Here is a 56,877-nt window from a genome sequence, read left to right as displayed (position 1 = left end):
CCGGTCGGCGATCAGGGAGCGCACGTGCCGGGCGCCGGAGCCGAACCGGTGCTGGAAGACGATCGACGCGTACGGTCCACCGCCGCCCGCGCCCTCCTCGGCCGCCCGCTTCTCGGCCGCCTGTCTCTCCGCCGCCTCGATGGCGTCGAACTCGGCGAGCGAGGGGCACGGCGGCTTCTCGCACCACACCCAGGCGCCGGAGCGCAGCGCGGCCACGGTCTGCTCACGGTGGAAGACCGGGGGCGTACAGATCGTGACCAGGTCCGGGCGCTGTTCGTCGAGCATGCGGCCGAGATCGGTGTACGGACGCGGCACGTCGCCGTCGGCGCAGAACGTCCGTACGGCCTCCTCGTCTATGTCGAAGGCGGCGACGATCTCGATCTCGTCGCGCAGTGCGCGGAGGGCCGGGAGATGCGCTCCCCTGGCGATCCCTCCCGTGCCGATGACGGCGGCGCGGATCCGCCGGTCTGTCAGGTTGCGCTCTGTCAGGTTGCGCGGAGACGTCGCGAACACTCCCTTTCGCACTCCTGGAACTCTTGCGTCCTGGATCTTCTGCGCGAGCGGATAGCAAGCGCTTTCCGCGAGAAACGTAGGATGGGCGTACAGCGATGTCAACGGGGCGGATCGGGCGGGGCGGACAGTCCGCCGGCCCCTTGGGACGCCCTTCCGGGCGCCCGCGTCAGGTCGAGACCCGGCGGCGCTCAAGGTCGAACACGGCCTGGACGCGCTTGCCGACCGGGACCCGCTCGGCGCCCAGGCGGTCGGCCAGCGCGTGAACGATCTCCAGCCCGTGACCGCCCAGCCGGCTCGGGTCCCGGTCGTAACGGTGCGGGAGCGTCGAGCTGCTGTCGTACACCGTCACGAGCACCTGCCGGTCCGTGCCCTCCAGCTCCAGCAGATACGGTCCATGGCTGTGCCGCTCGGCGTTGGTGACCAGCTCGCTGACGACCAGCAGCAGATCACCGGCCGTGCGCTCGCCGAGCACTGCGAACCACTCCGCCTCCAGCTGCTGCAGAAACCGGACCGCGAGCTGCCTGGCCTGGGCGATACAGCCGGGGTCCCCGCTGAATTCGGCGGCCTTGCGCAGTGGCCGCACGGAATCCGTGAGGGCCGCGAGGGCGGTACCGATAATGGACCGTTCGTTCATAGCTCCTGCCCAGCGCACCGGTGAGGGCGATAGGGGACCCCCTTCTCGGATCCCCTTATGCCCTTCCACGCCGTCGGTATGCCCACCGGTTTCGTGAAGGGCGTCACGTACGTCCGGGACGCCGGGTGGGCGCGGCCATCGGCGGCGCGCTGTGCCCTGAACAATGGCCAGGTCAGACCCCGTTCACTCGCGGGTGGATCCTCCCTGGAGGGGATTGCGCGCGGCGCCCGGGAGGAGGACCGTTGACATACGACCACGGTGCTGGACCGCAGTGCCGGGAACCACCTCGCCAGGACCCCCGGTATGCCCCTATGACCTCTTCTCCCCCTGATCCGCTGACCATCGTCGTCACCACACCCCGGTCCGACACGGTCGAGATCAGACTCGACGGCCCGATGGACGACGAGACGTCCTACGAAGTGGTGGACACCGTACGGCAGTTGCTGCGCACCCACCGGGGTGTGAGCCGGCTGGAGCTGCACTGCGGCCCCACCATGACGGGCGACGACCCGGCGAGCCTGGCCGCGCTGCTGATGATCAGACGTCTCGCGGAGGCCGACGACGTACGCGTCATCCTGACCGGACATCAGCCGCCGGGCGACGGCGGGCCTGGCTAGAAGGTATCCGGGGCGGGCCGGGGGCGCCCGTGCCCCAGTGGCGACGGTACACAGGGCGGGGTTTCATGGAAGTCAGGGGAGGCGGGGGAAGGCGGGGTATGGCCCTGCGCACGTAAAGGGGTATGGCCCTGCGCACATAAAGCAGAGAAACCAAGAAAAAAGAAAGCGGGTTCTCTCATGCCATTCGTCACCGTCGGGCAGGAAAACTCCGGCTCCATCGACATCTACTACGAGGATCATGGCAGCGGACCGCCCGTGGTCCTCATCCACGGCTACCCGCTCGACGGACACTCGTGGGAGAAGCAGGAGCGGGTGCTGCTGGAGGCGGGGCATCGCGTCATCACGTACGACCGGCGCGGCTTCGGCCGTTCCAGCCAGCCCGTCGTCGGCTATGACTACGACACCTTCGCCGCGGATCTCAACTCCCTCCTCGACCACCTCGGCCTGCCGGATGTGGTGCTGGCCGGCTTCTCCATGGGCACCGGCGAGGTCACGCGCTATCTCGGTACGTACGGCTCGGGACGGGTCAGCAAGGCCGTGCTGATGGGCGCCATCCCGCCGTTCCTGCTCAAGACCGACGACAACCCCGAGGGCGTCGACCGCTCGGTCTTCGAGGGGATCAAGGACGCCGTGGTCACCGACCGGCCGGCCTATTTCAAGGACTTCCTCGACAACTTCTACAACGTCGACGTGTACCGCGGCACCCGCATCAGCGACCAGGCGTGGGCGAGCAGCTTCAACACGGCCGTCGCCGCCTCCGCCCATGCCGCCTACGCCTGTGTCGACACCTGGCTGACGGACTTCCGCGAGGATCTGCCGGGGATCGACGTACCGGTCCTGCTGATGCACGGGACGGCCGACCGCATCCTTCCCTACCCGAACACCGCCGAGCGGCTTCCCGGGATGATCAAGGATCTGACGTTCGTGCCCATCGAGGACGGCCCGCACAACATCGCCTGGACCCATCCGGAGATCGTCAACCCGACGCTGCTCGACTTCCTCAAGACCTGACCACCAACGGTCAGGAGGACTCGCCCAGAACGGCGCGTGCCTTGGCGGCGCGCACGGCGAGGGTGAGCGCGTCGATGTCGTACGCGCCGTGGTGGCGCCGCCCGTTGACGAAGAACGTCGGGGTGCCCGACACACCGCTCGTATCGGCGCTCTCGACATCCTCGGCGACCCGTGACGCCCCCGCACGCGCCCGCAGATCGCGGTGGAACCGGTCGCGGTCCAGCCCGAGCTCCTCCGCGTAGCCGATCAGATCGGCGGCCCGCAGCGCGTCCTGGCGGCCGAGCAGGAGATCGTGCATCTCCCAGAAGGCGCCCTGGTCCGCCGCGGCCTCGACGGCCTCGGCCGCGAGCTGGGCGTTCGGGTGGACGTCGGTGAGCGGGAGATGGCGCCAGACGTACCGGACGTTCCCGAAACCCGCGAGCAACGCGCGGATCGCCGGTTCGGCCTGTCCGCAGTACGGGCATTCGAAGTCGCCGTACTCGACCACGGTCACCGGTGCCTCCCTCGGTCCGCGCACATGGTCGCGGTCCGGGTCCACCGGTTCGGAGAGATCGACGATCTGCTCGGCGCTGCCGTACAGGGCCCGGATCCGGCGCGCCCGGGGCAGCGCTCCGATGACGCGCGTGACGAGCCAGGTGGCGGCGGACGAGCAGATCACCACCGCGAGAATGCCGATCTTGGCCTGCTCCAGCTGTGCGCTGTCGAAGGCGAGGGTGGCGATCAGCAGCGAGACCGTGAAGCCGACACCGGCGATGGTGCCGCCGGCCGCGGTGGCGCCCCAGCCGACCGACGGGCGCAGCCGGCCGTGGCTCAGCCGGGTCGTCAGCAGCGCGGCGCCGACGATACCGAGGGGCTTGCCCAGCACATAGCCGCAGAGGATGCCGAGGGTGATCGGCGACTCGAAGGCCCGTGCCAGCTGGCTTCCGCTGAGGGTGATACCGGCGTTGGCGAGCGCGAAGACCGGCACGATCACATAGCTCGTCCAGGGGTGGTACATCCGCTGGAGCCGTTCGTTCGGCGAGATCGCCGAGGCGATCCCGAGCCGCGCCGTTCGTTCCAGCTCCGGGGTCGGCTGCTCGCGGAAGAGCCGGAACAGTCCGGTCGCCCGTTCCAGATCGCTGCGCGAGGCGGGGTACGCGAAGGTCAGCAGCCCCATCGCCAGACCGGTCACGACCGGGTCCACCCCGGACTCCAGCATCGCCACCCAGATGGCCACCGCCAGCACGCCGTACACCGCGCCCCGGCGCACCCCCGCGGCCCGCACCAGCAGGACGAGCCCGAAGAGCAGGACGGCCACGACCAGCGCGAGCACATGGATACGTCCGCTGTAGGCGACCGCGATCACACCGAGCGCCACGAAGTCGTCCACGACGGCGACGGTCAGGAGGAAGACCCGCAGCCCGCGCGGCAGCCGGGTGCCGAAGACGGCGAGCAGGCCCAGCGCGAACGCCGTGTCCGTGGACATGGCGGCGCCCCAGCCGTGCCCCGAGCTGTGTCCGGCGTTGAAGGCCAGGAAGACGGCGACCGGTACGAGCATTCCGCTGACGCCGGCGATCACCGGGAGCGCGACCCGTTTCCGGTCGCGCAGCTCCCCCATGTCGAACTCGCGGCGCGCCTCCAGGCCGACGACGAAGAAGAACAGCGTCATGAGTCCGCTGTTCACCCACTCGCGCAGCTCCAGCGAGATCCCGGCCGAGCCGATACGGACCGAGAGCACCGTCCGCCAGAACTCCTCGTACGTCCCCGGGCCCGCGTTGGCCCAGACGAGCGCCGCGAGTGCGGCGGCGAGCAGAACGGCCGCGCTGCCCGTCTCCGTACGCAGGAAGTCGCGCAACGGGGTGCGCATCTCGTCGCCGCGCTCGGTCTGGCCCGAGAGCTTCGGGGTCGCCGGTTCCGCGGTCACCTCATCATTCTCCTGCGGCCCCGGCGCGATGGCCCAGTGGCCGCTGTGACCGAGGCATAACCTCCTGGTGACCCCAGTCGCCCGCCTACGGGCGGGGCCGGCCGGGCGGACCCGCCCGGCCCCGTTCGAAAGGACCTCCCGTGCTCCCACTGGACGGCATCACCGTGATCTCTGTCGAGCAGGCGGTCGCGGCCCCGTTCGCCACCCGCCAGCTCGCCGACCTGGGCGCCCGCGTCATCAAGGTGGAGCGGCCGGGGACCGGTGACTTCGCGCGTGGCTACGACGAGACGGTCCGGGGCATGTCCAGCCACTTCGTCTGGCTCAACCGCAGCAAGGAATCCATCGCCCTCGATCTGAAGCGGCCCGAGGACGCCGCGGTGCTCCGGCGGCTCGTCGAGCGCGCCGATGTGTTCGTACAGAATCTCGCCCCGGGCGCGGCCGGGCGTCTGGGCCTGGACGCGGCGACCCTCACCGGCGCCCATCCCCGGCTCGTCGTGTGCGCCATCTCCGGCTACGGCACCGGCGGCCCCTACACCGACCAGAAGGCGTACGACCTGCTGGTGCAGTGCGAGTCCGGGGCGATGTCGCTGACGGGTACGGCGGAGGCGCCGGCGAAGATCGGCATCCCGGTGGCCGACATCGCCGCCGCGATGTACGCGTACAGCGGCATCCTCACGGCGCTCTACGAACGCGAACGCACCGGCCGGGGCGGCGCCTTCGAGGTGTCGATGCTGGAGTCGCTCGGCGAGTGGATGGGCTACCCCGGCTACTTCACCCGCTACGGCGGCGTCCAGCCGCCGCGTTCGGGCGCCGAGCACGCCGCCATCGCCCCCTACGGTCCGTACGCGACCCGCGACGGGGTGCGTGTCTTCCTCGGCGTCCAGAACGAGCGCGAGTGGGAGGACTTCTGCACATGGGTCCTGGACGCGCCCCGCCTCGCCGCCGACCCGCGCTTCGCCCGGAACTCCCTGCGGGTGGAGAACCGCGACGCGCTGCGCACCCGGATCGAGGCGCGCTTCGCCACGCTGAGCGCCGACGAGGCCGAGCGGCGCCTCGAATCGGCCCGGATCGCCCATGCCCGGCTGCGGGACGTGACGGAGTTCGCGGACCACCCGCAGCTCGCCGCCCGGAACCGCTGGCGCACGGTGGACTCCCCGGTGGGGCCGCTGGACGCGCTCCTGCCGCCCGTCACCTTCGCGGGCCGGGAGCCCAGGATGGATCGCGTACCGGCCCTGGACGAGGACCGCGAGCGCATCCTGGCCGAACTGGACGCGACGGCGGCGCGCCAGGACGCCTCTCGGGGCGCGGTGCACGGCGGCCGGTAGTGGCAGCCGCCCGCCCCGGACCGGCGGATCCCTTTCAACTCCTTTGAAATGTTTGCGAAATACTTCTTCCCATGCGGTGGACGCGGAATACAAAAAGCGTCTTGAACGAGCCGGACGAGTATGGTTCCGTCATTTTCGGGGCTGGCCGACCAGCCATCCAAGAAACCGAAATGGGGAGAGTTCATGTCTGTGACGTCACTTTCCGAACGGCTTTCCGGAAACGGCTTGCAGCAGCACTTGCACACCGAGACGACCGCCGTCGAAGAGGCCTGTGTTCCGCGCTATGAGTCCTGTGCCTGGGACTCGCAGTGCTGCCACGGCCTGATCTGCGAATGGTTCCACTGCTACCTGCAGGGCTGATGCCCGGACGCGGGTGATGCGGCGCCTCCGCCGGGCCGGCGCGCGCCGAGAGGTGTCGCATACGGCCCGGCGGAGGCGGCGGGGCGGAGGCGGGGGCCGTATTCCGTCCATTCCTTCGAGCAGGCGGGAACCGGGGGCGACTGAAATCATGTGGAAACTCTGGAAATCCGCCCGGGCGGCACGGGAATTCGTGGAGTCGTCCCGGCGCGGGGACGGCACCTACGCGCTCGACTGGCCTCCCGTGCACGGCCGGGCCAGAAATTCTCCGAGAGGAGCGGCGCGCGCGGTGGCCCGACTGCGGGTGGCCGAGCGGCTTTCGGTCGGATTCCTCGATCCGGTGGAGGACGCGCTGTTCATCACGGCGGGCCTGCGCGGCCTCGGCTACCCGGCCTCGTTCCACCTGGGCAGGGAGACGGCGCCGGTGGTGGCACCCGGCGGGTTCTACGCGTGGGCGCAGTGCGGCGGCGCGGTCCTGACGACCTCGCTGCCGGTACGGGAGGAGTACACCGAGGTGCTCCGCACCGCCGGGAAGGAAGGGGAGGCAGCGGCATGGTGAACACGGCTGCGGTGAGCGACGGCGACGGGTTCCTGCTCAGCCGGGACGAGCCCGGTGGGCCCGCCGTCTACTATCGCGTCGGCGCGGGCGGACTGGAGTGGAGCCACGACCCGGCCGACTTCCTGACCGGCCGGGAGCGGCCCGTACCCGAGCCGGGCACCCTGCTCGCCCTGGTGCACGGTCTGGCCCCGCCCCCGGACGCCACTCCACTGCCCGGGGTACGCCGGCTGGCGCTGGGGACGCGGGTACGGGTCGACTCCGGGGGCGTCACCGTCAGCCGGCGGCGGCCCGTACTGCCCGTGGGGACCACTGATCTCACCCGGGCGGTCGCCGAGGTGCTGCGGGGGCTGCCCGAGGGGTACGCGATCGCCTACAGCGGCGGCCTGTCGTCGGCCTTTCTGGCGGTGGCCGCGCTCTCGGCGGGGCACCGTCCGGCGCTGCTGCACGCGGCGCTCAGTCTGCCGGGTCAACGGCAAGCTCCGGCGCTCATCGATGACTTGACGACCCGTCACGTTCCCGTCGATGTGTTCGAGCTGCTGGATCACCACAGCGTGCCCACCGGGGGGCTGATGCCACCACTGCCGGATGTGGAGTTCCCGCGCCGGCTCACCGCCCGGCTGGCCCGCGCGGCCGGCGGCGGACCGCTCGTCGCGGGCACACTCCTGGAGGACCTGGTCTCGGCCAAGCTGCCGGAGGCCGACAGGGGGCCCCGCGACTGGCGTCTGCTGACCTGCGAACCCTTCCATCTCGTCGGCACGCTCCGGTCGTTGAGCGAGGCGGCCGGCCTGCTGGAGCAGGGCGTCGTCCACGACGCGGCGAGCGGCGCGGCAAGCGGGCCGGCGGCAGGGGCGGGAGCGGGGGCCGGGCAGGACGCCCAGGACGCCCAGCCCGTCGGCGGACCGCCGCCCCCGCCCCCACTGGGCCGACGGGATCTGCCCGGCATGACACCCACGGGCCGGGTGGCGCTCCAGACCGTCCAGCAGGCGTCGTTGTCGGTCTGGAAGGACCATCTGGACTTCCTCGGGACGCTGCTGGGACGGGCCGACGCGGGGATGACCGAGCGCGTACCCGCCGACCACGACGGGCTCGTGCTTCCCGCGCTCCACCCCGGCGTCCTGGGAGCGGTGGCGACGCTGCCGGCGGACCGCCTCGGCCGGATCGCCGGCGGCGTCTTCCGTAACCACCAGCCGCTCGTCCGCGTCGTCGCCGGGCACCGGGTACGCGGGCTGCGCCGGGCCTCGTCCTCGTTCGGTCTGCGCCTCGCCGCGGCCGCCTATCTGCACCGCGAGAGCGACAAGATCATCGCCGAGCTGGAGCGCGAGTGCGCGCTGGCCGACCTCGGGCTGATCGATGTGGCCGTCGTGACCGGCCTGCTCCGCGAGGGACCCGGCCGCGCCGATCACGCGCTGCCGCTGCTGAGGCTGTTGTGGATCGACCGCTGGCTGCTGAAGGGCTGATGACCGTGGCCAAGAAACCCCCTCCCGCGCTCAGCGTCGCTCTCGCGCCCGGCGTCCGGCTGACCGGGCTGCCGTTCGGCGGCGCCGTGCTCATCGACGAGCGCACGCTCGCGCTCGCCGAGTGCGCCGAACACGACGCCGGTCTCCTCCAACGCCTGCTGACGAAGGGCGGGTTCGACGCGAGCGACACCGAGGTGCTGCCGCTGGCACGCCGTCTCCTGGAGACCCGGTGGCTCGTCGTCACCGACGAGGTGGCCGACGACATGGCCACATGACCGTGCCACCGGACGACCACACGACCGCACGACCCGACCGCACGACCGCACGACTGGAAGACCGGACGACGATACGAAGTGAGGTTCCATGCCCTCCCGACTTCCGCAGGCCGCTCTCGCCGCGCTGGCCGGACCGCTGCTGGCCGGCGGCGCCGCGAAGGTCCTCACGCCCGCCGACCGGCTGGCCTGGCCCTACCGCTCCGCCGCGCTGCGCGCCCCGCACGGCCCGCGCCTGGCCGGCGGCGCCGAACTCGGCGCGGCAGCCGCCCTGGTGCTGCTGCCCGGCCGGGCGGCGCCCGCCACCGCGCTGCTGACGTACGGCGCGCTGACCGCCGTGGCCCAGTCCCTGCGCGGGCAGCGCTGCGCCTGTTTCGGCGCGGCCCGGCTGGCCACGGTCGGCCGGTCGCATGTCGGCGCCAACGGGCTCGCGGCCACGGCCGCGGCGGTCCTGACGACCACCGACCTCCCGGCCCGGCCCCGGCTGCGCGCTGTCGTCGCCGTGGCCGCGGCGGCCGTGACCGCCACCGCCGTACTCGTCGCCGACCGGCGACGGGCCACGGCCGAGGCGGCGGCGGAGCGGGCGGTGGCGCACTCCACCGAACCGGTCGGCGGCGTACAGCTGTACGTCTCGGACAACTGTCCCGCCTGCCGGGCGCTGAAGCAGCTGCTGGGCACGATGGAGCCGGTGCGCCGGGCCCGCGTCGAGACGACCGTCGTGAGCAGCGGCAGCGAACTTCCCCCGGAGATGGCCGACATGTCCGTGCCGTGCGCCACGGCGGTCGACGCGGCGGGGCTGCCGGTACGGGCCCCGGTGTCCGGCATCGGCGCGGTGAAGGCGCTCATCGACACCATCACCATCACCGGGCCGGAACCGGCGCATGCCGCCTGAGCCGCGGTCCGCCGTGGACGTGAAGAGCGACGTGGGCGTGGGCGTCGACGTGGGCATACGGTCTCGGCCTCGTACCGCTACCGTCCCCGGTACCACGGACGACGGTGAACGGGACACCGTGGAGACACGGCCCGATCTGACCGCGTACGCGGTACTCACCGCCCCCGCCCGGCCTCCCGTGTCCGACTACAACCCCGCGACGGTCCACTGGCGGAATCTGTCGGTGGACCCGGATCTCACCGGTCTCGCGCCGAGCCGCTCCCGGCACGCCCGGATCGCGCTGGGGCGCGACGGCGATCCGCGTCCGTGGCCGCTGCCCCTGCGGACCCTGCCGGCGGCGGGACTCGCCTGGCATCCGACGCTGCCGCTGGTCGCGGGCCTCGTTCAGCGGGGTCGCACGGTGCACCCGTGGACCGCCGACTACGCGACCCGGCGCATCACCGTCCATGAGCGGGTACGCGCCGCGCTGTCACTGACCCCGCACGGGCGCGGTCGCCGCTGCCTCGCATGGTGCGGCGACCGGGAGCTGGCGCTGCTGACGCCCCCCTCGCAGCCGCCCCGGGCGCCGTCGGCCGGTCCGGCGGAGGTAGGGGGACCGGTGGTGTGCGAGGCGTCGGGGCCCGGCCATGTCGTCTTCCTGCCCGGCCTCTCCGAGCTGGCGGGCCTCGCCGCCGCCACCGTCTCCGTACTGGACCCGGCCACCGGCGCGCTCCGCGTCCTGTCCGCTCCCGCAGCTCTGCTCATCGGCGGGCTGGAGCCCTCACCGACGGGCCGCCGTCTGCTTGTCGACCATGCCGTCGGCACGGACGATTCCGTCCGGCAGACGGACGACGCGCTGCGCTGGTCGCGGGCCGTCGTACAGACGGACCTGCCGGACTCGGACGGGTGGTCGGAGGTACCGCGGACCGCACGTTGGTCCGGTGACGGCGAGGACACACTCGCGGTCGCCGCCGGCGTACCGGAACGAGGGACCGTCATCGACCTGCGCGCGCCCCTGCCGACGTCCGTACGACCAGCCCGCCCGTACGCACGGCTGACGGTCCCGCACGACCCCGGGGACGCGCCGCTGTGGTGGCGGACTCTCACCTCCGGCGGAGAGCCCCTGGCCATCAGCCGCCACCGTCACGGCCTTCGGCTGACCACCGGGCACACCAGCCGCCTCGTCCCCCTGCCGCCGGAACTCGACCACCCCGGCGCACGCCTGGGCCCATGGGCCGCCGTGTACGGCGGCGCCGACGCGATCGCCGTGGAGTACGCGGCCGACGGGCGCGCGGGCCTGCTCGTCATCGACCGCGAGCGACCCGCGGCGCGGCTGGTGTCCGTGCCCCCGGAGCCCGACGACGGCTCGCCCGTGCGCTGCTGGGCCGCCGTCCGGGACGGTCTGCCGCAGCTCACCGTCCAGTACGGGAGCCGCCCCTGCCTCCGCCGGTACGCGCTGCGCGGGGACCGTCTCGCACCTGTCGGCGGCCCCCGGCCGCTCCCCTCACGGCACGTGCGCCGCGTACGGCCGCCATCCTCCGCCGGTACCGACCTCTTCCCGGCGTCCGCCCCCGACGGTCCCCGTCTGCTGCCCATCACGCCCGGCACCGACGGCCCGCAGCTGCTGTGGATCCACGCCCGGCGGTACGGGAGTTCGCCGACGTCCGCGCACGCGCACCCGTCGCTGACCGGCACCGACGCGCCCACGGCCGTACTCGACCTCCCGCTGCGCTGGCCGGCCGACGCCCGCCCGGCCGACCTTCACCCGCAGATCACCGGGGCGGTCGACGCCGCCACGCGCGCGCTGCGCGAGGAGCTGGGGCGTACGGGGCCCGTCGCCGTGGGCGGCCACAGCTTCGCCGCCACCCTCGCCCTCTACGCGCTCGCGCACAGCCCCGGGCTGACCGGTGCGATCGCCCACAGCGGCTGTTACAACCGGACGCTCACCCCGGACGGTTTCCAGTACGAGCGGCGCACCTACTGGCAGGCGCCGGAGGTCTACCGGGCCTTCAGCGCCCTGGACTTCGCCGGGGCCCTGGACCGGCCGGTTCTGCTCGTGCACGGCTGCGAGGACACGAATCCGGCCACCCCGCCCGACCAGGCGGTGGCCCTGTACCGGGCCGTCGTCGCCACGGGCGGCCACGCCAGGCTCCTGCTGCTGCCGTACGAAGGGCACACCTTCCGCCACCGGGAGAGCCTCGACACCGTCGCCCGGGAACACGGTGCCTGGCTGCTCGCGCACTCCACGGACACCTCGGAAAGGACCTGACCGATGGCAGAGCAGCCGGACCGGATCCGCACGGCCGATCTGATGCGGTCCTGCGCGTATGTCGTGCGTATCGCCTGGCAGGCGGACCGGCTGCGGCTGACCGGTGTCTTCCTGGTCCAGCTCCTCACGGCCACCGGGCTCGCCGCCCTGATCCTGCTGCTGCGCGGCACGCTGGGGCAGGCGTTCTCGCTGAACGGCGCGGGCTCCCGGGCGAACGACCGGCTGATCCCCGCGCTGTCCGCGCTGGTCCTGCTCGCCTCGCTGGGCGGCATCCTGCGTACGGTCAGCGGGGGCTGGCAGCGGCTGCTCACGGTGAAGATCGACCGGCACATCATGGCGCGGGTACTGGCGGGCTCGGCGCGCGCGGAGCTGGCCCGGTTCGAGGATCCGGCCTTCCACGACCGGCTCCAGCGCGCGGTGTTCGCGTCCCGCTCCCAGCCGGTGATGGTGGTGACCGCGCTGATCGGCGCGGTGCAGGCGCTGTTGAGCATGGTGGCGGTCGGGGCGGCGTTCGCCGTCATGACCTGGTGGCTGCTGCCGTTCACCGCGCTGTCGGTCCTGCCCGTGCTCAAGGCGGCGCGCGACGAACGCGACGCCGACTACCGGCTGCACGGTCAACTGGCCGAGGGGCGGCGCGTCCGCGAGTATCTGGAGCGTCTTCTCGTCGGACGCGACGAGGCCAAGGAGATCCGCTCCCTGGATCTGGGCGGGACGCTCCAGGGCCGCTGGGACGGCCACTACACGGAGGAGATCTCCAGGACGGCCGCGATGCAGCGCCGGCACACCCGCCGCAAGGTCGTGGCCCGGGTGCTCGGTGATCTCGTCTTCATCGCGGTCATCTGCGCGATGTGGGGGATGGTGCGCGGCGGCGGAGTCGCGCTGCCGACCGCGCTGGCCGCGCTGGGGGCGCTGCTGTTGCTGGCCACGCGGATGCAGATGCTCGGCTATCTGTTCAACAACATCGGTGCGGCGGCGCTGTATGTGAAGGACATCCGTGTCTTCACCGATTCCGGCGCCGATGACGATGCCCGTGCCGAGGCCGATGCCGATACCGATGCCCGTGCCGAGGCCGATGTCAGCGCCGGCAAGGCAACGGAGACGGCCGCCCCCACCCCCTTCGCGTCGCTGCGCACCGAACACCTCACCTTCACCTACCCCGGCTCGCCCCGCCCGGCCCTGCACGACGTCTCGGTCGAGCTGCGGGCGGGCGAGATCGTCGCGCTGGTGGGTGCCAACGGATCCGGAAAGACCACCCTGGCCAAGATCCTGGCCGGTCTCTACCGGCCCGATGACGGCGCACTCCTCCGTGACGGACTGCCCGTTCCCGACCCGGCCCGGCTGCGCGCCACGACCGCGATGGTCTTCCAGGACTTCGTCCGCTACAAACTCCCGGCCGCCGACAACATCGCCTTCGGCCGCCCCCTCGACGCCCCCGACCCGTCGGCGGTGGCCCGCGCCGCGAAGAGTTCGGGCGCGGCGGACGTGATCGATGAACTGCCGCTCGGCTACGACACCGTACTGAGCAAGGAGTTCACCGCGGGCGCCGATCTCTCGCTGGGCCAGTGGCAGCGGCTGGCGCTGGCCCGGGCCTTCTACCGGGACTCACCGTTCGTGATCCTCGACGAGCCGACCGCCTCGCTCGATCCGCAGGCCGAGGCCGATCTGTTCGCCCGGATCCGTACGCTCTTCGCGGACCGCACGGTGCTGGTGATCTCGCACCGTTTCTCCAATGTCCGCGCCGCCGACCGGATCTACGTCATGGACGCGGGGCGGATCATCGAGGAGGGCGGCCACGACGAGCTGGAGGCGGCGGGCGGCAGCTACGCGCGGCTGTTCCGGCTCCAGGCGGAGGCGTACCAGGACGGGGACCAGGACAGGGACCGGGACCGGCGCATCACCCGGCCAGCGCGCCGAGCAGCCGCTGCCCCCGGCGTGTCAGCCTGACCCGTACCTGCTGGCCCTGGCGCCTGCGCCGGATGAGACCGGCCGCCTCCAGCTGCTTGCAGTGATGGGTCACCGCTCCGGGCGCGCACCCGAGCAGCGCGCTGACCTCGCCCATCGTGGGCCCGCGATGGGCCTGCCGCAGCAACCGCGCCCGCATGCACCCGAGGACGGCTTCCAGCGGATCCGTGCGTACCCGCTCCACGGACCCGCGCCCGGCCCACAACTCCCGCAGACCGGGGAGGGGGTAGCCGACCCAGGCACACGCGTCCTGGCCGAGCCCGACCACGGAGGCGGAGCTGCCGGACGCCAGCGGCACCAGCAGCAGCCGCCGTTGGCGCAGCTCGCACTCCCCGGGCGAACGGTCGGGCAGCCGCAGCAGGCCCGGCGCGTAGCCGACGCGCGAGCTGAGGTCGCCGAAGACGCCGGCCAGCGTGCCCGTGACGGACGCGATCCCGATCCGTTCCGCTTCCAGGTCATGCAGCTCCCGCGAACGCCGCCAGACGGGCGCGCACACGGCCCAGACGCTCAGCATCACCTGGACGTACGCGCGGATGAACGGCTGCGGCCGGTCCGCCACCCGCTGCCAACCGTCCGGAACCCCGTCGGGAAAACCCGCCGCCAGGTCACCGGCCAGCCGCTCCGGCGCGAGCGCCGCCATCCGGTCCAGCTGCGCCCGTACCCCTGTCCGGTCGAGGGGCCGCGGCGAGAGGCAGTCCGGCAGCCACAGGCTTCCTCCCTCGCACGCGGGCCGCAGCGCCTGTGCGGCGGCGGCCGGGCATGCCGTACGTACGGCCGACCGCACCGCGGCCGGCACCCCCTGGCCGGCCACCCCCAGCGCGTCGGTCACCAGCGACATCACGGTGGGCAGCGGCTGACAGCCCACCGAAACCCTCAGATCGTCCATGCGCCCCAACCGCAGTACCGAGTGACACCCCACGCGCGCTCACCGTCTTCATGGTCGCCCGGCCCCCGTCGCACCCGCCCGCACCCCCGTGGCGGACCGGACGCCGAGCCCACGTCACCACGCGGGCCGGCAAAGCGGCACAAAGGGTCCGGAGGGTCCATCCGTACCAGAGGGAGATTGTTCGGAATCCGCGCGCCGGAGCCGAACAAAAGGAAGCGAACAATAGGAAGCGAACTGGCGGACGAATCAGGAGGCGGGCCGGACGAGCGAGGGCGTCGTCCCGGCCGTCCCGGGCCCCGGCTACCCGGCCGCGTGGGCGCTGTCCGGCGAGCCGTCGCCGGACAGCGGGAACGGCGGTACCGGCGGGACCGGTGGGACCGGCAGTCCTGGTGGGATCAGTGGGACCGGCAGTCCTGGCGGGGTCAGTGGGACCGGTGGGAAGATCACCGCCCGCAGGGGCGCCAGCAGTTCGTTGACATGCTCGGTCCCCTCGGGCGTTCCCAGCGGGACGGCCGGTGTCGCCGAGGGCTTCAGCGCGTCGGGGGCGCGGCGGTCACCGAAGAACATCAGGGACTCCAGGGGCCGGTTGCGGCGCGCCTGCCAGCGCAGGCCCTGGCCCCAGGGGGCGCGGTCGCGCAAGTACCGGGCCCAGCGGCGGGTGAAGGCGTACTGCGGGCCGTCGGCCTCGACGAGCCAGCCGTCCTGGCACACCGCGGCCAGCTCCACCGCCGAACACAGCGACACCACCCGCAGGTCCTCGGTGACCTCCAGCGCGGACAGGGTCCGCTCGGCGACCTCATGGCCGAGGATCACCCGTACCCCGAGCCTCATGTCGAAGTCCCGGTCGCGCAGCAGCACTTCGGCGAGCGCGGTCGCCGGGTCGGGGGCGGCGTACAGGAACGGATACGGGCTCTCGCTGACGCCGTCGAAGCGCGAGCCGCCGAAGTAGGGATCGGCGGGACGGGGGTTGAACTCCGTCACCGCGCGGGTGGATTTATGGACCCGCCACAGCACGGTCCCGGCGGGGACGGTGTGCGCGTGGGGGAAGACCGGTACGTCCGGCAGGGCCTGAGCGGTCATGTCAGTCCTCCCCCAGGGTCACGCCCGCGCACGCCACCAGATCGTCGTCGCGGTCCGTGCCCAGCAGATCCGCGGGCGGGTCCCCCAGCCAGACGTTCGTGGCCAGCCACCAGGCGGTCACGCCCCACGGGTCGCGGTCGGCGCCGAGCAGCCGGTTGACCCGTACCACCACCTCCCGGGGCCGGCCCGAGGGCTCGAACTGGAAGCGGGGGACGGCCGTCGCCCCGCGGGGCCCGTCCAGCCGGATGAGGTCGCGCGCCACCCCGTCGCGCCCGAGGGCGCGTGCCTCGTCTTCGCTGAGTACGGGGGTGGTGGCGAGCACGCGCCGCCGGACGAGGTCCATGAGCGCGGCGGGCCCGGGTGCGGGGGTACCGGCGTTCGCCGTACTGGCGTTCGTCGTCATGGCGTTCGTCGTCATGGCGGGCTCGGGCTCGAAGGAGAGACCCGCGAGGGACAGGAGGGCCGCCGCCTCGGCGTCGATGGCCGCGCGGTCCAGTACGTCCGGAGCGCGCCAGTTGGCCTGCCGCAGGATCGCCAGCGCCACCGGGTGCTCGGGCGGCAGCGCCTCGGCGAGAGCGAGCAGCAGACGCCTCGCGTACGGCTTCGGGTCACTGGCGGCCCGCATCCGGGCCTGGAGCGAGGCGACTTCGGCCCGGCCGTCGGCGTCCAGCCGCGCGACCAGTTCGGCCAGATGGTCCGCCACGATCCTGTTCAGGTCTTCCATGCTCATCGGCGTCAACTCCGGCTGGACGGTCGGGGGTCAGCGTCCCTGGTGGGTGTACGCGGCCCAGGCGTGGATGTGGAGGTGTTCGGCGTCGGGCACCTGCGCGGCCATCAGCCGGCTCATTCCGGGGACGGGGGCGCGCTCCGGATCGAGCATCCACAACTGCGCGGCGCGCAGGGCGCGTGCGGGGGTGACGCCCTGGGACAGATGGTGATGGAACACGGTCATGAGCAGGCCACTGGGCCGGTCCGGTACGTTCCAGCGCGAGCCGACGACACCGGTCGCTCCCGCGGTGAGGAACGCGGTGGCGAGTGTGAGCGCCTCGTCGTGGTCGCGTTCGCTCAGATCGCTGAGGCAGGCGTTGAGTACGACCAGACCGCCGGGGCTGCCGGGGCGACGGCCCGCCGCCCGTTCGAGCACCCGGGAGATCGGGAGCGTCAGCGCGGTCCGCGCGGCACGCTCGCTCTCCCTGGTCTCGCCGAAGAGCAGGGCCGAATCGAGCGGGACCTCTCGTGTGTCGGCGTGGCAGCCGAGATGGAGGAGGGAGGCTCCCGGCTCACCCCTGCCGGGCAGGCAGGCGAGTACGCGCTCGGGCAGTCGGGCGTGTTCCTCGGCCGTCTCCGTCTCGGCCCCCAGGATGCGGGCCCGCGGGTAGTGGGCGTCGCGGATGCCCTCCGCCTCCAGGACCGGCCACAGGAGGTCGCCGCTGGGGTCGAGAACGATGACGGGGTCGTCGGCGGGCGGCAGTTGGCCGCGTCCGGCCGCCTCCGCGAACTGCCTGCCGCTGGCCGCGTAGGACACCACGGCGTCCTGGATCACATACCGGTGCCCCGTCGCGTCACCGGTATCGGTGCCGGTGCCGGGGGCCGGGGTGCGGGCCGCGTGCCAGGTGACCACACCGAGGGTGGAGCAGGGCACGAGCACCAGATGCGGCGTCCGGCCGCTGTCCCGGCCCCGGCCGCTGTCCCGCTCCCGGTCCCAGGTCGCGATCTCGTCCAGCACCGGTCCCATGGCCGCCGGATACGCCCAGTCGCAGAGGCGCTCCAGCGCGGCCCGCCACTCGGTTCCGGCGCCTTCGCGCTCGGCGCCGCGGGCCCGGGAGAACGCGACGCGGGCGGCGATGTACGAGCGGAGCGGACCGCAGGCCCGCTGGGCCAGGCCGGGCAGGGGTACGTGGACGACGCGGCCGTCCCTGTCCACCAGCAGCGCGCCGCCGGGGGCGTCACCGTCCTCACCGTCCTCGGGGCCGTCCAGCAGATAGACCAGGGCGTCGGCGTCCACCTCGGCGAGGGACTTCCCGAGCGCGGCGGGGGTGAGCGCCTCGTGCAGGCTGTGCCGGCCGTCGTGTTCGGCGAGCACGCCCAGTGCCTCCCGCCGCAGTTCGCTGGGGATCTCCCCGCCGGGCATGCCCTGTTCGAGGAGCAGCCGCACCGTACCGCGCAGGCTCTCGGTCACGACGGCGTCCGGCACGCCCTCGGACACACACCCCGACGCGGGCCCGGAAACCGGGGGCGCCGGAGGACGTACGGGTGCCGGAGGCAGCACCGGCGCCGGGCTGTCGAGTACGTGCTCGCGCCAGCGGTCGGCGAGGTCCGGCCGGCCGGCCGCCACCAGCCGGTCCGGCACGTCGGTCGCGGTGGTCGACGCCCGCAGTACGAGCGCCCGCCCGAGTTCGAGCGCCTCCACGGCCGTGCGCGGATGCCCGTCCTCCAGGCTCCAGCGCGCGACGCCTACGGCCCTGCGCGCCGCGCCCCTGGCAGGGAGCAGTCCGTGGTGGGCGCCGCGCTGGAGCATCACCTCCGCGGCCACGGTCCGGATCACGGCGAGACCGGCGTCGACCGCGGCGGAGGGATCGCCGGCCGCGGCATCACCGCGCCGCCGGTATCCGTCGGCGAGGCCGTCCAGTACGGCCACGGCCGCGATGGGCGGTGTATCGGGGCCCATCCGCTCCCGGGCGCGTTCCAGACCGAGCAGCGCCGTCGCCAGTACCTCCGGATCGTCGTTGAGCAGGTTCAGCAGCAGCCTGGCCGAGCCGAGGACGGAGTGGCCCATGAGGCGGACGTCCGCGGGCAGCCGCGACTCGTCCGCCATCAGCTCTTCCAGCAGGGACGTCCCGCGCCGCAACTCGGCGGTGTCCCCGTGCACCGCCCCTCGCACCACGGCGGCCAGCCCGGCGAACGAGGCCGCCATCGGCTGGAGCCAGGGAATGGAGCCGGCGTCACCGAGTGCCGTCTCCTCCAGCAGGTCCAGCGCGGCGGGCAGTTCGTCCCAGTTCTGGTTCATCACGGCCTGTCCGAGCACGCCGGCGGCCGTGGCGATGTTCACCGGCGAGGGCCACAGGGGTGAGCCGTCGTTCCCGAGGATGGTCCGGAGTTCGGCCAGCGCCTCCGCCGCGCCGTCACCCATCTCGTTGGCGCGCAGCCCCAGGGCGAGGGCCCGGAAGGTCTCACCGAACTTCTGGTAGCCGGCGGGGCGTTTCCAGGGCCGGTGCGCGATCGCCGCGCCGGTGGCGTGGTCCAGGAAGATCCGTCCCGTCTCCGAGTCCTGACGTGTGCCGTGCCGCAGATACTGGAAGTCGAGCGTGGCTCCCAGCATCGCCAGAGCCGCCGGAGCGACGGCGTGCTCCGCCGGGATCAGTTCGGTGGCCCGCCGCAGATGCGCCAGGGCGCGCCTGCTGTCCTCCGGCTCTCCGGAGATCACGGCCCGGAGCATCAGCGAACCGCCCACCTGGAGATGGGCCATGCCGGGGTGGGAGTCCTCCGTGGCGAGCCCGGCCGTACGCTCCAGCATCTCGTCCGCGGCGTCCAGCGCTTCGGACAGACCGTTCAGTGGGACGGCCCGGGGAGCGGGCGCGCCCTCGGGGCGCCAGTGCAGCAGCGCGCGCACCCCGGCCACGACCGCCTCGTCCACCAGATCCGGGGAGCGGTGCCGCAGCGCCTCCAGGAACGTCCGCGAGCCGAGCAGATCCAGTACGGAGTCGTACCACGGGCTGTCGGCGGTGATCTCCGCCCTCGCCCTGGCCAGGACGGCGGACGCGGCGGCCAGATCCTCGTCGGTACCCGAGTCCGATGCCCGCTCCAGATACTCCTGCGCCAGTTCACCGAGCAGCGCGTCCCGCAGGAGGTGTCCCGGGGGAAGGGTGTCGATCGCCGCCTCCAGCGCCGGGCCGGTCTCACCGGGCGCGCCGTCGGTGTGGCGGGACACCTCCAGGGCGGCCAGTCGCGCGAAGCCCTGGAGCTCGGTCCGGTTCGCCGCGCCCTTGGGCATCAGCCCGATTCCCTGTTGCAGCAGGGGCAGCGATCTCATCAGCGACAGTGGGTCGAAGGGCTGTCCGAGTACCACGCGCAGCATCGGCACCAGCCCGAGCAGGAGCTTCAGCGGGCCCCTGACGGATTCCGGCCACCGCGGGCACTCGCTGCTGTGCTGGAGGTAGGGGATCGACGCGTCGAGATTGGCGGCGAGCCGCGCCCGCACCGCGCGTTCGTTCGGCGGGTCGCGCATCCATCGCCGGACCGTCTCGAAGTCGACGGGGTCGCCGAGCCTCAACTGCCGGGGCATCGCGGGGAAGACGAGTAACCAGCCGAGCCACAGCTGGGCGTAGTCGTGGTCCCAGGTGCCCGGCCGGGCGGTGTTGAGGACGCGCCGGAACACCGTCAGCGCGATCTCCCGTTCCTCGTCCTCACCGCCGAACCGGACGTGCCGGATCATCAGTACGCTGCCGAGCCTGACGTCCAGGCGGAGGCGGCGGGGATCGTCGAGGGGCAGCTCCCGGTCGGCCTCCAGCAGCACGTCGCGTGCTTCCTGCACGGCCAGTTGACTGGCTTTCTCCCGTACCCGGTCGGGCGCGAGGGGATCGGACCCGGCCGTATGGTCGCCCAGTCTCAGGAAGCGGTCGGACAGCGCTATCCCCCAGTCGGCGAGTTGCCGCGCCCGCTCGACCGGGTCCATCCTGTGGATCTCCGTCATCGCGATCCTCCCTGCCGGGGCTCGCCAGTGACGTACCGTCAGTGGCTCTTCACCGTAACGCCGTTGCCCGCGTCCGGGGCCGGTGATGTCACCACTCTGCGCTGCGGGACGGCCGTACGGAGGGGAGCGCCCGGAAGACAGCCGGAACGCGACCCGAACGCGACCGGTGGCCGTTTGTTGTCCAAGCCTTTGATGTTGCCGGGCTTGGCAAGGAGGCCCTGCCGGAGCACCGTGTACCGCGACTGGGCGACCGGGAGCGATCACATCGAACCGGGCTCGCGTACGTGCTTGTTGAGGGCCGCGCAGTTCGCCGCGCCGCCAGTCGACCACCGGTGCGGTGAGCCGCCCCGAGGGAAGAGTGGAAGAAACCGGCGTGGAACGAGTCAGCGGGGGACACCCCCCGGACATCACTCTGGAGTCACTGACGCCGGAGCCCCTGCTCGGGCGTGAGTATCAGGACCGCCCGGAGGCCGTGCACGAGCGCTTACGACGCCAACACGGCGCGGTGGCTCCCGTGGATCTGCTGGGCGTACCGGTCTGGCTGGTGCTCGGGTACCAGGAAGCCCTGCATGTCCTCCAGAACGACGCGATGTGGCCGAAAGGCATGCAGCACTGGCGCGCCCGCAACGAAGGCCGCGTGCCCGACGACTGGCCGGTCGCTCCCGCGCTGGAGGCCGGCAACACGATGGCGCGCGGCGGAGCGGGCCACGCCGGGTACCGGTCCGCGTGGGACGCGGCGCTGAAGCCCTTCCAGGACCCGGCTCATCCGCGGACCCGCCGGCTCAAGGACGACATCCGCCGGACCGCGAACGATCTCGTCCTGCTCCTCGCCCGGGAGGGCCGGTCGGGTACGGCGGATCTGGCCGCCCGGTTCTCCCGGCCGCTGCCCCTGATGGTGGCCGGCGAGCTGCTGGGCGCCTCCGGATCCCAGAGCGAGCGGACCCTCATGGACATCTGGCGGATCCTGGACGCCGGACCGGACTCGGCCGTGGCCGCCGGGCGTGTACACACCGCCATGGAAGCGCTCGCCGAGGAGAAGCGGCGCCGGCCGGGCGAGGACTTCCCGTCCTACCTGCTGGCCGCTCAGCCCCGGCTCACCTCCTCGGAGCTGGCCCACGAACTCACCATGCTCATGGAGATGATCTCCGACCACGCGGGCATCCTCATCGCGAACGCCGTCGTCGAGATCATCACCGGCGACGGCCTGGCCCGCGCGAGCCTGTCGGCGGGCATGATCCGCGAGACCGTCAACCATGTCGTCCTCCGGAAGCCTCCGTTGGCCAACTTCATGCCGCGCTTCCCGCTCAGGGACCAGCGGCTGGGTGGGTACGTCATCCGGGCGGGCGAGCCGGTGTGGATCGCCACCGCCGCCACGCACGCGGAGCTGCGCGCGGCGGCCGGGGCGTCACCGGACCGGGCGACCAGCACGCGCGCGCATCTCGCCTGGGGCGCGGGCCCCCGGCAGTGCCCGGCGCGGGAACTCGCGACCACCCTCACCACCCTGGCCCTTGAGTGTCTGTTCGAACACTTCGCGGTGCTGGAACTGGCCGTGCCGGTGGATCAACTCCCCTGGCGTTCCTCGCCGTTCGTACGGGGTCCGCGTGCTCTGCCCATCCGGTACGAGCTCAGGGCCGACTACGAGATCCCCTCCCCCGGTCCGTCGTCGGCGGCCGGGCGGGCGGCGGGCGAGGAGCGCCCCGCCCCGGCTTCCGCGCTGCGCCGGCTCCTGGCCGGCACGGTCACCGGGACGGTGGACCCGCACTCGTTCTAGGGCCTGTCTTCAAAGTAGCGCCGTCCGCCCGGAGGGCGGGCCCGGCGGCGTCCGGTGCGTGCGATCGCAAGGCGGAGGGTCTCCCCAGTACTGGACGTACTGGGGTGATCCCGACAACGCCGCGAGCGTGCGTGCCGGGCGTCGCCGGGCAGGCGGGACTTTGAAGACAGGCCCTAGGAAGGGGCGCGGGTCGGAGGCCCGGAGGGCGGGGCGGCTCAGGGGGTGTCGCCCTGCCACTCCCACAGCCGCGGGTCGGCGGGGCCCGGACCGTACAGTGCGTGGCCCCCCGGTCCGTGCGCGCCGATCTCCGTGGGCAGCGCGGCGCCTTCCCGCAGCTGTCCGGCCGTCCAGCCGGTGACATCGAGGAGCAGGCCGTCCAGCGGGCCGGCGATCAGCTCCCGGTAGACATGGCCGGGCCGGGGCCCCGGGTCCGGGTCGTCGTGGTCGGCGCCGTACACCCGCCGCCGTATCAGTTCGTCCATGACAGCCAGCGTCCCACCCACCACTGACACTCCGCGGTCCGAGAACCCTGTCCGTTCCTCAGACCGCGACCGGCAGCGCTTCCAGCCCCCGGATCACGAAGTTCGGCTTGCGTACGGGCTCGGCGGCCGGCCGCAGCCCGGGGGCCAGCTCCAGTACCGCGGCCATGGACGCGGCCAGTTCGATCCGGGCCAGGGGCGCGCCGATGCAGTAGTGGATGCCCGCGCTGAACGATATGTGCGGGTTGTCCCGGCGGGAGAGGTCCAGGCCGTCCGGGTCGGCGAAGACCGCCGGGTCGCGGTTGGCGGAGCCGAAGAGCAGGGCGACCTCGGCGCCGCGCGGCACGGTGGTACCGCCGATCTCGACCGGGTCGAGCACCCAGCGCTCGAAGAGCTGGAGCGGCGTGTCGTAGCGCATCAGCTCCTCGACGGCGGTGGGCAGCAGGGAGCGGTCCGCGCGCAGGGCGGCGAGCTGTCCGGGGTGCCGGAACAGCGCGGCCCACCCGTTGACGGTGGCGTTGACGGTCGCCTCGTGCCCGGCGTTCAGCAGCAGCGCGCAGGTGGCGACCATCTCGGCCTCGGTCAGCTTCTCGCCGTGGTCGTGGGCGGCGATGAACCCCGAGATCAGGTCCTCGCCCGGCCGCTCGCGCCGTACGGAGATGAGTTCCCGCAGATACGCGGAGAACTCCTGGGAGGCGACGACCGCGCGGCGGGCGGTCTCCTCCGACGGGTTCAGCTCGTACATGCCGACGATCGCCGCCGACCACGGTCGCAGCAACGGCCGGTCCGTCTCGGGGACGCCCAGCATCTCGGCGATGACGGCGACCGGCAGCGGTTCCGCGACGGACTCCAGCAGGTCGCCCCCGCCCCGCTCCACGAGCCGCCCCACCAGCTCGGCGGCGAGCCGCCGTACGTACGGTTTGAGCTGTTCGACCGTACGCGGGGTGAACGCCTTCGACACCAGGCGCCGGATCCGGGTGTGGTCCGGTGGCTCCAGCTCCAGCATGCCGTGGTCGTTCAGCTCGTGGAACGGTTCACGGCCGGGCGGGGGCGCGGTCCTCCCGAACTCCTCGTGGCTGAACCGGTGCCCGTAGGAGCGGCCCAGCCGCCGGTCCCTGAGCAGCGCCGACACGTCCGCGTGGTGCGGGACGAGCCATTGGTCGCTCGGCTCGTAGTAGTGCACGCGGCCACGGGCCCGCAATTCGGCGTAGGCGGGGTAGGGGTCGGCGAGGAACGCGGTCGACCGGGGGTCGAAGTCAGGCATTCCAGGACGGTATCCGGCGGCGGGAGCGAAGACCAGTACGGTCCAGGCGGTGGGGCCGGACCAACTGGCGTGCCGGGCAGTGCGATCGTCCTGGCCGACCTTGTGCCGGGGTTGGCCTGTCCATGACCATGGAGCGCCGGATCACCGACGCAGCCGTGGAAGGGACTCGCCATGTCGCAGCACCCCACCGGGATACCTCGAAGGACCGCCCTGTCCGCCACCGTCGCGACCGCCGTGGTGGGCGTTCCCGCACTGGCGTCGACGGCGTCGGCGGTCCCCGCGGCCGCGCCCGCCGGGCGGGGGGCCGGAGACCGTCCCGTCACCGCCCAGTCCCCCGACCGTGAGTTGCGGGAACTGCTCAAGGAGATCGACCGTGACCGGATCGAGGCGACCGTGCGCCGGCTCGCCGCGTTCGGGACGCGGCACACACTGTCCTCCCAGGACGATCCCGAGCGCGGGATCGGGGCCGCCCGGGACTGGATCCACGCCGAGCTGAAGCGGTACGCCGAGGCGTCCGGCGGCCGGATGACCGTCGAACTCCAGTCGTATGTGCAGGAGCCCGCCTCCCGGATCCCGGTGGCGACGCGGATCACCAACGTCGTCGCGACGCTGCGCGGTTCGGTCGACCCCGGCCGTATCCATGTCGTCTCCGGCCACTACGACTCGCGTGCCACCGACGTCATGGACGCGGTGAGCGACGCGCCCGGCGCCGATGACGACGCCTCAGGTGTCGCGGTGGCGATGGAGCTGGCGCGTGTGATGGCGAGACGCCGGCCCGCCGCGACCATCGTCTTCGCCGCCGTGGCCGGCGAGGAGCAGGGGCTGTACGGGGCCGCGCACATGGCGGAGCGGTTCAAGGCGGCGGGCGCCGATGTCCGGGCCATGTTCACCAATGACATCGTCGGCAGCTCCCGGGCCGACGACGGCACCCGCGACCCGTACTCCGTACGGCTCTTCGCCGAGGGCGTGCCCACCTCCGAGACCCCGGAGGAGGCGGCCACCCGCCGCTCGATCGGCGGCGAGAACGACTCGGCGACCCGCCAGCTCGCGCGCTTCGTCCGGGACGTCGCGAGCAACGACGCCACGGGCATGGACGTCCGGGTGATCTACCGCCGCGACCGCTATCTGCGCGGTGGTGACCACATCCCGTTCCTCGAACGCGGCTACAGCGCGGCCCGGTTCACCGAGCCGGCCGAGGACTTCGCGCATCAGCACCAGGACGTCCGGGTGGAGGACGGCCGGCAGTACGGCGACCTGCCCGAGTTCTGCGACTTCGGCTATATCGCCCGCGTGGCCCGCGTCAATGGCGCGGTGCTGTGGACGCTCGCCCAGGCGCCGGCGGCTCCACGCGGGGTGAAGATCGTCACCAGCTCACTGACCAACGCCACCGAGCTGGTGTGGGAGCCGGGGACCGAACCCGATCTGGCCGGGTACGAGGTGGTGTGGCGCGAGACCACCGAGCCGGAGTGGACGCATGTGATCAGGGCGGGTGGCGCGACGAGCCACACCGTGGACCTGTCCAAGGACAATGTGTTCTTCGGTGTCCGCGCGGTGAACCGGGCCGGTCGTCGCGGCCCGGTCGCCTTCCCCGTACCCCAGCGCTGACCGGCCCCCGCTTCCCCGGACGACCGCAGGACGAAGCCCCGGGGTCCGTGCCCCGGGGCTTCGGTTCGCGCGCGTGCCAGGCGTTCCCGGGCAGACGGGACTCCGGACTCCTGGCCTCAGAGGAAGGGCACGGTAAGGCAGGCGAGCCGGGTTCCCGCGGTTCCCGCCTCGCCCGGGTGCGTCGTCGTGCCGTGGTCGTGGATCACCACGGAGCGCGCCTCGCCCCGCCGGAAGCGCCAGTCGTGCTTGGACTCGGCGACGGCATGGCCCCGGACGTCGGTGGTGACGTCCAGCCAGACCTCATTGGCCGCGTTCGCGTAGGCGGGGTCCGTGGAGGGCTGGTGCGGGTCCTTGCTGTGCTGGTAGTGCGGTCCCGCGTCCTCCGGGGCGCGGCCACAGGGCTTGGTGTGCACATGCGCCCCGTACACCCGGTCGGGGAGCAGGCCGGACACCGACAGCTCGACACTGGTGGCCCCGCCACCGGCGCGCTCGACGACGCCGAGGCGCGAGCCCACGGGCACCTTCGTTCCGTCGTAGGTCACCGCGCCCGGCGCGAAGTACGGGGACGGCGGCAGAAATCCGCCTTCCGCGCTCGCCGTGGGCGAACCGCCGCCCTGCGCCGATGCCACCATGGGCGGCATCGCGAGCAACGCGGTGACGGCGAGAGCGGCTGAAACGGAAGTCTTGGAACGGAACGTCATGTGCGTCCTCCTTCGACGGGTCTGATGACCATGTCAACGGAGGTGAGCGGGCCGAGGATGTGCGCGAACCCGAATGGATCTATGCGTCCTGTCCCGCCGTATACCGGCCAACGCGGGGGCGATGACTGTGACTTCCCCTAATCCAGAACGTGCTATTTGCGCGCAGGACCCCCGTATCGGCCTACCGCTAGGCTCCGCTCAATGCGCTCCCCCAACCTCGTTCCCCTACGCCTGGGCGCGGCGCGGCGTCGCTATGGAGACGGCCGCCGCCGGCCTCTGACGCGTGGGAGCGGACGGGGCTGGTTCGTCGGTATCACGGCCGCCGCGGCGATCGTACTGGGCGTGGCCCTGGCCGGATACGCCTCCGACACGGGCGTCCGGGACGCGGGGGCGGCAGCAGATCTGCCGCCGCCGACGGCGGACCTGGTCCCGCTGGGGCCGGAGGAGACAGTCCTCGGAGATCCGCCCTCTCCGGCGCCGGAACCGTGCTCGCCCCCCGCCGGTGTCGTCCTCTCCTGGCACGGCGCCCCCGGGAGCCTGCCGCCCTCCACGGTCGGCCGTATCGCTCTGCCCGCTCTCCCCCGTACGTTCATCGACGGCTCGCCGTCCCGTGCCGGAACAGCGAGGACTCTGCCATGACCACCGCCCGCCCCCTCCTCGACGAGCCCGCCGGACCGCACATCCTGTTCGTGGAGGACGACGCGGTGATTCGCGACACCGTCCGGATCGCGCTCCAGCGTTATGGCTTCACCGTCTCCACCGCGGCCGACGGCCTCACCGGCCTCGAACTCTTCCGGAGCGCGCACCCGGATCTGCTGCTGCTCGATGTGATGCTGCCGGAACTCGACGGCATCGGACTGTGCCGGAAAATCAGGGAGTTCAGCCTCGCACCGATCCTCATGGTGACGGCGCGCGGCGACGACCTGGACATGATCTCCGGTCTTGAGGCGGGCGCCGACGACTATGTGGTCAAGCCGTGCGAGAGCGCGGTGCTCGTCGCGCGCATCCGGTCGCTGCTGCGCCGGGCCTCCTTCACGGCTGTCCGTGAGGAGCCCGTGCGCGAGGAGGGCGGGACGGCGCGTGCCGGTGCGGCGGACGGCCGGGGCGTCCTCGCCTTCGGCGACCTGACCGTCGACACCTGCGGCATGGAGGTACGGCGCGCGGGCGAGATCGTGGCGCTGACCCCCACGGAGCTGCGGCTGCTGCTCGTCTTCGCCGCCTCGCCCGGTGTCGTACTGGAGCGGCGGACGCTGCTGAGAAAAGTGTGGGACCACGCCTGGGACGGTGACACCCGGGTGGTCGACCTGCATGTGAAGCGGCTGCGCGCCAAGATCGATGCCGAGCGGATCGAGACCGTACGCGGCTTCGGATACAAGCTGCGGCGTTGACCATGCCCGAGCGTCGGCTGTCCCCTATTGCCTCCGGATTCCCGCCCTTTGCCTCCGGGTTCCCGCCGCGGTCCTTGCAGTGGCGCATCGCGGGGCTGGTGGCCGCGGCGACCTGTCTGGCCGTTGTCGTCCTGGTGGTGCTGGTCCACCGGGCCTCGCGCGCCTTCGAGTTGGAGCAGTCGCGCTCCGTCGCCATGCTCACGCTCGAACGGGCCGCCGTGTCCTACTCGCGTACGGGGCTGGTGAACGGTACGGGCGCCGAGCTGAACGCGGCCGGGGTGCCCGGTGAGCTGCGCGCGCTGGTGCTCCAGGGGCGGCACGGTACGCAGTACGCGGACGGACCCGACGGGCCCGCGATGTGGGCGGCACGCCCGGCCGGCCCCCGAATCCTGTCGGTGCGGCTCACCTTGAGCACCACACTGGGCAATCTGGCCGCGTTCAACAAGAGCATTCTGCGGGCGGGCCTGCTGACGACCGTGGTCGTCATGCCGCCCGTCTGTCTGGTCGCCCGCGGGATGAGCCGCAGACTGCGCACGGCCGCGGGCACCGCCCGGCGGATCGCGGCCGGTGATCTGGACGCCCGAATATCGGCGCGGCCCCGCCCGTTCGACGAGATAGCCGAGATCTCCGGTGCCGTCGACTCGATGGCGGCCTCCCTCCAGGCGCGGCTGCGCGGCGAGCAGCGCTTCACGGCCGATGTCGCCCATGAGCTGCGTACGCCGCTGATGGGCCTGATCACCGCCGCCGAACTCCTCCCGGACGGTGAGGCGGAGCGCTACGTACGGGACCGGGTGCGCGCGCTGTGCGCGCTGGTGGAGGACCTGCTGGAGATCTCCCGGCTGGACGCGGGCGTGGAGCGCGCGGATCCGCAGCACTGCGCGCTGGTGGAGCTGCTCGAAGAGGCCGTGGAGCGGGTCGCGGTCCCGGCGGCGGTGCGGGTCCGCGCGGCGACGGGCCCGGCGGACGTACGGGTGTGGACCGATCCCCGCAGGCTGGAGCGTATCGTCGCCAACCTCGTCGTCAACGCCTACCGGCACGGCCGGCCGCCGGTGACGGTCACGGTGGGGACGGACCCCGACACCGGCGTGCCGACCGTCTCCGTACGCGACAGCGGTCCCGGCTTCCCCGCCGGGCTGCTCGACGACGGCCCCCAGCGCTTCCGTACCGGCGCCCGCGAACGCGGTACGGGACACGGTCTCGGGCTGACCATCGCGCTCGGGCAGGCGCACGTCGTCGGCGCCACGCTGACGTTCGGCAACGCGCCGGACGGCGGGGGCGCCGTGGTCGTCATACGGCTGCCGCGCGGTCCGGCGGCGGAGCCCCCACCGGGCTGACACCGGCCTCCCGCCGGCGACGCGGACCGCACCGCGGGGCGGCCGGGTCGACGCGCGTTGCGCGGCGCTTGCGGTGCGGACCGTATACGTACACCTGCGTGCGTACGAGTCCGAGACCTCTACCTGGGGAAGGCCTACCGTGGATCTGCGCTACTGGCTGCCGCGCGCGGTGGATGTGGCTGAGCGATGGGGCGAGCGGTTCGGACCCTTCGAGGCGCATACGGCGCACCGGATCGACGACGAGGCGTTCGCCGGCGCGTTCGGCCTCTTCGCGAAGCGGATGGAGGACAACTACCCGTTCTTCCACCCGCGGTACGCCGGGCAGATGGTGAAGCCGCCGCATCCGGCGGCGGTGGTCGGCTATGTGACGGCGATGCTGTTCAACCCCAACAACCACGCGGCCGAGGGCGGCCCGGCGACGACCGACATGGAGCGCGAGTGTGTCGCCGCGCTGGCCGGGATGTTCGGGCTGGACGCGCATGTCGGCCATCTGACGACCAGCGGCACCATGGCGAACCTCGAAGCGCTCTATGTGGCCCGCCGGTCGCACCCGGACCGCGGGGTGGCCTACAGCGCGGAGTGCCACTACACGCATGAGCGGATGTGCGAGGTACTGGGCGTGCCGGGGCACCGGGTGCCGGTGGACGCGCACGGTCGCATCGACCTGGACGCCCTGGAGGGCCTGCTGAAGTCGGGCCGGATCGGCACGGTCGTGGTGACCACCGGCACGACGGGGCTGGGCGCCGTCGACCCGGTGCACGAGGTGCTGCCGCTGGCGCGGCGGTACGGGGCGCGGGTGCATGTGGACGCGGCGTACGGCGGCTTCTACGCCCTGCTCGGCCGCCCGGACGTGCCGGGAGGGATCGACCCGGCGCCGTGGCAGGCGGTCGCGGAGTGCGACTCGATCGTGGTGGACCCGCACAAGCACGGGCTTCAGCCCTACGGCTGTGGCGCGGTGCTGTTCCCCGATCCGCGCGCGGGCCGGCACTTCGCGCACGACTCGCCGTACACCTACTTCACGGACGCCGAGGTTCATCTCGGCGAGATCAGCCTGGAGTGCTCGCGGGCCGGCGCCGCCGCGGCGGGTCTGTGGCTGACGCTCCAGCTGCTCCCGCTGACCCCGGACGGTTTCGGGGCGATCCTCGCGGCCAACCGCCGGGCCGCTCTGCGGTGGGCGGATCTGCTGGAGGCGTCGGACGCCCTGGAGCTGTACCAGCGGCCGGATCTGGACATCGTGAACTACTTCCCGGTGACCCGTCCGGCGTCGCTGTCCGCGGTCGACGCGGCGTCGGGACAGCTGCTGAACAGCGCTATGACCGCTCCCGAGGAGCCGGTCTTCCTGAGTGTGCTGCGTACGGACGCCGAGGCGTTCGTACGCCGGCATCCGCGGATCGTCCGCGACGCCGACACGGCACGGGTAATGCGCAGTGTCCTGATCAAGCCGGAGGCCGAGCACTACCTCGACCGCCTGCACGCCCGGGTGGAGCAGCTCGCTGTCCAGCGGGAGACACGGTGAAGCACGGCCCCCGCACCGCCTTCCGGAGGGAACCGTTGTCCACGATCGAACGTCCGTCGCCCGGTGTTCTGTGCCGTACCGCCCGGCCGGACGCCGATGAGCTCGCCGCCCTGCTCGCCGAGGCCTTCCACGACGATCCGCTGACCCGGTGGATCGTCCCGGACCCCCGGCGCCGGGCGGCGCTGCTGCCCGGCCTCTTCCGTGTCTTCGTCGACGTCTCGCACGACTACGGCGGAGTGTCCGTGTCGCCGTGTGGTGACGCGGTGATGCTCTTCCTTCCACCGGGGGCCTCGGAGGAGGTCGACGCGCGCGGGGACGAGCTGGCGGACCGGTTCGCCGCGGCGCTGGGCGATCACGCCGAGGCACTGGCGACCATCGTCCGGCTCCAGGCGGAACACCATCCGGCCGGGCCCGCGCACTACTACGCGTCGTTCGCGGCCGTACGGGCCTCCCGGCGGCGGCACGGGCTGCTGTCCGGGCTGCTGCGGGAGCTGGTCGAACGCGCCGACCGGGAGGGGTACGGCGCGTACGCGGAGGCCAGTTCGCCCGGCGGCGAGGCGGTCAGCCGCCGGCTCGGCTTCGTGCCGTGCGGCGACGTCATCAGCCTGCCGGACAACGGTCCTTCGCTGCGGCCGCTGTGGCGGGACCCGCGGTGAGGGGCGACGAACGCATCCACTTCTGGACCGCGGCCGAGGTGGCGCGCGCGGAGGTGCCGCGGCGGCATCTGCCGTATCTGCGCGAGGTCCTGGAGTGGAGCAGCGAGTTCCTGGTGTCCGGCCATCCCGAGCTGGGCCGCAGCGGCCCGGTGTGCCCGTACACCCAGCCCTCGCTGCGCAAGCAGCTCTTCCATCTGGCGGTGCCCGCCGACGGCGTCGGCGCGGATCTGTCCTCGGCGGTCGGGTCCCTGCGTGCCTGGTACGAGCGGCTCGCGGCCGGTCTGGAGGAGGACGACCAGGAGCTGCTGACCCTGCTGCTGGTGCTGCCGCACTTCGACCGGACGGACTCGGCGGAGCTGGACGGGCTTCAGCGCGCGGCCAAGGACGCGTTCGTGGCCGACGGACTGATGATCGGGCAGTTCCATCCGGTGTGCGAGGAGCCGGGGCTGTGGAACTCCCTCTTCCGGCCGCTGCGGGCGCCGGTGCCGCTGCTGGCCGTCCGAAAGCTGCTCGTCTTCGACCTGCCGTTCCTGCTCGGCGACGACGTCCACATGGACCACTATCTGCGCCGGTTCGCCCCGGACATCCCCGCGCGGGTCCGCGGTCAACTGGTCAGCCGGATGGGGTGATTCAGCGGGCCTTCCCGCCCGCCCGGCCGGCGCCCGCGCTCCTCATGGGGGCCGGGCGCCGCGCGGCGTCCTGCGCGACGTACGCGCCGCTGTCCCGCCCGTCCGCCCGCTCAGCCGCCGTCGGCGGGCGAGGGATCGGCGAACACGCCGTGCAGCATGCCGGTCGCCTGCCCCACCTCCACCAGATAGCCGTCGGGATCTTGCAGATAGCAGCGCAGCTCGGCCTTGCGGTCGAGCGGCTCGGTCAGGAAGCGCGCGCCTTTGGCGGTGGCCTGTTCGTAGAACGCGGCCAGATCGGCGACCCGCACATTGAGGAACGACGAGACGGGGTCGCCGGGCTCGGGCGCGGTGAGGACGACCTCGGGTTTGTCCGGGGTCGGTCCGCCACCGGGGTTCATGATGATCCAGCCGTTGGCGATCTTCACGATGCCCGGGTTCTCCGCGAGCACCACCTCGCCGCCGAGGATGTCCGCGTAGAAGCGGCTGGAGACATGAACGTCGCGCACGGTCAGAAAGTGTGTCAGGACCAGCCCCTGGTCAGGGGCCGGCAGGTCCTCTCGCTTCACCATGGGTGTCGGTCCTCTTTTCGGCCCGCGGGGATTCCGGGCAGTCGCCTCCACCCTGCTGGCACCGGGGTACCCGGGCAACTCGGCGCCCGGACGCGTCCGGGCGTGGCCCTGCTGGAGCGGGGCATGAACGAATACCGCTCGGCCCGGGGACCGCGGTGACAACGTGGCCGCCTTCCGCATCGGCTCGTCCTGACAGATGATGACGTGCGGGCTGCCCACTTCAGTGCGGCACCGGTTGTTCCAGGAAGGGGTTCCCGATGGACGAAGCCGAGGTGATCGTGGTGGGGGCGGGGCCGGCGGGCTCGGCCGCCGCCTACCATCTGGCCGCGGCGGGGGTCGATGTCCTGCTGTTGGAGAAGACCCGCTTCCCCCGCGAGAAGGTGTGCGGCGACGGGCTGACTCCACGGGCGGTGCACCAGCTCATCCGGATGGGCATCGACATCAAGGCTCCGGGGTGGATGCGTTCACGCGGGATGCGATGGGTGGCAGGGGAGCACCGGGCGCATATCGACTGGCCCGCCCTGGGCGGCTATCCGGACTTCGGTCTCTCGCGCAGCCGGCACGATTTCGACGACATCCTGGCCCGGCGCGCGGTCGCCGCCGGAGCACGGCTGCGCGAGGGCGTGAAGGTGACGAGCCCGGTGACCGATCGCGCCGGCCGGGTGACGGGTGTCAGCGCGGCGGGAGCGGCGGCCGGAACACGGGACGGGGCGCCGGCCGGGACCGGTGAGCCCGCGGTCTACCGCGCGCCCATCGTCATCGCCGCCGACGGCGCCTCGGCCCGACTCGCCCTCGCCATGGGCCTGCAACGGGACCCGAAGCGACAGATCGCGACGGCAGCCCGCCGTTACTACCGCAGCGCGGAACGCACCCAGGACGATTATCTGGAGCTGTGGGCCGATCTGCGTTATCCGGGGAACGATCACTACCTGCCCGGCTACGGCTGGATCTTCCCGATGGGCGACGGCCGGGTCAATGTCGGTCTCGGCGCGCTGCCTCACCGGCGGCACGGGAGCGCCGACCTGCGGGCCACGCTGGACCATTGGCTCGCCCGTACCCCCCACGCGTGGGGGCTGCGTGAGGAGAACGCCGAAGGCCCCGTCAGAAGCGCGGCCCTGCCGCTGGGCTTCAACCGTCATCCGCTGTACACACGCGGGCTCCTGCTGGTCGGCGACTCCGGGGGCATGATCAGCCCCTGGAACGGCGAGGGCATCGCGCAGGCCATGGAAGCCGGCGAGGTCGCGGCCGAGAGGGTCGCCCTCGCTCTGGCCCTTCCCGCGGGGCCGAGGCGTGAGCACGTGCTGCTCGACTACCCCGTCGAGATGAACCGCCGCTGGGGGCGCTACTACCGTCTCGGCAATGCCGCCGCCGACCTCGTCTTCAGCCGCTCGGGCTTCCAGCCGGTCCTCAACCGCTATGTCATGGGCTCGCCTTTTCTGCTCAAGGCCCTGGCCCGGCTGCTCTCCAACCTCACCGACAAGCCCTCGCGGGACGTTACCGACCACCTGCTCAACACCGTCGTCCGCCTGGTCCCGGCACCGTCCGTGCGACGCCGCTGAGGACGGGGCCGTCCACGACACCGGAGCGATGGGTTCCGGCCGGCCGCGTCCGGCGTCGCCGCTCGTGCGATGCTGAAGCGCGGGCGGCAGCGCGGACCGCGGCGAGGACGACCACGCGGAACTCGACGGGAGAACAGGAGAGTCCGGCAGCGTGAGGGCAGGGACACGACGGGCCGGGACCGGTATCTGGGATCGCCTCGCGGCGTCGGACCCGGGTCTGCTGCGGCTGATGGCGGGGCTGCGGACGGTCGCGGCGATCGCGCTCACCCTCCTCGTCCTCGCCCTGCTCGGCACCGGCGTCACGTACCTGGTCGCGGGCGCGATGACGGCGATGGTCTCCACCTTCGCGATCAAGGAGAAGCAGGTACGCGGCCAGGCGGTCACGCTCGCGCTCGGCCTGCCGGTCGCGCTCGCCGCGATGTCCCTGGGAGCGGTGCTCAGTACCCGGATCATCACGGGCGACGCGCTCTTCATCGTCCTGATCTTCGCCGCCGTCTACAGCCGCAGATTCGGCGAACGCGGTACGGCCCTGGGCCTGATCGGCTTTCAGATCTACTTTGTCGCCCTGTTCGTGGGCGCCCGCCCCGCCGGTCTCCCCGTGCTGTGGACGACCTTGGCCGTCGCGTTCGCGTGCAGCGCGATCGTACGGTTCGCCGTCGTTCCGGAGACGCCCCAGCACGTACTGAAACGGCTGCGCGACGCCTTCCGGGCGCGGCTCGCACAGGTCGTGTCCAGTCAGATCGAGCTGCTGGACGCCGGCCCCGAGCAGTTGGACAAGGTCCTCGACGAGCTGCGGCGGCGCACCGCCCGGCTGCACGAGGCGGCTCTCATGATCCAGAGCCGGCTGGAGGAGGGTACGCGCGACGCGGCCACGGCGGCGCTGCTGCAACGCCGCGTCGCGGACGCCGAGATCGCCACGGAGCGGCTGGGCGTACTGCTGCTGAACGCCCGCAGCGCCGAGCGCGCGGACACCCTCACGCTGCATCTGCCGAACGCGCCCGTGCCGGCCACGGGGAAGCTGGTGACGGCCGCCGGCGGTGACGTGATCGGGACGCTGCGCCGGGACCTGAACGCGCTGCACCTGCTGGTGACCCGGGCGGGCTCCGGCGACCGCGGCACCGCGGTGGCGCACGTACGGAACAGGCTGCTCGGCTACCGCGACGAGGAGCGGCTGCCGCGCGCCTCGGACGCCGTCCAGGACGTCTTCCGCGGGATCGGTGAGGCCGCCCGCGCCGTCCTCGGTCTGCGGCTCGCGCTGGACGGGCCGCAGGACGAGTCCAACGACTCGCCGGCGACCACGCGTTCACGCGAGGAGTTCGACGCCGAGGACGTCTCGCTCACCGGTCCCGAGGAGCCCGAGGAGGCGGGCCGCACCGGTCTTCAGCGCCCCACCACCCGGGCCGCGTTCCAGGTCTCGGTGGGGTCCGTCCTGGCCATCGTCGGCGGTGAGTTCCTCTCCACGCAGCGCTGGTACTGGGCGGTGCTGACCTGCTGGGTGGTCTTCCTCAACACCGCGTCCACGGGCGAGATCCTGGTCAAGGGGTACCGGAGGGTGCTCGGTACGGTCCTCGGGGTGGTCGCCGGTGTCGTGCTGGCGGGGCTGGTCGGCCACCACACCTGGCTGGCGTTCACGCTGGTCCTGGTCTTCGTCTTCGCCATGTTCTTCACGGCGCCGCTGTCGTACGCGCTCATGTCCTTCTTCGTCACGGCGGCGCTGGGACTGCTCTACACGCTGCTGAACAAGTACAGCTTCGCCGTGCTGGTCCTGCGTATCGAGGAGACGGCGCTCGGCGCCGCCTGCGGCATCATCGCGGCCGTACTGGTACTGCCGGTGCACACCGACCGCCGCACCGACGAATTGCTGGGCACGGTCCTGGAGCGGCTGTGCGATGTGGTGTCGGCGGCGGTGGCACAGCTCAGCGGCGGCCCCACGTCCGACCTGCTGAGCAAGGCGCGGGATCTGGACACCGCGCTGGACGATCTGCGTGACTCCACCAAGCCGTTGACGCATCCGTTCTCCCCGCTGCGGGTCCGGCGCCAGACCGTCCGCTATCTGGTGGCGCTGCTGGAGACCTGCGCCTACCACGCCCGTTCCCTGGCGGCGACGGCCGAGTTGGTACCGCACAGCAGAACCGTCACGGCCGACCCGCGGCTGGGGCGGGCGGGCCGCCGTATCGCCCACAACATCGACGTGATCGCCGCGCGCGTCAAGGACGGGGGAGCCGAGGGTGAGGTCGAGTCCGGTGCGAGCATCGCCTCCATGCTCAGGACCGACGCCTCCGGCGCGCCGCCCTCGGACACGGTGACCGCGCGCGTACTGCGCCATCTGCAACGCCTCGACGAAGGCGTGGTGGGCCTCGCGCGCCCCCTCGGCGTACCGGTCGCCGACCGTACGGAACGCAAGCCCGCGCGCGGCTGACGGCGAGCATCGCTGACGGGCGGCGCCGCTGACGGCACATGGCCGCGCCCCGCCCGATGTGGCGCTCGGGCGGGGCGGGGTCGAAGCCACCGCGTGCGTACGGCGTCATGGGGCGTCAGCCGAGGGCGAGGCGGGGATCCACGTTCCTCACGTGCCCGCGGCCGAGGAGGCAGGCAGGCCGGTCATGCCGTCGGCCGTCCGGCCCACGATCGTCACGCGACAGCGGCCCGCCCTCGCCCGTGCAGCAGCAGATACATCCGCTGCGCGGACTCCTCCCGGCCCATCTCGAATCGCTTGGCCACCTTGCCGATCGGGTTCCAGATCCTCCCGTCGGGCATCCGTACGCCCGTCGGCTGACCGAAGAGTTTCCGCTGCTCGGCGTCGAAGTCCACCCACACCGCGCCGGCTCGCCGGACCAGCACCTCCCCCACGTAGGCGCCGAGCCAGAACAGTTCCGCCGAAACGGTTCTTCTGTCGGTCGTGGCGTTGCGCAACCCGTCGACGACGCGGTCCACCACGCGCAGGCTCGCCACGGAGTAGTCCAGTGGCAGCCGGTTCCTCGCGGTCACCCGCCGCACGAACTCGGCCACGCCCGACCGCATCTCCCCCGCTGTCGGTAACCGTCTCCCGTCCTCACCCGGAACCACAGCAACTCCCCTCCCACGCCGCCGCGTCCGGCCACCGTGACGGCGCCCGGAAAGGGGGATCGCCCCCTCACGGAACCAAGCGGAGGCCGACCCGAGAACGTCACACGCGTCGACGCGGGCCGGCGGTCACGGCCGGGGCGGCCGAGGAGGGGACGGGATGGACGGGGCGGCCGGAGGCGCGTCTACGTACGGTGGGCGCCTACGGCAAGCCCGGCATCCGGCACCCGGACCTCGCCCGCCGCGTTCGCGTCGCGGCGTACGAGGAGCGTGCCGATCACGCAGGCGACGCCCACCAGGACGAAGCCGTACCACGGGGTCGCGCCGGAGGGATGGGTCTCGTACACGAGCGCCGCCGACAGCACGGTCAGCACCGTGGCGGTGCGGCCGTACGGCGCGGTGGCGGCGATCACCGTCATGCCCCACAGCAGGTACCAGGGCTGCACCATCGGCGAGAGGGCGACCAGGGCCAGCAGAGCCAGGCCGAGGGCATGCACCGGATCCATGGCGCGCGCGGTGTCCGGGGCGTGGGCGGAGTCCGCGGCACGGGCTGCGGCCGAGCCGTGAGCCAGGTCCGGGCGCCCGCGCACCGTCCGCCACGCCAGATACGCGATCAGTACGAACGCCGCCCCCAGCCCCAGGTTCTGGACGGCGGCCTTGACCGGGGCCGGGTCGGTTCCGGCCAGCAGGCGCAGCAGCTCGCCGAGGCCGAGACCGAGGTCGCTGGTGGCCGACAGCGCGGTGTGTATGGTGCCCGCGACGCTCTGGGTCCCGAGCCAGCCGAATCCGGTGCCGCCGAGCAGCGCCGCCGCGACGGCGACCGCCACCGCGACCAGGCCGGGCGCCACACCCTTGGCCACCCGCCGTACGAGCGGGCCGGTCGCCGCCCTGCCCACGGCCACGCCGATGAACAGCAGCGCCATCGCCGCCGGGGACTTGACCATCATGGCGAGCCCGACGAGCGCGCCCCCCGCGATCCACCTGCCGCGCATGGCCAGCGCCACGCCCGCCAGCATGAGACCGATCATCAGCCCGTCGTTGTGCATGCCGCCGATCACATGCATGAGCAGCAGCGGATTGAGCACCCCGAGCCACAGCGCGCCGCTCCCGCTCGTGCCGCGCTCCCGCGCGAGACGCCGCACAGCCCACACGATCAGCACCAGCGCGCCCACGGCGATGAGACGCATCCCCAGTACGGCGGGGACGATCGTCCCGCCCGTCATCCAGGTCACACCGCGCGCGAGGATCAGGAAGAACGGACCGTACGGCGCGGGAGAGTCGGTCCAGTTCCCCCCGACGCTGGCGGCGGCGTCGCCGCCGAGCCCGGCGGGGTCGAGGACGGACGGCCCCGCGCTGTAGACGTCGTGTCCTTCGAGGACCATCGCGCCCTGGGCGATGTAGCTGTACACGTCGGCGCTGTAGAGCGGCGGCGCCAGCGCGAGCGGGGCCGCCCACCAGGCAAGAGTCACGAGCGTGTGGCGCGTGGAGGCCCCGGTCCTGCCGTACCGCCACCAGGCGACGACGAGCAGCGTCAGCCCGACGTAGGCCAGCACCTCGCCCGCCACGGTCACCACGGACCCATGCGGCACCCAGAGCCCCCACGGGTCACGCGCCGGCAGCGTACCGGCGACCCAGCCGCCCCCAGCGACCGCGACGGACCCCGCCACCCCCAGCCGACGGTACCCGCCGGCGCTCAATGCCCACATGACCAGCCAACCTATCGAACGACCAGGCCGACCGGGTGCCGGGGAGACGGTCCGCGACCGGCCCCCCGGCCGGCCGCCCGACAGCCCGGACACTTCTGAACAGTGAGCGGATACGACGTCAGCGCACTATCCGGCCCCGCAGAATCACGCGCATCGGGCGCCCGAGGGCCGCCGGCTCCGCGACGGGGTCCCGGTCGTACGCGACGAGATCGGCGGGCGCTCCGTCGATCAGACCGGGCAGCCCCAGCCAGTACCGTGCCGTCCACGACGCGGCCCCGAGCGCTTCTTCAGCCGGCATCCCCGCCCGCAGCAGCCATCGGGACTCCGTGGCGACCGTGCCGCACGGAAAGGTGTCCGTTCCGGCGAGGACGGTGACGCCGGCCTCGTGCGCCAGCCGTACGTTGTCGATCATCCCGTGCCAGCCGTCGAGCCAGTCCGAGCGCCGTGCGCCGGCTTCGCGCCCCCGCCAGACCTCGGCGCTCTCCGCGAACGCGGAGAGGGTCGGTACGTACGCCGTGCCCTGCCCCGCCATCAGGTCCAAGAGCTGCGGATCGAGGTGCATCCCGTGTTCGAGGCTGTCGGCTCCGGCCAGGACGGCGTTTCGCGAGCCCTCGCTCGTCTGGCAGTGCACGGCGACCCGTCCACCAACGGCATGCACCGCGTCCACCGTCGCCTTCAGCACATCCAGCGGTACGGCAGGCTCATCCCATCGCCAGTCACCAATGACCTTGCACCAGCCCGATGCGGCCGTGGCCTCCTCGACCGCTGCCGCCGCCAGTTCGTCCTCACCGATGGCCCGCCCTGCCCCGGGGAAGAAGCGGCCGGGCGTGGCCAGCCACTGCCCCGCCGAACGGACACGCGGCATTTCGGTGCCGGTGTCGATCCAGCCAGGCATCCGCTCCGCGGTTCCCGGTGTCCGCACCAACAGCACGCCTGCGTCCCGGTGCTCAGACAAGTGCTGTCGCAACAGCGCCTCGTCAAAAGCGTCGTCCGGACTCTCGGCCCCCGGATGCGTATGGACGTCGACAAGACCCGGCAGGAGCCATCCGCCGTCCACCACCGTCTCCACCCGCTTCGCTGCCGCGCCGGCGGGCGGCTCGGTCCGCAGTCGCTCGCCGTCGACCCAGAAGGTGCGCTCCTCGCGCTCGGGAAGCACGACACCACGTATACGCATGATCACGGCCACGAACCTACGCGATGCCGCCAGGCCTCGTCTTCGTACCGTGTCTCGCTGTGTATTCGGCGGCGAGCCAGGGCCCCAAGTCGTCGATGAGCGTGCGGAGTACGGACGGATCGGCCGAGGGGGTGCGGCCGGTGGTCGCGGCGAGGCGCATGGGGGCGGCGCGCTCGGGGTAGTAGCGGCCGAAGAGTTCGGCGGACTCGTTGAGGTCACTGGTCCAGCCGCCCCAGCGGGGCATGATCAACGTGAAACCCGTGCGCACGATACGGCGGGCGACGACGCGGCTGAGGGTCAGGCGTTCGGTGTCCGTGGTGGCCTCGGCGGCCCGGGGGCGCCAGCGTCGCAGGGCGAGGGCGAGGTCGCCGTTGGTTTCGCGGGCGAGCAGGGTGGTGGGGCGGTAGCGGGGCAGCCGTTCGGCGAGGTCGGGACCGAGCAGTGGGGTGCACAGGCAGGCGACGAAGAACCCGGCGTCATGGCGTTCGAGGTCGCTGAGCAGAGCGCCTGTGCTGGTCAGCAGGATGCCGGCACCATCGATCTGGGGGAACGCGTCGTCGAGTGCGGCCTCGATCGCTTCGGCGTCGGTGTGGTCGGCTTCGGTGGGCTCGTGGTGGAGGGCGAGTTGCAGGTCGAGGTCGGAGACCCCGGGGGTGGCCGTGCCGCGCGGGATGCTGCCGTAGAGGTACGCGCTGTGCAGCCGCGCGCTGCCGAAGGTGTCGGCGATACGCGTGCGGGCGGCGTCGACAACGGGCGTGAATGCCGCTGTCACCCGGTCCAGAGAGCCTTCGCGCGCGATCGTCCCGTCGTCGTCCAGCCCTCGTGCGTTCATGGAGTCACTGTGCCTTGTGTCGCCGCGCGCCGCAGAGCGCATTAACGGATGGGACGATCTACGGCCTACCGTGCTCGCGGTGATACCGAAGGGGGCGCTATGACCACGACACCGGACGGCCCATTGCCTGTAGAGGCTCCGGCGACCGCACGCCGGCGAAGACGGAAGCGCGATGGCCTTCGGTCGGCATGGAAGTTCCTCAGGGAACTGGTCGAGGAATTCGTCGGGGACACCATCCTTGAGATGGCCATACAGGCGCTGAGCTGCCTGCTTCTCGTGGGAGTTGTTCTCGGAGTGCTCTGGGGCTGGCGTCAGAGTCCCGAACTCACGCTCGGGGCAGTCGCCGTACTGCTGATCGGCGCCGTCGCCGCGATCGCGGCCTGGCGCCACCCCGGACCGCTGCGGGCGCGGCGGATGGGGGCGACGCTGCTGACCGTACTTCTGGTTCTGGCCGTCTGGTTCTTCCTGTACGGCAGCAACTGCGGGTGCGTCTGATCCCGTACCGACGCCGGGGGCTACACCGCCACCGGTTCCCGCTCCGGCTTGGTCTCGGCCCGGGGCGCCGTCTTGGCTTCCGTCCTGGCCTTCGCGGGGCTCTCCGCGGGGCTCGCCGCCGGGGCGGTCTCTGCCGTCTCCGCGGCGCCGTCCGGCTCCTCGGCACCGCTCGCGCCGCCCTCGACGAGGCTGAGGAAGCCTCGGATCGCCTCGACCGACAGCCCGAGTTCCTCGGAGGCGCCCTGCTCGCTCCCGAAGACCTCGACCGCTTCCGCCACGGCCTCGGCCAACTCCGCTTCGGCCTTGCGCAGTTTCGCCTCGGCCTTGTCGATGGTGTCGACGACCGCCAGCTGCCGCCGCTGCTTCTCCTGGAGTCGCTGCTTGCGGGACGGGCTCTTCTCGGGGGTCTGCGAAGTCATAACCAAGATCATAAACCGACCGTCGGCCCTGCCGGAAATCCCCAACTGACTTTCGGCGAACGGGCGTTCCTCTGCGCGCGGGGGCCGCGACGGGCGGGTGCCTCGCGTCTCCCCCCGTCGCCACCGTCGGCCCAGAAACCCGGACCGGCGCGGCCGTAATCACCCCCGTAGCGGCGTGCCACGGGGGCGCGGGAGGCAATTCGTCCTCACCCGTGAGCCGATGGCCCATCCCCCTCGGCAGAGCCCGTCACACAGCCCGCGACAGCATCGAGTCACCCCACCTGACCAGCGGTTCCTTCTCTGCCGGACCTACGATCGAGGCCGACTGAGGGAAGGGGTTCCGATGGACCGGAACATCCGTACGGTGGACGACGTACTCAGGCTCCTTGACGGCCTGTTCGCGCCGGAGGCCGACCGCTGGACGGCCGGCGCGGCGCCCTGGTGGGACGGTTTCTACGCGGACCGCTCCAAGCCGGTGCCGTTCTTCGTGGCGAAGCCGGACGAGAGCCTGGCCTCCTCGCTCGACCGCGGACTGATCACCACGGGCCGCGCGCTCGACCTGGGCTGCGGACCAGGGCGGAACGCGCTCCATCTCGCCTCGCTGGGCTTCGAGGTGGACGCCGTCGACCTCTCTCCGACGGCCATCGCCTGGGCCGAGGACCGCGCTCGGGAGGCGGGGGCCAACGTCGCGTTCCACTGTGGTGACGTCTTCGACCTCGCCGACACCGCACTCGGCGGACCGTACGATCTGATCTACGACTCCGGCTGTTTCCACCACCTGCCGCCGCACCGCCGCATCAGCTATCTCGCCCTCCTCGACCGCGCGCTCGCACCCGGTGGCCATTTCGCCCTCACCTGCTTCGCGGCCGGCGAGATGGGGTCCGAACTCCCCGACGCCGACTTCTACCGCCAGTCCCGTCTCCATGGCGGCCTCGCGTACACGGCGGAGTCTCTGCGCTGGATCTTCTCCGACCTGACGGAGGTCGAACTGCGGCGTATGCGCGACGAGCCACCCGAGTCGTCCCGCTTCGGCGAACCCTTCCTCTGGACGGCTCTGTTCCGTCGCGCCGCCCGGCCCTAGACGAGCAAGTCCGAAGGCCGAAGACCGAAGGCCGCCGGCCCCCGACGCCTCCGGTTACTCCCACACCACGATGTTGCGTCGTACCGGCACCGTGCCCGAGTCCGTCGCGAAGAGTTCCGGTGAGCGTGCCCTGATGCGCTCGACGTCGTCGAAGACCGCCCGCAGGTGGGTGCGCATGGCCGTACGGGCCTGGGGGATGTCGCCGGCCAGCACCGCGTCGAGGATTTCGACGTGCTGGGCGGCGAAACCCGAGGAGGTGGCGGTGTCGTAGAGGCCGAGGCGGCGCGCGCGGTCGAGGTGGCCCTTGGCGGAGACCACGGTCGCCCAGGCGCTGCCGTGGCCGCTCAGACGCAGAAGGGTCTGGTGGAACGCCTCGTCCAGTTCGAAGAAGTCCTCCAGGCCGAGACCGGGCCGCTGCTGCTCCTCCAGGTTGCGCCGCAATTCGTCGACCAGTTCCGGGTCGAGCTCGGCGGGGAGGCCGGGGAGGTCTTCGAGTGAGGCCAGTTCCACGGCCTCCCTGAGGAACTGCGCGTCGGCCACTTTGGCCGGGTCGACACGCGAGACGAAGGATCCCACCTGCGGGAAGACCTGGACGAGGCCCTCCTCGGACAGCAGGATCAGACTCTCCCGGACCGGCGTACGGCTCACGCCGAGGGACGCGGCGAGTTCGTTCTCCGACAGGGCCGTCCCCGGGGGGAACTCAAGAGTCAGAACCTTGCGGCGCAACGTCGCGTAGACGGCGCGGCGGCTGGTCCGCTGCCGGTTCGATCGAGGCATGCGCTCATCGTATCGGGGTGGTGTCACGGCCCACGCCCTCCTGTTCGAGATGCCCCCGCTGACCTGCGGCGCAGCGCGCTCCCGGGCGCCCGGACCCCGCCGTATCGACCAAGGCACCGGCTCTGCTCAGGCCCTGCTCAAGCCCCGCTCGGGCCCCGGTCCAGCCCGGCTCAGCTCCCGCTCGGGTCCGCCGCAGGTCCCCGCCCGAACGCCGCACAGTCGGTGCCACACAAGTATTGCATCGCTTCACGACCGATGCTTGTATACCAGTCGTGCCGATCAGTGGCGATCTCGCGCGCCCCTCTCCGCCGGCGCCGTACGGATCGCCCGAAGGAGTGGACCTGTGAGCAAGATCAAACGCGTAGAGGTGTTCGTCGCCTCCCCGGGACGGACCTTCGTCACCCTGCGCATCACGACGTCGGACGGTGTGACCGGCCTCGGTGACGCCACACTGAACGGCCGCGAGCTGGCCGTCGCGAGCTATCTGCGGGACCACCTCGTTCCGCTGCTGATCGGCAAGGACCCGGCGCGTATCGAGGACATGTGGCAGTACCTGTACCGCGGTGCGTACTGGCGCCGCGGCCCGGTGACGATGACCGCGATCGCCGCCGTCGACACGGCCCTGTGGGACATCAAGGGAAAGGTCGCCGGCCTGCCGGTCTACCAGCTGCTCGGCGGTCGCTCACGCGACGGCGTCATGGTCTACTCGCACGCCAGCGGTACGGACGTCCCGTCCCTGCTCGACGACGTCGAACGGTTCCTGGACCTCGGCTACAAGGCGGTACGCGCGCAGGCCGCCGTTCCGGACGTCGGCGGCAGTTACGGGGTCCGCAAGGGCAAGGTGTACGAGCCGGCCGCCACCTCGCTGCCCGACGAGCAGCCCTGGGACACCGAGGCGTATCTGCGGTTCGCGCCGGGCTATCTGGAGGCCGTGCGCGAGCGCTTCGGCTTCGGATTCCATCTGCTCCACGACATACACCACCGGCTCACCCCCATCGAGGCGGCCCGCTTCGGCAAGAGCGTCGAGGACAGCAGGCTGTTCTGGATGGAGGATCCGACGCCCGCCGAGAACCAGGAGGCGTTCCGGCTCATCCGTCAGCACACGACGACACCGATCGCGGTGGGCGAGGTGCTGACCTCGATCTGGGACGTGCAGCACCTGATCACCGAGCAGCTCATCGATTACGTACGCACCACCGTCGTCCACGCCGGCGGGATCACCCACCTGCGCCGGATCTTCGACCTCGCCGCCCTCTACCAGGTACGGACCGGCTCGCACGGCGCGACGGACCTCTCACCGGTCTCGCTCGCCGCCGCCGTGCATGTGGACATCACCGTCCCGAACTTCGGCATCCAGGAGTACATGGGGCACGCGGACGAGACCGCGGAGGTCTTCCGCAGCGGGGTGACCTTCGCGGACGGCATGCTGCATCCGTCGGAGGAGCCCGGCCTCGGCGTCGCGTACGACGAGAAGGCTGCGGAGCGATTCCCGTACCAGGCGCGCTATCTGCCGGTCGCGCGGCGCCTCGACGGGTCGGTGCATGACTGGTGAGCGACATGACTCCGCCCCCACCGGACACCGCGCGGCACACTCCGGACACCGCGCGGCACACGTCGGACACAACGCGGCACACGTCGGACACGACGGGGCACTCGGCGGACACCGGGTCGGCGCCGCTGGGACGTGCCTCGCTCGGCCTGATCGCGCCCGAGCTGCGCCCGGCCGTCGATCCCCGCGAACTCCGCCCCCGTATCGTCCACTTCGGCCTGGGGGCGTTCCACCGGGCGCACCAGGCCGTCTACACCGAGCACGCCTCGGCCCGCTCCGGCGAGCCGTGGGGGATCGCCGCGGTCGCTCCGCGCTCGGCGCGCGTGGTGGCGGCGATGCGCGCGCAGGACTGCCTCTACTCGGTGACGGAACGCCGCCCGGACGGGCCCGCCACCCGCGTGGTGGGGTCTGTCGTCGAGGCGCTCGGCATGGGTCCCGACGCGGAGCGGGTCGACGCGCTGCTCGCCTCTCCGGAGGTCGCGGTGCTGACGTCGACGGTCACCGAGAAGGGGCATCATCGCCGCCCCGGCACCGGTGAACTCGACACCCGGGCACCGGAGATCGCCGCGGATCTGGCGGCGCGGGAGTCCGGGGACCTCACCACGGCCGTCGGGCGGATCGCCGCCGGACTCGCCGCGCGGATGCGCTCCTGCGGCGCCCCGGTCACCGTCGTGTCCTGCGACAACATGGCCGCGAACGGCGCCGCGCTCGCCACGGTCGTCCGCGGCTTCGTCGAGGCGTCCTCCTGGCCCGACCGGCGGGCCGTACTCGACTGGATGGCCGCCTCGGTCGCCTTCCCCTCTACGGTCGTCGACCGGATCGTGCCCGCGACGACCGGCGCGGACGAGCACACCGCCCATGCCGCGCTCGGCGTACGCGACGCCGTGCCGGTCGTCGGCGAACCGTACCGGCAGTGGGTTCTGGAGGACTCCTTCGCCGGGCCACGGCCGCCCTGGGAAGCCGGCGGCGCGCTGTTCGTCCCGGACGTCGTGCCGTACCAGCTCACGAAGTTGCGGCTCCTCAACGGAGCGCACTCCGCCCTCGCCTATCTCGGCGCCGCGGCGGGACACACGACCGTCGCCGACGTCCTGGCGGCCGACTGGGGCGAACGGCTCGTACGGGCCCTCTGCTCGGAGGCCGGGCCGACCCTGCCCGCCGGCGGCCCCGATCCGGCGGCCTACGCGGACGATCTCGTCGAGCGGTTCCGCAACCCCGGTATGCGGCATCTGCTCCAGCAGATCGGCTCCGACGGATCGTTGAAGATCCCGGAACGGTGGTTCGACGTGCTGCGCACGGCCCGGTCGCGTACGCCGGTCCTCGAACTGGCGCTGGCCGCATGGGCGAACGCCACCCGCTCCGCCGCGGACGGCGGCCAGCTGTTCGGTACGACGGACCCCGCCGCGGCGGCCCTCGCCACCTGCTGGCAGGGCACGACGAGTCTCCAGAACACGGTCCGACGGCTGCTCAGGACGCTGGGGGCGATGGACCTGGCCGAGGACGACACGCTCGTCTCCGGCGTCGCGGCCCGGCTCCCCGCGCTGCGCGCCGGCCACATCGATTTCTGACCTCACGCACAAGGCGGCACCGAACAGCAGCACATGCGGAGCACCGCACAACACCGCACACCCAACGCACCGGCACACCTACAAGCACGGCCCTGAACAACGGAGTTCCACCATGACGGACACCACGCGTACGGAGCCCACGGGCCCCGCCACGCGCACCACGCGCGATCTCACCAGAGCCGCCGTTTCCGGCTGGCTCGGTACGGCCATGGAGTTCATGGACTTCCAGCTCTACTCGCTGGCCGCCGCCATCGTCTTCAACAAGATCTTCTTCCCCGATGTCAGCCCGGCCATCGGGCTGATCGCCGCCATGGCGACCTACGGCGTCGGATACGTGGCCCGGCTCGCCGGAGCCGTCTACTTCGGTCGGATGGGCGACCGGATCGGGCGCAAGAAGGTGCTCTTCCTGACCATTCTGCTGATGGGCGCGTCGACCACACTCATCGGTGCGCTGCCCACCTACGCGACGATCGGCATCCTCGCCCCGATCCTGCTGGTCGTTCTGCGGCTCGTCCAGGGCTTCGGGGCCGGCGCCGAGATCGCCGGGGCCACCGTCATGCTCGCCGAGTACGCCCCCACCAGGCGCCGGGGTCTGGTCGCGTCGCTGGTGTCGCTCGGCACCAACTCCGGCACCCTGGCCGCGTCGGGGCTGTGGGCGATCCTGCTCGCCGTGCTCAGCGACGAGCAGCTGCTCGCGTGGGGCTGGCGTCTGCCGTTCCTGCTGAGCTTCGCGCTCATGATCTTCGCGGTCTGGCTGCGCCGGAACCTCAAGGAGAGCCCGGTCTTCGAGGAGCGGCCGGACGTCGTGGACGGCGTCGCGATGTCCCGTACGGAGGTCGAATCGGCCCTGTCCGAATCAGCCCTGACCGCATCAACCCTGTCTGAATCAACCCTTTCCGCATCGGCCGTGACCGCATCGGCCCGCGCCACGTCCTCCCCGGAGAAGAAGCGGGCGAGCGTCCTGGAGGCCGGGATCCGGCAGCGCAAGGGCAAGGCGTTCTTCCTCGCCCTCGGCCTGAGGTTCGGTCAGGCGGGCAACTCGGGACTGATCCAGACCTTCCTCGTCGGCTACATCGCCACGAACCTGCACGCCGACCGGGCCGTCCCGACCGACGCGATCGTCTACGGCTCGCTGCTCGGCTTCGCCACCGTGCCGCTGATCGGCCTGCTCGGGGACCGCTTCGGCCGCCGCCCGATGTATGTCGCGCTCACGCTGCTGACCATGGCCTTCGCCTTCCCGATGATGCTGCTGATCACCTCCGGCAGTACGCCCGCGCTGATGCTCGGCATGGTCCTCGGGCTCAATGTCGGTGTCCTGGGCCTGTTCTCGCTGGAGAGCGTCACGATGGCCGAACTGTTCGGCTCCCGCACGCGCTTCACCCAGCTCGCCCTGTCCAAGGAGATCGGCGGCATCCTCGCCACCGCCGTCGGCCCGGTCATCGCGGCGTCGCTCACCGCCGTCACCGGCAGCTGGTGGCCGATCGCCGCGATGCTCGTCGTCTACTCGCTCATCACCCTGGTCTCCGCGTTCCTCGCCCCCGAGACCCGCGGGCGCGATCTGGTGCGGCTGGAGGACGCGGTATGAGGGCGGTCGTCGTCCATGGCCCGCGCGATCTGCGGATCGACGAACGCACCCGTCCGGTGCCGGGCGCGGGAGAAGTCCTCGTCGCCATGGAGTGGGGCGGAATCTGCGGGTCCGATGTCGCGTACTGGAAACACGGTGCCTCCGGAACCGCCGCGCTCAGGCACCCGCTGGTGCTCGGACACGAGGTGGCCGGCCGGATCGCCGGACTCGGCACGGGCGTCAGCGGTCTCGTGGAGGGGCGGCCGGTGACCGTCCACCCGGCGGAGCCTGTCGGGGACGAACGGCTGCCCGACCGGATCGCCGGCCGTACGAACCTCCACCGGCGCATCCGGTACTTCGGGTCGGCGGCCTTCGACCCGCACACCGACGGCGGGTTCAGCGAGTACCGCGTGGTCCGTGCGGCGCAGATACGGCAGTTGCCCGACGGGGTGACCACGGAACACGGCGCCCTCGCCGAACCCCTCGCCGTGGCCCTGCACGCCGTACACCGCGCCGGAGACCTGCGGGGCAGGACCGTGCTGGTCAATGGCGCGGGCCCGATCGGAGCGCTGGTCGTGGCGGCGGCGAAGCACCGCGGGGCCGCCGCCGTGATCGCGTCGGACATCTCCGAGACGTCGCTCGCCGTCGCCCGCGCGATGGGCGCGGACCGGACGGTCGACGTCTCCGCGGGCGCCGGGCTTCCCGAGGACATCGAGGTCTCCTTCGACGCCTCGGGAGCCCCGGCCGCCCTGGGGCCGGTCCTGCGGGCGACGGCGCGCGGCGGCACCCTCGTACAGGTCGGCAACCTGCCGGGCTCGGCCGTACCCGCGGTCCTCGGGGACCTGGTGACGAGGGAGATCACCTGGATCGGCTCGTACCGTTTCGTCGAGGAGATCGACGAGGCGCTGCTCGCGATGCGGGACGGACTGGACGTGTCCCCCGTCATCAGCCACCGCTTCGGCCTCGACCGGGCGGACGAGGCGCTGGCCGTCGCCGCCGCGAGCGGAAGCAGCAAGGTCATGCTGCGGCTGGGCGGCGCGGAACCGGGAGAGTGAGCGGACCCTTTACCGGTCGCGTCGGTGCACGCCGGCAGCAGCCGGCACGGCCGCGGCCGGTGCCCACACCGCGTAGACGGTCCACGCTCCGGACGTCGTCCACGGCAGGCGGCGCCGATTCGCCGCCGGGAGCGTACGGCGTGGAGAAGGGCGTTTCGCCGGCCGCGTTCATCGGGATTCTCCCGCGAGGTACTGGACGCTCTTCGCGGTGAGTTCCATGAACGCCTCTTCCAGGGAGGCGGTCCGGGTATGGAGGTGGTGCAGCGCGATGCGGTGCTCCTGGGCGATCTCCCCGATCCGGACCGCGTCCAGACCGGTGACGGTGAGCGACTCGCCTTCCGCGTGTACGGTCGCGCCCCGCGCCGTGAGCAGGTCGCTCAGAACGGAGGCGGCGGAGGTGCCCACCGTGACGCTCTGCCGGGTTCCGCGGGCCGAGAACTCCGTAAGGCTCTCCGCCGCGATCAGCTCGCCCCGGCCGATGACGATCAACTGGTCGGCGGTGTGCTCCATCTCGGACATCAGATGGCTGGAGACGAAGACCGTGCGGCCCTCGCCGGCGAGCCGCCGGAACAGGTCACGTACCCACTTCACGCCCTCCGGATCAAGGCCGTTGAGCGGTTCGTCGAAGAGCAGCACCGGAGGATCACCGAGCAGGGCGCCCGCGATTCCGAGCCGCTGTTTCATGCCGAGGGAGAAGCCGCCGATGCGGCGCCGGGCGACCTCGTCGAGGCCGACCTCCCGCAGCACCTCGTCCACCCGGCGCCGCGGGATGCGGTTGCCACGGGCCAGGGCGGACAGCTGTGCCAGCGCGCTGCGCCCGCCGTGCACATCGTGCGCGTCGAGGAGGGAGCCGACATGGCGCAGGCCGCGTGCGCGGTCGCGGAAGGGCCGGCCGCCGACGGTGACCGTTCCGGCGGTGGGCTCGTGCAGACCGAGGATCATCCGCAGTGTGGTGCTCTTGCCGGCGCCGTTCGGTCCGAGGAATCCCGTCACCTGGCCGGGGCGCACGGTGAACGTCAGGTCTTTGACGGCTGTCGTGCCGCCGTATCGCTTCGTGAGCTCGTTGACGTGAATCACGGGACCAACGGTGCCGGTGGGCGCCCGTGTTCGTCGTCCGGCTCCGGCACACAATCGGACGCCGCGGTTGTCGCCCCAGGTTGTACGACCACGGGCCGATGACCGGAACAAGTCTGTTCCCGACTCTTGCCCGGGCTTCCGGCGCGCCCTAGTGTGACGCCCACGTACAGAGTGTCGAATCGATTCGACGAATCGATTCGACAGTCGTGAAGGGGCGGCGTGGCCACCATCAAGGACGTAGCGCGGCGGGCGGGTGTCGCTCCGAGCACGGTCTCGTACGTGCTGAGCGGCTCCCGGAAGATCTCCGAGGACACCCGGCTCGCCGTCCGCGCCGCTGTCGAGGAGCTGGGCTACCACCCGCGTGCCAGCGCCCGTACGCTGCGCAGCGCCCGCAGCCACGTCCTGGCGCTCGCCGTGCCCCGGGTGCCCGGCAAGTACCGGGGCGCGGACGGTACGTTCGCCATCGACAACAGCGACGCCGCGCGCGGCCATGGCTACGACGTCGTGCTGATCACCGATCTGGCCGGCGTGGCCGCCATGCGCCGCGTGGCCGGCAGCGGAATGGCCGACACGGCCGTGCTGATGGCCGTGGAGGAGCACGACGCGCGCGCCGCCGCCCTCCGCGAGACGGGGTTTCCCGCCGCGCTGCTCGGCCGCAGTGAGGACGCCCCCGGTCTGCCGTGGGTCGATCTCGACTGGGAGGCCGCCGTGGCCCTCGCCCTGCGCGAGACGGTCGCGGCCGGGCACCGCCGCATCGTCTTCCTGTCGTCCGCCGAGCACGAGATATCCGCCCGGCGCGGTTACGCGCTGCACGGTCTGGCCGGTGCCCGGCTCGTGGCCCGCGAGAGCACGGCCGACCTCCGGATCGTCCCCTCCAGCGGTGAGCCCGAGGAGCTGGGCCGCGCGCTGCGCGAGGCACTGGCCGCCCGGCCCGCTCCGACCGCGCTCGTGGTCCAGCACCTGATCCTGCTGCCGCATCTGCTGGACGAGATCACCGCGGCCGGGCTCCGGGTGCCCGAGGATCTGGCCGTCGTGCTCGTCGGCAGTTTCCCGGACGACGTGGGCGGCCGGCCGCTGCCCCGTATCGAACTTCCCGTGACGGAGATGTCCGCCGCCGTGGTCCGTCTCGCGGTCGGTGCCGTGGGCACGGACGGCTCCGTTCCCTCGGGAGCACCACCCCCACACCGGCTGATCGCCCCCCGGATGGCGACCGGAAGCGTGATCCGCCCTCCTTCGGAGCCGTCTTCGTGAACGGAGAGCCCACCACCATGCAACGCCCAAGACGCATACGGACGATCGCGACCGCCACGGCCGCGCTCGTCCCCCTGACAGTGGGTCTGACGGGGTGCGCCGCCACCCCCGACCCGGGCACCGTCACCGTACTCAACTCGGCCACCGACACCGCCGAGCACCATGCGAACCAGACGTTCTTCGACCGCTGCGCGAAGCCGCTGGGGCTGAAGGTCGAACAGGTCAGCGTGCCCGCGGACACGGTCGCCTCGAAGGCCCTGCGGATGGCTTCCTCGAACTCGCTCACCGACATCCTGGAGCTCGACGGCTCGGAACTGCCCCAGTTCGCGGAGACCGGCGGGCTGCGTCCGCTGGCCGAAGTGGGCCTGGATACCTCCGGTTTCTCCGACAGCGCCACCTCGCTGGGGAGCTACGACGGGACGCAGTACGGCGTGGCGCGCTCGGTGAACTCCCTGGCGCTGCTCTACAACAAGGACCTGCTGCGCGCGGCGGGTGTCGAACCGCCCACCACCTGGCCGGAGTTGCGTGCGACGGCGAAGAGGCTGACGTCGGGGAACACGTACGGCATGGCGTTCAGCGCCAGCCCCAACGCCGACGGCGTCTACCAGTTCCTGCCGTTCTTCTGGTCGGGCGGCGGTGATGAGGCTCGGCTCGGCAACGGCAAGGGCGAGGCCGCCCTGACACTGTGGAAGGACCTGCTCGGCGACAGGTCGGTGTCGAAGTCGGTCGTCAACTGGAATCAGCAGGACGTGAACGACCAGTTCGTGGCCGGCCGTGCCGCGATGATGATCAACGGGCCGTGGCAGGTGCCGGTGCTCAGCGCGCAGGACAAGGTCGACTGGGCCGTCGCCACCATCCCCGTACCCGAGGCCGGGCAGGAGGCGATCGCGCCGATCGGCGGAACGGTGATGGCCGTACCGAAGAGTGACGACAGCGGGCGCGAGCGGAACGCGGGGAAGATCCTCGCCTGTCTCAACAGCGAGCAGAACCAGCTCGCCTGGGGCGAGTCGGTGAACAACGTCCCCACCAGGGCGTCCGCCGCGACGTCGTACGCCGAGAAACACCCCGAGCTGGCCCCGTTCGTCGATCTCGTCGCCACGGCACGCTCCCGCACCGCCGAGGTCGGCACCCGGTGGCCGGTGGTCAACGACGCGCTCGCCGGTGCCTTCCAGTCGGTGCTGACCGGCGGGGCCGGGCCGGAGCAGGCGCTGAAGAACGCCCAGCGGCAGGCATCGGCCGGGGAGAAGTGAGGACACCATGAGTACCGCTGTCTCCTCCGCCGCCGCACCGGCGAGGCCCGTCGTTCCCGGCCCCACGGGGCCACACCGCGGCCGCCACTCGCTGCTGCGCTGGCTGTTCGTGCTGCCCGCGCTCGTCTATATGGCGCTGTTCTTCGGCTACCCGCTGGTGCGCAACATCGTCATGAGCTTCCAGGAGTACACACCGAGGACGTACTTCACCGGCGAGGCGCCCTTCAACGGGCTGGACAACTGGCGTGCCGTCTTCTCGAACGAGCTGTTCGCCGATTCGCTGTGGCACACCGCGGTGTTCACCGTCGGCTCGCTGGCCGGCCAGTTCACCATCGGCCTGGCGCTGGCTGTCTTCTTCTCCCGCCGCTTCCGGCTCTCGGGCGTCATCCGAGCGGTCCTGCTGCTGCCCTGGCTGGTCCCCATGGTGGTGTCCGCCGTTGTGTGGCGACGCGTGCTCGACCAGGACCACGGCATCCTCAACACCGCGCTTCGGGCCGTCGGCCTGGCCGACGGCGGGGTGCCGTGGCTGAGCAGCCCGAGTGTGGCGCTGCTCTCGGCCATCCTGGTCAACATCTGGATCGGCATCCCGTTCAACATGGTGATCCTCTACGGCGGACTCCAGGAGATCCCGCGCCAGCTCTACGAGGCGGCGTCGCTGGACGGCGCGAGCCCGTGGCGCGCGTTCCGCGGTATCACACTGCCGCTGCTGCGGCCGGTGGTCACCGTGGTGCTGGTGCTCGGCTTCATGTCCACGGTGAAGATCCTCGATCTGATCCTGGCGCTGACCTCGGGCGGTCCCGCCGACGCCACCCAGACACTGGGCACCGTCACGTACCAGCTCTCCTTCCTCCAGCTCAACTTCGGCCAGGGTGCGGTCGTCGGCAATGTGCTCATCCTCATCAGCGCGGTCTTCGCCGTGCTCTATCTGCGGGCCAACCGGGCCGACTTGGGAACGGGGAAGTGATACCGATGAAGCGGTTCTCGTCTCTGCGCGGCGCCTGGAACACCACCGCCGCGCTGCTCATCCTGGCCTTCCTGCTCTTCCCGGTGTACTGGATGCTCAACACCGCGCTCCAGCCGGAGACGAGCATCACGGCCACCGAGTGGTTCCCCACCTCGGTCAGCCTGTCCAACTTCGACGCGGCCCTCAGCGGCCAGGGAAAGTCCCTGCTGACCAGCCTCGTCGTGGCGCTCGGTGCGGTCGTGGTGTGTCTGGCGCTGGCCGCGCCCGCCGCGTACGGGCTCGCGCGGTTTGGTCTGCGGGGCGGCCGGAGCATCGTCTTCACCACGCTGATCACACAGATGGTGCCGGGCATCGTGATCGCCAACGCCCTGTACAGCGCGTATGCGGAACTCGGGCTGGTCAACTCCTATCTGGGGCTGATCCTCGCCGACGCGTCGCTGGGACTGCCGTTCTCGATCGTGCTGCTGCGCGCGTTCATGGTGTCCGTGCCCGGTGAGGTGGTCGAGGCCGCGCTGGTCGACGGCGCGAACCGGTTCACGGCTTTCGTCCGCGTCGTGCTGCCGATGAGCCGTAACGCGCTGATCACCGCGGGCCTGTTCACGTTCCTGTTCGCCTGGTCGGACTTCATGTTCGCCCTGACGCTCAACACCACCGACGACGTCAAGCCCGTCACCCTCGGCATCTACCAGTTCGTCGGGGCCCATGTCAGCGACTGGGGCGCCGTGATGGCCACCGCCGTGCTGTCGGCCGTACCGGCGGCGGTCCTGCTCGTCCTCGCCCAGAAGTACATCGCCGCGGGTATCTCCGGCGGCTCCATCAAGTAGTCGGGCTCGATCACGCGGTCGGGTCCGGCCACGTGGTCCGGCGCGGCCGTCACGCAGTCGGCCGCGCCCGCCGATATCGTTGCCCACCGGAAAGAAGAAGGCACCTCACCCTGATGAGTTCCCCTGATGACCGCCTGACGGCCGGCGCCCCAGCCGGCCCCGACGCCTCCGGATTCCCCCGTTTCCCGAGCGGCTTCCTCTTCGGAGCCGCCACGGCGAGCTACCAGATCGAGGGCGCACACGACCTGGGCGGACGTACCCCGTCCATCTGGGACACCTACTGCCGTGAGCCCGGCCGGGTCGCCGACGGCGCCACCGGCGACATCGCCTGCGACCACTACCACCGCTACCGCGAAGACGTCGCCCTGCTCCGCGGTCTCGGTGTGGACAGCTACCGCTTCTCGATCGCCTGGCCCCGTGTCCAGCCGGACGGCGCGGGCCCCGGCAATCCCGAGGGGCTCGACTTCTACGACCGGCTGGTGGACGAACTGCTGGCGGCCGGCATCTCCCCCGCCGCGACCCTCTACCACTGGGATCTTCCACAGGCCCTGGAGGACCGGGGCGGCTGGCGGGTCCGCGAGACCGCGGAACGGTTCGCCGACTACACCCGGCTCGCCGCCGAGCGGCTCGGCGACCGGGTGGACCGCTGGATCACCCTCAACGAGCCGTTCTGCAGCGCCTTCGTCGGCTACGCATCGGGCGGTCACGCCCCCGGCGCCCGCGAGGGCCGGGGCGCGCTCGCCGCCGCCCACCATCTGCTGGTCGGCCACGGGCTGGCCGTACGGGCCCTGCGCGAGGCGGGCGCCACGGACGTCGGCATCACGCTCAACCCCGATGTGCTGCTGCCCGCCACGGACAGCGCGGCCGACCTGGCCGCGGTACGGCGCGCGGAGACAATGCACAACGACGTCTGGCTGGAACCCCTGCTGGCGGGCCGCTACCCGCGGCACGAGGAGGAGACCTGGGGCGAACTGGCGGACGGCTCGTACCGGCGCGACGGTGATCTGGCCCTTGTCCAGGCCCCGTTGGACTTCATCGGCGTCAACTACTACCGGCCGATCACCATCTCCGCCGCTCCCCACCGGGACCCGGACCCGGCCACGCGCACCGCCGTGGACATCCGCGCCGAGGAGTCATGGCGCGAGGATGTGCGCCGTACCACGATGGGCTGGCCCGTCGTCCCGGGCGCCTTCACCGATCTGCTGGTGGGACTGCACCGGCGCTACCCGAACCTGCCACCGCTGCTGATCACCGAGAACGGCTCGTCCGAGGACGACGTGGCGGACGCCGACGGCCTGGTGCACGACACCGACCGGGTGACCTACCTGCGCGACCATCTCGCCGCGCTCGCCGACGCCATGGACCAGGGCGTGGACGTACGCGGCTACTACGTCTGGTCGCTGCTGGACAACTTCGAATGGGCCCGCGGCTACCGCAAGCGCTTCGGCATCGTCCGGGTCGACTACGACACCCTGGAACGCGTCCCGAAGGACAGCTACCGCTGGTACCGGGACCTGATCACCGTCCACCGTGACCGCACCCGTATCACTGGGCAGGAGCAGCACCGATGAAGTTCACCGACGGCTACTGGCTCATGCGCGACGGCGTGAACGCCTCGTTCGCCGCCGAGGTCGCCGAGACCCGCGTGGAGAACGACCGCCTCACCCTCTACGCCCCCGTCCGCCATGTCGAGAGCAGGGGCCACACCCTCAACAGCCCCCTGCTGACCGTCGAGTGCTGGTCGCCCGCCGACGGTGTGATCGGCGTCCGCTCCAGCCATCACACCGGCGGCGTCGACCACGGCCCGCACTTCACACTCACCACCGACCCGGATCACACCCCCAAGATCGACCGGGACGGCTCGGTGGTGGCCCTGACCAGCGGCGCGCTGTCCCTGCGGGTGGACACCGACGCGCCGTGGCAGCTGGACTTCAGCGCCGACGGCCGAGTGCTGACCTCGGCGGGCAGACGGGGCACGGGCTTCGTCACCACCGGCGACGGGCAGCACTACTCCCTCGGGCAACTCTCCCTGGATGTCGGGGAATTGGTCTACGGACTCGGGGAGCGCTTCACCCCGTTCGTCAAGAACGGCCAGACGGTCGACATCTGGCAGGCCGACGGCGGCACCGCCAGTGAACAGGCGTACAAGAACGTTCCCTTCCATCTGACCAACCGCGGCTACGGCGTCTTCGTCAACCACCCGGGCCGGGTCAGCTACGAGATCGCCTCCGAGTCCGTCGGCCAGGTGCAGTTCAGCGTCCCCGACCAGTCGGTCGAGTACTTCATCATCCACGGGCCGACGCCCAAGGAGATCCTCGACCGCTACACGGCGCTGACCGGCCGGCCTGCCCTGC

Annotated in this window: 49 protein-coding genes (2 of these 49 cut by a window edge); 31 read left to right on the top strand and 18 right to left on the bottom strand. The window is 72.0% G+C overall.

Features of this window, described 5'->3' with window-relative positions:
* Window positions 1-513: the 5' end (the start) of a Gfo/Idh/MocA family protein gene (locus ACFRKB_RS20710; RefSeq protein WP_383107600.1), read on the bottom strand. The gene continues 693 nt to the left of window position 1, outside the view; only the first 513 of its 1,206 coding nucleotides appear in the window; its start codon is at window positions 511-513; its stop codon lies beyond the left edge, outside the window.
* 166 nt (window positions 514-679) lie between these two features.
* The gene (locus ACFRKB_RS20705; protein ID WP_383107599.1) at window positions 680-1,147 is read right to left on the bottom strand and encodes an ATP-binding protein; all 468 of its coding nucleotides are present in this window, start codon (window positions 1,145-1,147) and stop codon (window positions 680-682) included.
* 311 nt (window positions 1,148-1,458) lie between these two features.
* Here ACFRKB_RS20705 and ACFRKB_RS20700 point away from each other — a divergent pair, with 311 nt between their 5' ends.
* On the top strand, window positions 1,459-1,764 hold the full coding sequence (locus ACFRKB_RS20700) for a hypothetical protein (RefSeq protein ID WP_383107597.1): 306 nt from the start codon (window positions 1,459-1,461) through the stop codon (window positions 1,762-1,764).
* A 177-nt stretch (window positions 1,765-1,941) separates the two neighbouring features.
* Window positions 1,942-2,775: an alpha/beta fold hydrolase gene (locus ACFRKB_RS20695; protein ID WP_383107596.1), complete on the top strand. Its 834-nt coding sequence runs from the start codon at window positions 1,942-1,944 to the stop codon at window positions 2,773-2,775.
* Window positions 2,776-2,785: 10 nt separating this feature from the next.
* On the opposite strand, the gene nhaA is transcribed toward ACFRKB_RS20695, so the two are convergent.
* Window positions 2,786-4,621: a Na+/H+ antiporter NhaA gene (gene nhaA / locus ACFRKB_RS20690; protein WP_383107644.1), complete on the bottom strand. Its 1,836-nt coding sequence runs from the start codon at window positions 4,619-4,621 to the stop codon at window positions 2,786-2,788.
* 197 nt (window positions 4,622-4,818) lie between these two features.
* On the opposite strand from nhaA, the gene ACFRKB_RS20685 reads away from it, so the two are divergent.
* From ACFRKB_RS20685 to ACFRKB_RS20655, 7 genes are all read left to right on the top strand, one after another.
* Window positions 4,819-6,003 (top strand): CaiB/BaiF CoA transferase family protein, encoded by a 1,185-nt coding sequence (locus tag ACFRKB_RS20685; RefSeq protein WP_383107594.1) that lies wholly within the window; start codon window positions 4,819-4,821, stop codon window positions 6,001-6,003.
* 508 nt (window positions 6,004-6,511) lie between these two features.
* Window positions 6,512-6,919, top strand: a complete 408-nt coding sequence (locus tag ACFRKB_RS20680) for a hypothetical protein (protein ID WP_383107593.1) — start codon at window positions 6,512-6,514, stop codon at window positions 6,917-6,919.
* Window positions 6,913-8,376, top strand: coding sequence for a hypothetical protein (locus ACFRKB_RS20675; protein WP_383107591.1), 1,464 nt, complete (start codon window positions 6,913-6,915; stop codon window positions 8,374-8,376). The genes ACFRKB_RS20680 and ACFRKB_RS20675 overlap by 7 nt, the downstream gene beginning before the upstream one ends.
* Before the next feature lie 5 nt (window positions 8,377-8,381).
* Window positions 8,382-8,651: an actinodefensin-associated protein B gene (gene adfB / locus ACFRKB_RS20670; protein WP_383107590.1), complete on the top strand. Its 270-nt coding sequence runs from the start codon at window positions 8,382-8,384 to the stop codon at window positions 8,649-8,651.
* 88 nt (window positions 8,652-8,739) lie between these two features.
* Window positions 8,740-9,540 (top strand): hypothetical protein, encoded by an 801-nt coding sequence (locus ACFRKB_RS20665; protein WP_383107588.1) that lies wholly within the window; start codon window positions 8,740-8,742, stop codon window positions 9,538-9,540.
* A gap of 118 nt (window positions 9,541-9,658) precedes the next feature.
* Window positions 9,659-11,788 carry an alpha/beta hydrolase family protein gene (locus tag ACFRKB_RS20660; RefSeq protein WP_383107586.1) on the top strand — a complete coding sequence of 710 codons (2,130 nt, stop codon included), beginning with the start codon at window positions 9,659-9,661 and terminating at the stop codon, window positions 11,786-11,788.
* Between the two features lie 3 nt (window positions 11,789-11,791).
* The gene (locus tag ACFRKB_RS20655) at window positions 11,792-13,732 is read left to right on the top strand and encodes an ABC transporter ATP-binding protein (RefSeq protein WP_383107585.1); all 1,941 of its coding nucleotides are present in this window, start codon (window positions 11,792-11,794) and stop codon (window positions 13,730-13,732) included.
* Here the strand turns inward: ACFRKB_RS20655 and ACFRKB_RS20650 are convergent.
* The 4 genes from ACFRKB_RS20650 to ACFRKB_RS20635 form a co-directional block, all read right to left on the bottom strand.
* The gene (locus ACFRKB_RS20650) at window positions 13,683-14,636 is read right to left on the bottom strand and encodes a hypothetical protein (protein ID WP_383107584.1); all 954 of its coding nucleotides are present in this window, start codon (window positions 14,634-14,636) and stop codon (window positions 13,683-13,685) included. The genes ACFRKB_RS20655 and ACFRKB_RS20650 overlap by 50 nt on opposite strands.
* A 300-nt stretch (window positions 14,637-14,936) precedes the next feature.
* Window positions 14,937-15,716, bottom strand: coding sequence for an RES family NAD+ phosphorylase (locus ACFRKB_RS20645; protein ID WP_383107583.1), 780 nt, complete (start codon window positions 15,714-15,716; stop codon window positions 14,937-14,939).
* A 1-nt stretch (window position 15,717) separates the two neighbouring features.
* Window positions 15,718-16,446, bottom strand: coding sequence for a hypothetical protein (locus tag ACFRKB_RS20640; protein ID WP_383107581.1), 729 nt, complete (start codon window positions 16,444-16,446; stop codon window positions 15,718-15,720).
* 30 nt (window positions 16,447-16,476) lie between these two features.
* Window positions 16,477-20,406 (bottom strand): CHAT domain-containing protein, encoded by a 3,930-nt coding sequence (locus ACFRKB_RS20635; RefSeq protein WP_383107580.1) that lies wholly within the window; start codon window positions 20,404-20,406, stop codon window positions 16,477-16,479.
* A 373-nt stretch (window positions 20,407-20,779) separates the two neighbouring features.
* Between ACFRKB_RS20635 and ACFRKB_RS20630 the strand changes: the two genes are divergently transcribed.
* The gene (locus ACFRKB_RS20630) at window positions 20,780-22,177 is read left to right on the top strand and encodes a cytochrome P450 (protein WP_383107579.1); all 1,398 of its coding nucleotides are present in this window, start codon (window positions 20,780-20,782) and stop codon (window positions 22,175-22,177) included.
* 215 nt (window positions 22,178-22,392) lie between these two features.
* Here ACFRKB_RS20630 and ACFRKB_RS20625 read toward each other — a convergent pair whose 3' ends face one another.
* Both ACFRKB_RS20625 and ACFRKB_RS20620 read right to left on the bottom strand, forming a co-directional pair.
* Window positions 22,393-22,659, bottom strand: a complete 267-nt coding sequence (locus ACFRKB_RS20625) for a hypothetical protein (protein ID WP_383107578.1) — start codon at window positions 22,657-22,659, stop codon at window positions 22,393-22,395.
* 58 nt (window positions 22,660-22,717) lie between these two features.
* Entirely contained in the window at window positions 22,718-23,920 is a 1,203-nt protein-coding gene (locus ACFRKB_RS20620; RefSeq protein WP_383107577.1) for a cytochrome P450, read from the bottom strand.
* Between the two features lie 171 nt (window positions 23,921-24,091).
* Here ACFRKB_RS20620 and ACFRKB_RS20615 point away from each other — a divergent pair, with 171 nt between their 5' ends.
* Window positions 24,092-25,525, top strand: coding sequence for a M20/M25/M40 family metallo-hydrolase (locus ACFRKB_RS20615; RefSeq protein ID WP_383107575.1), 1,434 nt, complete (start codon window positions 24,092-24,094; stop codon window positions 25,523-25,525).
* Between the two features lie 116 nt (window positions 25,526-25,641).
* Here the strand turns inward: ACFRKB_RS20615 and ACFRKB_RS20610 are convergent, their stop codons facing one another.
* On the bottom strand, window positions 25,642-26,226 hold the full coding sequence (locus ACFRKB_RS20610; protein WP_383107573.1) for a superoxide dismutase family protein: 585 nt from the start codon (window positions 26,224-26,226) through the stop codon (window positions 25,642-25,644).
* Between the two features lie 201 nt (window positions 26,227-26,427).
* Here ACFRKB_RS20610 and ACFRKB_RS20605 point away from each other — a divergent pair, with 201 nt between their 5' ends.
* From ACFRKB_RS20605 to ACFRKB_RS20580, 6 genes are all read left to right on the top strand, one after another.
* The gene (locus tag ACFRKB_RS20605) at window positions 26,428-26,865 is read left to right on the top strand and encodes a hypothetical protein (protein WP_383107572.1); all 438 of its coding nucleotides are present in this window, start codon (window positions 26,428-26,430) and stop codon (window positions 26,863-26,865) included.
* Window positions 26,862-27,614 carry a two-component system response regulator CseB gene (cseB, locus tag ACFRKB_RS20600; RefSeq protein WP_383107571.1) on the top strand — a complete coding sequence of 251 codons (753 nt, stop codon included), beginning with the start codon at window positions 26,862-26,864 and terminating at the stop codon, window positions 27,612-27,614. Before ACFRKB_RS20605 ends, cseB begins: the two co-directional genes overlap by 4 nt.
* A gap of 74 nt (window positions 27,615-27,688) precedes the next feature.
* Entirely contained in the window at window positions 27,689-28,948 is a 1,260-nt protein-coding gene (locus tag ACFRKB_RS20595; protein WP_383107569.1) for a sensor histidine kinase, read from the top strand.
* Window positions 28,949-29,087: 139 nt separating this feature from the next.
* Window positions 29,088-30,464, top strand: coding sequence for a pyridoxal phosphate-dependent decarboxylase family protein (locus ACFRKB_RS20590; protein WP_383107567.1), 1,377 nt, complete (start codon window positions 29,088-29,090; stop codon window positions 30,462-30,464).
* A 35-nt stretch (window positions 30,465-30,499) separates the two neighbouring features.
* Complete coding sequence (locus ACFRKB_RS20585; RefSeq protein WP_383107566.1) at window positions 30,500-31,120, top strand: GNAT family N-acetyltransferase; 621 nt, start codon at window positions 30,500-30,502, stop codon at window positions 31,118-31,120.
* On the top strand, window positions 31,117-31,749 hold the full coding sequence (locus ACFRKB_RS20580; RefSeq protein ID WP_383107564.1) for a DUF6875 domain-containing protein: 633 nt from the start codon (window positions 31,117-31,119) through the stop codon (window positions 31,747-31,749). The genes ACFRKB_RS20585 and ACFRKB_RS20580 overlap by 4 nt, the downstream gene beginning before the upstream one ends.
* Before the next feature lie 110 nt (window positions 31,750-31,859).
* Here ACFRKB_RS20580 and ACFRKB_RS20575 read toward each other — a convergent pair whose 3' ends face one another.
* Window positions 31,860-32,318 carry a VOC family protein gene (locus tag ACFRKB_RS20575; RefSeq protein ID WP_383107562.1) on the bottom strand — a complete coding sequence of 153 codons (459 nt, stop codon included), beginning with the start codon at window positions 32,316-32,318 and terminating at the stop codon, window positions 31,860-31,862.
* Window positions 32,319-32,575: 257 nt separating this feature from the next.
* Between ACFRKB_RS20575 and ACFRKB_RS20570 the strand changes: the two genes are divergently transcribed.
* Complete coding sequence (locus ACFRKB_RS20570) at window positions 32,576-33,877, top strand: geranylgeranyl reductase family protein (protein WP_383107560.1); 1,302 nt, start codon at window positions 32,576-32,578, stop codon at window positions 33,875-33,877.
* A 229-nt stretch (window positions 33,878-34,106) separates the two neighbouring features.
* On the top strand, window positions 34,107-36,296 hold the full coding sequence (locus ACFRKB_RS20565) for an FUSC family protein (RefSeq protein WP_383107643.1): 2,190 nt from the start codon (window positions 34,107-34,109) through the stop codon (window positions 36,294-36,296).
* 212 nt (window positions 36,297-36,508) lie between these two features.
* Here ACFRKB_RS20565 and ACFRKB_RS20560 read toward each other — a convergent pair whose 3' ends face one another.
* The 4 genes from ACFRKB_RS20560 to ACFRKB_RS20545 all read right to left on the bottom strand — a co-directional run bounded on the left by ACFRKB_RS20560 (window position 36,509) and on the right by ACFRKB_RS20545 (window position 40,652).
* Window positions 36,509-36,898 carry a hypothetical protein gene (locus ACFRKB_RS20560; RefSeq protein ID WP_365974909.1) on the bottom strand — a complete coding sequence of 130 codons (390 nt, stop codon included), beginning with the start codon at window positions 36,896-36,898 and terminating at the stop codon, window positions 36,509-36,511.
* 227 nt (window positions 36,899-37,125) lie between these two features.
* Window positions 37,126-38,646: a polyprenol phosphomannose-dependent alpha 1,6 mannosyltransferase MptB gene (mptB, locus tag ACFRKB_RS20555; RefSeq protein WP_383107559.1), complete on the bottom strand. Its 1,521-nt coding sequence runs from the start codon at window positions 38,644-38,646 to the stop codon at window positions 37,126-37,128.
* A gap of 118 nt (window positions 38,647-38,764) precedes the next feature.
* Window positions 38,765-39,820, bottom strand: a complete 1,056-nt coding sequence (locus tag ACFRKB_RS20550; protein ID WP_383107641.1) for an amidohydrolase family protein — start codon at window positions 39,818-39,820, stop codon at window positions 38,765-38,767.
* Between the two features lie 16 nt (window positions 39,821-39,836).
* Window positions 39,837-40,652 (bottom strand): nucleotidyltransferase, encoded by an 816-nt coding sequence (locus tag ACFRKB_RS20545; protein WP_383107557.1) that lies wholly within the window; start codon window positions 40,650-40,652, stop codon window positions 39,837-39,839.
* Between the two features lie 99 nt (window positions 40,653-40,751).
* On the opposite strand from ACFRKB_RS20545, the gene ACFRKB_RS20540 reads away from it, so the two are divergent.
* Window positions 40,752-41,147 carry a hypothetical protein gene (locus ACFRKB_RS20540; protein ID WP_383107556.1) on the top strand — a complete coding sequence of 132 codons (396 nt, stop codon included), beginning with the start codon at window positions 40,752-40,754 and terminating at the stop codon, window positions 41,145-41,147.
* A gap of 20 nt (window positions 41,148-41,167) precedes the next feature.
* Here the strand turns inward: ACFRKB_RS20540 and ACFRKB_RS20535 are convergent, their stop codons facing one another.
* Window positions 41,168-41,566: a hypothetical protein gene (locus ACFRKB_RS20535; protein ID WP_383107554.1), complete on the bottom strand. Its 399-nt coding sequence runs from the start codon at window positions 41,564-41,566 to the stop codon at window positions 41,168-41,170.
* A gap of 343 nt (window positions 41,567-41,909) precedes the next feature.
* Between ACFRKB_RS20535 and ACFRKB_RS20530 the strand changes: the two genes are divergently transcribed.
* Window positions 41,910-42,647, top strand: coding sequence for a class I SAM-dependent methyltransferase (locus ACFRKB_RS20530; protein WP_383107552.1), 738 nt, complete (start codon window positions 41,910-41,912; stop codon window positions 42,645-42,647).
* Window positions 42,648-42,701: 54 nt separating this feature from the next.
* On the opposite strand, the gene ACFRKB_RS20525 is transcribed toward ACFRKB_RS20530, so the two are convergent.
* On the bottom strand, window positions 42,702-43,424 hold the full coding sequence (locus tag ACFRKB_RS20525) for a GntR family transcriptional regulator (RefSeq protein WP_383107551.1): 723 nt from the start codon (window positions 43,422-43,424) through the stop codon (window positions 42,702-42,704).
* A gap of 343 nt (window positions 43,425-43,767) precedes the next feature.
* Here ACFRKB_RS20525 and manD point away from each other — a divergent pair, with 343 nt between their 5' ends.
* From manD to ACFRKB_RS20505, 4 genes are all read left to right on the top strand, one after another.
* Entirely contained in the window at window positions 43,768-44,976 is a 1,209-nt protein-coding gene (gene manD / locus ACFRKB_RS20520) for a D-mannonate dehydratase ManD (protein ID WP_383107549.1), read from the top strand.
* 5 nt (window positions 44,977-44,981) lie between these two features.
* Entirely contained in the window at window positions 44,982-46,538 is a 1,557-nt protein-coding gene (locus ACFRKB_RS20515; RefSeq protein WP_383107547.1) for a mannitol dehydrogenase family protein, read from the top strand.
* 112 nt (window positions 46,539-46,650) lie between these two features.
* Window positions 46,651-48,123, top strand: a complete 1,473-nt coding sequence (locus ACFRKB_RS20510) for an MFS transporter (RefSeq protein WP_383107546.1) — start codon at window positions 46,651-46,653, stop codon at window positions 48,121-48,123.
* A complete protein-coding gene (locus ACFRKB_RS20505) occupies window positions 48,120-49,157 on the top strand; it encodes an L-idonate 5-dehydrogenase (RefSeq protein WP_383107544.1) in 1,038 nt (345 codons plus the stop codon). Before ACFRKB_RS20510 ends, ACFRKB_RS20505 begins: the two co-directional genes overlap by 4 nt.
* A 168-nt stretch (window positions 49,158-49,325) precedes the next feature.
* Here the strand turns inward: ACFRKB_RS20505 and ACFRKB_RS20500 are convergent, their stop codons facing one another.
* Complete coding sequence (locus ACFRKB_RS20500) at window positions 49,326-50,234, bottom strand: ABC transporter ATP-binding protein (protein ID WP_383107542.1); 909 nt, start codon at window positions 50,232-50,234, stop codon at window positions 49,326-49,328.
* A 219-nt stretch (window positions 50,235-50,453) separates the two neighbouring features.
* Here ACFRKB_RS20500 and ACFRKB_RS20495 point away from each other — a divergent pair, with 219 nt between their 5' ends.
* The 6 genes from ACFRKB_RS20495 to yicI all read left to right on the top strand — a co-directional run.
* On the top strand, window positions 50,454-51,485 hold the full coding sequence (locus ACFRKB_RS20495; protein WP_383107541.1) for a LacI family DNA-binding transcriptional regulator: 1,032 nt from the start codon (window positions 50,454-50,456) through the stop codon (window positions 51,483-51,485).
* A gap of 17 nt (window positions 51,486-51,502) precedes the next feature.
* Window positions 51,503-52,735, top strand: a complete 1,233-nt coding sequence (locus ACFRKB_RS20490; protein ID WP_383107539.1) for a sugar ABC transporter substrate-binding protein — start codon at window positions 51,503-51,505, stop codon at window positions 52,733-52,735.
* A gap of 7 nt (window positions 52,736-52,742) precedes the next feature.
* The gene (locus tag ACFRKB_RS20485) at window positions 52,743-53,699 is read left to right on the top strand and encodes a carbohydrate ABC transporter permease (protein WP_383107538.1); all 957 of its coding nucleotides are present in this window, start codon (window positions 52,743-52,745) and stop codon (window positions 53,697-53,699) included.
* A 5-nt stretch (window positions 53,700-53,704) separates the two neighbouring features.
* A complete protein-coding gene (locus tag ACFRKB_RS20480) occupies window positions 53,705-54,523 on the top strand; it encodes a carbohydrate ABC transporter permease (protein ID WP_383107536.1) in 819 nt (272 codons plus the stop codon).
* 113 nt (window positions 54,524-54,636) lie between these two features.
* Complete coding sequence (locus tag ACFRKB_RS20475; protein ID WP_383107535.1) at window positions 54,637-56,094, top strand: GH1 family beta-glucosidase; 1,458 nt, start codon at window positions 54,637-54,639, stop codon at window positions 56,092-56,094.
* A protein-coding gene (gene yicI, locus ACFRKB_RS20470) for an alpha-xylosidase (protein ID WP_383107533.1) crosses the window boundary here: on the top strand, window positions 56,091-56,877 show its beginning. Its footprint extends 1,493 nt past the window's final position; 787 of the gene's 2,280 nt are visible here — the first part of the coding sequence; it begins with the start codon at window positions 56,091-56,093; its stop codon lies beyond the right edge, outside the window. Before ACFRKB_RS20475 ends, yicI begins: the two co-directional genes overlap by 4 nt.

Origin of the sequence: Streptomyces scopuliridis (assembly GCF_042790125.1) — a bacterium.
In the GTDB taxonomy this organism is placed as follows: Bacteria; Actinomycetota; Actinomycetes; order Streptomycetales; family Streptomycetaceae; genus Streptomyces; species Streptomyces scopuliridis_A.
This window is presented reverse-complemented; position numbering and strand designations above follow the sequence as displayed.

Excerpts from the sequence above, each read along its gene's own strand:
- ACFRKB_RS20475 (WP_383107535.1), top strand. The coding sequence starts at position 54,637 with ATGAGTTCCCCTGATGACCGCCTGACGGCCGGCGCCCCAGCCGGCCCC.
- ACFRKB_RS20605 (WP_383107572.1), top strand. The coding sequence starts at position 26,428 with ATGCGCTCCCCCAACCTCGTTCCCCTACGCCTGGGCGCGGCGCGGCGT.
- ACFRKB_RS20650 (WP_383107584.1), bottom strand. The coding sequence starts at position 14,636 with ATGGACGATCTGAGGGTTTCGGTGGGCTGTCAGCCGCTGCCCACCGTG.
- ACFRKB_RS20525 (WP_383107551.1), bottom strand. The coding sequence starts at position 43,424 with ATGCCTCGATCGAACCGGCAGCGGACCAGCCGCCGCGCCGTCTACGCG.
- ACFRKB_RS20560 (WP_365974909.1), bottom strand. The coding sequence starts at position 36,898 with ATGCGGTCGGGCGTGGCCGAGTTCGTGCGGCGGGTGACCGCGAGGAAC.
- ACFRKB_RS20610 (WP_383107573.1), bottom strand. The coding sequence starts at position 26,226 with ATGACGTTCCGTTCCAAGACTTCCGTTTCAGCCGCTCTCGCCGTCACC.
- cseB (WP_383107571.1), top strand. The coding sequence starts at position 26,862 with ATGACCACCGCCCGCCCCCTCCTCGACGAGCCCGCCGGACCGCACATC.
- nhaA (WP_383107644.1), bottom strand. The coding sequence starts at position 4,621 with ATGCGCACCCCGTTGCGCGACTTCCTGCGTACGGAGACGGGCAGCGCG.
- ACFRKB_RS20570 (WP_383107560.1), top strand. The coding sequence starts at position 32,576 with ATGGACGAAGCCGAGGTGATCGTGGTGGGGGCGGGGCCGGCGGGCTCG.
- ACFRKB_RS20620 (WP_383107577.1), bottom strand. The coding sequence starts at position 23,920 with ATGCCTGACTTCGACCCCCGGTCGACCGCGTTCCTCGCCGACCCCTAC.
- ACFRKB_RS20480 (WP_383107536.1), top strand. The coding sequence starts at position 53,705 with ATGAAGCGGTTCTCGTCTCTGCGCGGCGCCTGGAACACCACCGCCGCG.
- ACFRKB_RS20675 (WP_383107591.1), top strand. The coding sequence starts at position 6,913 with ATGGTGAACACGGCTGCGGTGAGCGACGGCGACGGGTTCCTGCTCAGC.
- ACFRKB_RS20700 (WP_383107597.1), top strand. The coding sequence starts at position 1,459 with ATGACCTCTTCTCCCCCTGATCCGCTGACCATCGTCGTCACCACACCC.
- ACFRKB_RS20655 (WP_383107585.1), top strand. The coding sequence starts at position 11,792 with ATGGCAGAGCAGCCGGACCGGATCCGCACGGCCGATCTGATGCGGTCC.
- ACFRKB_RS20575 (WP_383107562.1), bottom strand. The coding sequence starts at position 32,318 with ATGGTGAAGCGAGAGGACCTGCCGGCCCCTGACCAGGGGCTGGTCCTG.
- ACFRKB_RS20530 (WP_383107552.1), top strand. The coding sequence starts at position 41,910 with ATGGACCGGAACATCCGTACGGTGGACGACGTACTCAGGCTCCTTGAC.
- ACFRKB_RS20505 (WP_383107544.1), top strand. The coding sequence starts at position 48,120 with ATGAGGGCGGTCGTCGTCCATGGCCCGCGCGATCTGCGGATCGACGAA.
- ACFRKB_RS20680 (WP_383107593.1), top strand. The coding sequence starts at position 6,512 with ATGTGGAAACTCTGGAAATCCGCCCGGGCGGCACGGGAATTCGTGGAG.
- ACFRKB_RS20705 (WP_383107599.1), bottom strand. The coding sequence starts at position 1,147 with ATGAACGAACGGTCCATTATCGGTACCGCCCTCGCGGCCCTCACGGAT.
- ACFRKB_RS20515 (WP_383107547.1), top strand. The coding sequence starts at position 44,982 with ATGACTCCGCCCCCACCGGACACCGCGCGGCACACTCCGGACACCGCG.
- ACFRKB_RS20640 (WP_383107581.1), bottom strand. The coding sequence starts at position 16,446 with ATGAGCATGGAAGACCTGAACAGGATCGTGGCGGACCATCTGGCCGAA.
- ACFRKB_RS20510 (WP_383107546.1), top strand. The coding sequence starts at position 46,651 with ATGACGGACACCACGCGTACGGAGCCCACGGGCCCCGCCACGCGCACC.
- ACFRKB_RS20635 (WP_383107580.1), bottom strand. The coding sequence starts at position 20,406 with ATGACGGAGATCCACAGGATGGACCCGGTCGAGCGGGCGCGGCAACTC.
- ACFRKB_RS20550 (WP_383107641.1), bottom strand. The coding sequence starts at position 39,820 with ATGCGTATACGTGGTGTCGTGCTTCCCGAGCGCGAGGAGCGCACCTTC.
- ACFRKB_RS20665 (WP_383107588.1), top strand. The coding sequence starts at position 8,740 with ATGCCCTCCCGACTTCCGCAGGCCGCTCTCGCCGCGCTGGCCGGACCG.
- ACFRKB_RS20625 (WP_383107578.1), bottom strand. The coding sequence starts at position 22,659 with ATGGACGAACTGATACGGCGGCGGGTGTACGGCGCCGACCACGACGAC.
- ACFRKB_RS20535 (WP_383107554.1), bottom strand. The coding sequence starts at position 41,566 with ATGACTTCGCAGACCCCCGAGAAGAGCCCGTCCCGCAAGCAGCGACTC.
- ACFRKB_RS20645 (WP_383107583.1), bottom strand. The coding sequence starts at position 15,716 with ATGACCGCTCAGGCCCTGCCGGACGTACCGGTCTTCCCCCACGCGCAC.
- ACFRKB_RS20695 (WP_383107596.1), top strand. The coding sequence starts at position 1,942 with ATGCCATTCGTCACCGTCGGGCAGGAAAACTCCGGCTCCATCGACATC.
- ACFRKB_RS20490 (WP_383107539.1), top strand. The coding sequence starts at position 51,503 with ATGCAACGCCCAAGACGCATACGGACGATCGCGACCGCCACGGCCGCG.
- ACFRKB_RS20565 (WP_383107643.1), top strand. The coding sequence starts at position 34,107 with ATGGCGGGGCTGCGGACGGTCGCGGCGATCGCGCTCACCCTCCTCGTC.
- mptB (WP_383107559.1), bottom strand. The coding sequence starts at position 38,646 with ATGTGGGCATTGAGCGCCGGCGGGTACCGTCGGCTGGGGGTGGCGGGG.
- ACFRKB_RS20540 (WP_383107556.1), top strand. The coding sequence starts at position 40,752 with ATGACCACGACACCGGACGGCCCATTGCCTGTAGAGGCTCCGGCGACC.
- ACFRKB_RS20545 (WP_383107557.1), bottom strand. The coding sequence starts at position 40,652 with ATGAACGCACGAGGGCTGGACGACGACGGGACGATCGCGCGCGAAGGC.
- ACFRKB_RS20615 (WP_383107575.1), top strand. The coding sequence starts at position 24,092 with ATGTCGCAGCACCCCACCGGGATACCTCGAAGGACCGCCCTGTCCGCC.
- ACFRKB_RS20485 (WP_383107538.1), top strand. The coding sequence starts at position 52,743 with ATGAGTACCGCTGTCTCCTCCGCCGCCGCACCGGCGAGGCCCGTCGTT.